54 protein-coding genes (1 of these 54 running past the window's edge) are annotated in these 55,391 nt (G+C 73.4%); 28 read left to right on the forward strand and 26 right to left on the reverse strand.

Translation table 11 applies throughout. From position 1 onward, the window contains the following. Positions 1-500 precede the first annotated feature (500 nt). On the forward strand, positions 501-800 hold the full coding sequence (locus tag ACZ3X1_RS22595) for a hypothetical protein (protein WP_390079246.1): 300 nt from the start codon (positions 501-503) through the stop codon (positions 798-800). A 136-nt stretch (positions 801-936) separates the two neighbouring features. Beyond that, a complete protein-coding gene (locus ACZ3X1_RS22600; protein ID WP_467280747.1) occupies positions 937-3,021 on the forward strand; it encodes a SpoIIE family protein phosphatase in 2,085 nt (694 codons plus the stop codon). Between the two features lie 193 nt (positions 3,022-3,214). On the opposite strand, the gene ACZ3X1_RS22605 is transcribed toward ACZ3X1_RS22600, so the two are convergent. From ACZ3X1_RS22605 to ACZ3X1_RS22615, 3 genes are all read right to left on the reverse strand, one after another. Beyond that, positions 3,215-5,095, reverse strand: coding sequence for an ABC transporter permease (locus tag ACZ3X1_RS22605; protein ID WP_467280939.1), 1,881 nt, complete (start codon positions 5,093-5,095; stop codon positions 3,215-3,217). A gap of 316 nt (positions 5,096-5,411) precedes the next feature. Continuing rightward, positions 5,412-6,209, reverse strand: a complete 798-nt coding sequence (gene modA, locus ACZ3X1_RS22610; protein WP_467280748.1) for a molybdate ABC transporter substrate-binding protein — start codon at positions 6,207-6,209, stop codon at positions 5,412-5,414. A 165-nt stretch (positions 6,210-6,374) separates the two neighbouring features. After that, the gene (locus tag ACZ3X1_RS22615) at positions 6,375-6,770 is read right to left on the reverse strand and encodes a TOBE domain-containing protein (protein WP_467280750.1); all 396 of its coding nucleotides are present in this window, start codon (positions 6,768-6,770) and stop codon (positions 6,375-6,377) included. A gap of 146 nt (positions 6,771-6,916) precedes the next feature. Between ACZ3X1_RS22615 and ACZ3X1_RS22620 the strand changes: the two genes are divergently transcribed. Continuing rightward, positions 6,917-7,306 carry an RNA-binding S4 domain-containing protein gene (locus tag ACZ3X1_RS22620; RefSeq protein ID WP_356812270.1) on the forward strand — a complete coding sequence of 130 codons (390 nt, stop codon included), beginning with the start codon at positions 6,917-6,919 and terminating at the stop codon, positions 7,304-7,306. 58 nt (positions 7,307-7,364) lie between these two features. On the opposite strand, the gene ACZ3X1_RS22625 is transcribed toward ACZ3X1_RS22620, so the two are convergent. Together ACZ3X1_RS22625 and dhaL are read right to left on the reverse strand one after the other, a co-directional pair. Next, the gene (locus ACZ3X1_RS22625; RefSeq protein ID WP_356812269.1) at positions 7,365-7,802 is read right to left on the reverse strand and encodes a PTS-dependent dihydroxyacetone kinase phosphotransferase subunit DhaM; all 438 of its coding nucleotides are present in this window, start codon (positions 7,800-7,802) and stop codon (positions 7,365-7,367) included. Then, complete coding sequence (dhaL, locus tag ACZ3X1_RS22630; RefSeq protein WP_356812268.1) at positions 7,799-8,413, reverse strand: dihydroxyacetone kinase subunit DhaL; 615 nt, start codon at positions 8,411-8,413, stop codon at positions 7,799-7,801. Before dhaL ends, ACZ3X1_RS22625 begins: the two co-directional genes overlap by 4 nt. A 393-nt stretch (positions 8,414-8,806) precedes the next feature. On the opposite strand from dhaL, the gene ACZ3X1_RS22635 reads away from it, so the two are divergent. Then, the gene (locus tag ACZ3X1_RS22635; RefSeq protein WP_467280751.1) at positions 8,807-10,789 is read left to right on the forward strand and encodes a PAS domain S-box protein; all 1,983 of its coding nucleotides are present in this window, start codon (positions 8,807-8,809) and stop codon (positions 10,787-10,789) included. A 139-nt stretch (positions 10,790-10,928) separates the two neighbouring features. After that, positions 10,929-11,894, forward strand: a complete 966-nt coding sequence (locus tag ACZ3X1_RS22640; protein WP_467280752.1) for a lysostaphin resistance A-like protein — start codon at positions 10,929-10,931, stop codon at positions 11,892-11,894. Between the two features lie 264 nt (positions 11,895-12,158). Here ACZ3X1_RS22640 and ACZ3X1_RS22645 read toward each other — a convergent pair whose 3' ends face one another. Then, positions 12,159-12,989 carry a CbtA family protein gene (locus ACZ3X1_RS22645; RefSeq protein ID WP_356812265.1) on the reverse strand — a complete coding sequence of 277 codons (831 nt, stop codon included), beginning with the start codon at positions 12,987-12,989 and terminating at the stop codon, positions 12,159-12,161. A gap of 12 nt (positions 12,990-13,001) precedes the next feature. Continuing rightward, on the reverse strand, positions 13,002-13,229 hold the full coding sequence (locus ACZ3X1_RS22650) for a CbtB domain-containing protein (protein ID WP_356812264.1): 228 nt from the start codon (positions 13,227-13,229) through the stop codon (positions 13,002-13,004). A 366-nt stretch (positions 13,230-13,595) separates the two neighbouring features. Between ACZ3X1_RS22650 and ACZ3X1_RS22655 the strand changes: the two genes are divergently transcribed. Next, complete coding sequence (locus tag ACZ3X1_RS22655) at positions 13,596-14,864, forward strand: MFS transporter (protein ID WP_467280754.1); 1,269 nt, start codon at positions 13,596-13,598, stop codon at positions 14,862-14,864. A 74-nt stretch (positions 14,865-14,938) separates the two neighbouring features. After that, on the forward strand, positions 14,939-15,574 hold the full coding sequence (locus tag ACZ3X1_RS22660; RefSeq protein WP_467280755.1) for an alpha-ketoglutarate-dependent dioxygenase AlkB: 636 nt from the start codon (positions 14,939-14,941) through the stop codon (positions 15,572-15,574). Between the two features lie 261 nt (positions 15,575-15,835). Here the strand turns inward: ACZ3X1_RS22660 and ACZ3X1_RS22665 are convergent, their stop codons facing one another. Together ACZ3X1_RS22665 and ACZ3X1_RS22670 are read right to left on the reverse strand one after the other, a co-directional pair. Beyond that, on the reverse strand, positions 15,836-16,144 hold the full coding sequence (locus tag ACZ3X1_RS22665; RefSeq protein ID WP_356812261.1) for a YkvA family protein: 309 nt from the start codon (positions 16,142-16,144) through the stop codon (positions 15,836-15,838). 55 nt (positions 16,145-16,199) lie between these two features. Beyond that, entirely contained in the window at positions 16,200-16,664 is a 465-nt protein-coding gene (locus ACZ3X1_RS22670) for a MarR family winged helix-turn-helix transcriptional regulator (protein ID WP_356812260.1), read from the reverse strand. Between the two features lie 119 nt (positions 16,665-16,783). Here ACZ3X1_RS22670 and ACZ3X1_RS22675 point away from each other — a divergent pair, with 119 nt between their 5' ends. The 3 genes from ACZ3X1_RS22675 (at position 16,784) to ACZ3X1_RS22685 (ending at position 20,175) form a co-directional block, all read left to right on the forward strand. Then, positions 16,784-17,347, forward strand: a complete 564-nt coding sequence (locus tag ACZ3X1_RS22675) for a DoxX family protein (RefSeq protein ID WP_467280756.1) — start codon at positions 16,784-16,786, stop codon at positions 17,345-17,347. A gap of 174 nt (positions 17,348-17,521) precedes the next feature. Next, positions 17,522-19,324, forward strand: coding sequence for a glycoside hydrolase family 15 protein (locus ACZ3X1_RS22680; protein ID WP_467280757.1), 1,803 nt, complete (start codon positions 17,522-17,524; stop codon positions 19,322-19,324). Between the two features lie 5 nt (positions 19,325-19,329). Beyond that, positions 19,330-20,175, forward strand: coding sequence for a hypothetical protein (locus ACZ3X1_RS22685; protein WP_467280758.1), 846 nt, complete (start codon positions 19,330-19,332; stop codon positions 20,173-20,175). Between the two features lie 82 nt (positions 20,176-20,257). On the opposite strand, the gene ACZ3X1_RS22690 is transcribed toward ACZ3X1_RS22685, so the two are convergent. Both ACZ3X1_RS22690 and ACZ3X1_RS22695 read right to left on the reverse strand, forming a co-directional pair. Then, a complete protein-coding gene (locus ACZ3X1_RS22690; RefSeq protein WP_467280940.1) occupies positions 20,258-22,411 on the reverse strand; it encodes a PP2C family protein-serine/threonine phosphatase in 2,154 nt (717 codons plus the stop codon). Positions 22,412-22,418: 7 nt separating this feature from the next. Then, positions 22,419-23,984, reverse strand: coding sequence for an MFS transporter (locus tag ACZ3X1_RS22695; RefSeq protein WP_467280759.1), 1,566 nt, complete (start codon positions 23,982-23,984; stop codon positions 22,419-22,421). 63 nt (positions 23,985-24,047) lie between these two features. On the opposite strand from ACZ3X1_RS22695, the gene ACZ3X1_RS22700 reads away from it, so the two are divergent. Both ACZ3X1_RS22700 and ACZ3X1_RS22705 read left to right on the forward strand, forming a co-directional pair. Continuing rightward, positions 24,048-24,968 (forward strand): LysR family transcriptional regulator, encoded by a 921-nt coding sequence (locus tag ACZ3X1_RS22700; RefSeq protein WP_356813404.1) that lies wholly within the window; start codon positions 24,048-24,050, stop codon positions 24,966-24,968. A gap of 246 nt (positions 24,969-25,214) precedes the next feature. Then, positions 25,215-25,952, forward strand: coding sequence for a class I SAM-dependent methyltransferase (locus ACZ3X1_RS22705; protein ID WP_356813403.1), 738 nt, complete (start codon positions 25,215-25,217; stop codon positions 25,950-25,952). 225 nt (positions 25,953-26,177) lie between these two features. Here ACZ3X1_RS22705 and ACZ3X1_RS22710 read toward each other — a convergent pair whose 3' ends face one another. Beyond that, on the reverse strand, positions 26,178-27,086 hold the full coding sequence (locus ACZ3X1_RS22710) for an alpha/beta hydrolase fold domain-containing protein (protein WP_467280760.1): 909 nt from the start codon (positions 27,084-27,086) through the stop codon (positions 26,178-26,180). Between the two features lie 201 nt (positions 27,087-27,287). Between ACZ3X1_RS22710 and tdh the strand changes: the two genes are divergently transcribed. The 3 genes from tdh to ACZ3X1_RS22725 all read left to right on the forward strand — a co-directional run bounded on the left by tdh (position 27,288) and on the right by ACZ3X1_RS22725 (position 30,570). Further along, entirely contained in the window at positions 27,288-28,316 is a 1,029-nt protein-coding gene (gene tdh / locus ACZ3X1_RS22715; protein ID WP_467280761.1) for an L-threonine 3-dehydrogenase, read from the forward strand. Between the two features lie 109 nt (positions 28,317-28,425). After that, on the forward strand, positions 28,426-29,643 hold the full coding sequence (locus ACZ3X1_RS22720) for a glycine C-acetyltransferase (protein ID WP_356813400.1): 1,218 nt from the start codon (positions 28,426-28,428) through the stop codon (positions 29,641-29,643). 12 nt (positions 29,644-29,655) lie between these two features. Beyond that, a complete protein-coding gene (locus tag ACZ3X1_RS22725; RefSeq protein ID WP_356813399.1) occupies positions 29,656-30,570 on the forward strand; it encodes a LysR family transcriptional regulator in 915 nt (304 codons plus the stop codon). Positions 30,571-30,591: 21 nt separating this feature from the next. On the opposite strand, the gene ACZ3X1_RS22730 is transcribed toward ACZ3X1_RS22725, so the two are convergent. After that, on the reverse strand, positions 30,592-31,371 hold the full coding sequence (locus ACZ3X1_RS22730) for a DeoR/GlpR family DNA-binding transcription regulator (protein ID WP_356813398.1): 780 nt from the start codon (positions 31,369-31,371) through the stop codon (positions 30,592-30,594). A gap of 178 nt (positions 31,372-31,549) precedes the next feature. On the opposite strand from ACZ3X1_RS22730, the gene ACZ3X1_RS22735 reads away from it, so the two are divergent. The 3 genes from ACZ3X1_RS22735 to ACZ3X1_RS22745 are packed head-to-tail and all read left to right on the forward strand — an operon-like array spanning position 31,550 to position 33,838. Next, on the forward strand, positions 31,550-32,452 hold the full coding sequence (locus ACZ3X1_RS22735) for an SIS domain-containing protein (protein WP_356813396.1): 903 nt from the start codon (positions 31,550-31,552) through the stop codon (positions 32,450-32,452). Further along, positions 32,449-33,285 carry a class II fructose-bisphosphate aldolase gene (locus tag ACZ3X1_RS22740; protein ID WP_356813395.1) on the forward strand — a complete coding sequence of 279 codons (837 nt, stop codon included), beginning with the start codon at positions 32,449-32,451 and terminating at the stop codon, positions 33,283-33,285. Before ACZ3X1_RS22735 ends, ACZ3X1_RS22740 begins: the two co-directional genes overlap by 4 nt. 19 nt (positions 33,286-33,304) lie before the next feature. Then, on the forward strand, positions 33,305-33,838 hold the full coding sequence (locus ACZ3X1_RS22745) for a hypothetical protein (protein WP_467280762.1): 534 nt from the start codon (positions 33,305-33,307) through the stop codon (positions 33,836-33,838). 38 nt (positions 33,839-33,876) lie between these two features. Here the strand turns inward: ACZ3X1_RS22745 and ACZ3X1_RS22750 are convergent, their stop codons facing one another. Then, positions 33,877-34,431, reverse strand: coding sequence for a DinB family protein (locus ACZ3X1_RS22750; protein ID WP_356813393.1), 555 nt, complete (start codon positions 34,429-34,431; stop codon positions 33,877-33,879). 127 nt (positions 34,432-34,558) lie between these two features. Between ACZ3X1_RS22750 and ACZ3X1_RS22755 the strand changes: the two genes are divergently transcribed. Both ACZ3X1_RS22755 and ACZ3X1_RS22760 read left to right on the forward strand, forming a co-directional pair. Further along, positions 34,559-35,749, forward strand: coding sequence for an acyl-CoA dehydrogenase family protein (locus ACZ3X1_RS22755; protein WP_356813392.1), 1,191 nt, complete (start codon positions 34,559-34,561; stop codon positions 35,747-35,749). Positions 35,750-35,806: 57 nt separating this feature from the next. After that, entirely contained in the window at positions 35,807-36,544 is a 738-nt protein-coding gene (locus ACZ3X1_RS22760) for a VOC family protein (protein ID WP_467280763.1), read from the forward strand. 37 nt (positions 36,545-36,581) lie between these two features. Here ACZ3X1_RS22760 and ACZ3X1_RS22765 read toward each other — a convergent pair whose 3' ends face one another. From ACZ3X1_RS22765 to ACZ3X1_RS22775, 3 genes are all read right to left on the reverse strand, one after another. Further along, positions 36,582-37,145, reverse strand: coding sequence for an ADP-ribosylglycohydrolase family protein (locus tag ACZ3X1_RS22765; RefSeq protein ID WP_467280764.1), 564 nt, complete (start codon positions 37,143-37,145; stop codon positions 36,582-36,584). A gap of 61 nt (positions 37,146-37,206) precedes the next feature. Then, positions 37,207-37,914, reverse strand: coding sequence for a scabin-related ADP-ribosyltransferase (locus tag ACZ3X1_RS22770; protein ID WP_467280765.1), 708 nt, complete (start codon positions 37,912-37,914; stop codon positions 37,207-37,209). A gap of 395 nt (positions 37,915-38,309) precedes the next feature. Further along, on the reverse strand, positions 38,310-39,029 hold the full coding sequence (locus ACZ3X1_RS22775) for an ABC transporter ATP-binding protein (RefSeq protein WP_356813410.1): 720 nt from the start codon (positions 39,027-39,029) through the stop codon (positions 38,310-38,312). A gap of 238 nt (positions 39,030-39,267) precedes the next feature. Between ACZ3X1_RS22775 and ACZ3X1_RS22780 the strand changes: the two genes are divergently transcribed. From ACZ3X1_RS22780 to ACZ3X1_RS22795, 4 genes are all read left to right on the forward strand, one after another. Next, on the forward strand, positions 39,268-42,558 hold the full coding sequence (locus ACZ3X1_RS22780) for an FtsX-like permease family protein (protein ID WP_467280766.1): 3,291 nt from the start codon (positions 39,268-39,270) through the stop codon (positions 42,556-42,558). After that, on the forward strand, positions 42,555-45,509 hold the full coding sequence (locus tag ACZ3X1_RS22785) for a hypothetical protein (RefSeq protein ID WP_467280767.1): 2,955 nt from the start codon (positions 42,555-42,557) through the stop codon (positions 45,507-45,509). The genes ACZ3X1_RS22780 and ACZ3X1_RS22785 overlap by 4 nt, the downstream gene beginning before the upstream one ends. Continuing rightward, entirely contained in the window at positions 45,506-46,462 is a 957-nt protein-coding gene (locus ACZ3X1_RS22790; RefSeq protein WP_467280768.1) for an ABC transporter ATP-binding protein, read from the forward strand. The genes ACZ3X1_RS22785 and ACZ3X1_RS22790 overlap by 4 nt, the downstream gene beginning before the upstream one ends. A 389-nt stretch (positions 46,463-46,851) precedes the next feature. Continuing rightward, positions 46,852-48,273 (forward strand): virginiamycin B lyase family protein, encoded by a 1,422-nt coding sequence (locus ACZ3X1_RS22795; protein ID WP_467280769.1) that lies wholly within the window; start codon positions 46,852-46,854, stop codon positions 48,271-48,273. 57 nt (positions 48,274-48,330) lie between these two features. On the opposite strand, the gene ACZ3X1_RS22800 is transcribed toward ACZ3X1_RS22795, so the two are convergent. After that, positions 48,331-48,723, reverse strand: a complete 393-nt coding sequence (locus tag ACZ3X1_RS22800; protein ID WP_467280770.1) for a TOBE domain-containing protein — start codon at positions 48,721-48,723, stop codon at positions 48,331-48,333. Between the two features lie 118 nt (positions 48,724-48,841). Here ACZ3X1_RS22800 and ACZ3X1_RS22805 point away from each other — a divergent pair, with 118 nt between their 5' ends. Together ACZ3X1_RS22805 and ACZ3X1_RS22810 are read left to right on the forward strand one after the other, a co-directional pair. Continuing rightward, positions 48,842-49,012: a hypothetical protein gene (locus tag ACZ3X1_RS22805; RefSeq protein ID WP_390079283.1), complete on the forward strand. Its 171-nt coding sequence runs from the start codon at positions 48,842-48,844 to the stop codon at positions 49,010-49,012. 35 nt (positions 49,013-49,047) lie between these two features. Beyond that, complete coding sequence (locus ACZ3X1_RS22810) at positions 49,048-49,311, forward strand: GlsB/YeaQ/YmgE family stress response membrane protein (RefSeq protein ID WP_356813383.1); 264 nt, start codon at positions 49,048-49,050, stop codon at positions 49,309-49,311. Between the two features lie 67 nt (positions 49,312-49,378). Here ACZ3X1_RS22810 and ACZ3X1_RS22815 read toward each other — a convergent pair whose 3' ends face one another. Genes ACZ3X1_RS22815 through ACZ3X1_RS22850 form a run of 8 tightly spaced genes read right to left on the reverse strand, consistent with a single transcriptional unit; the run spans position 49,379 to position 53,188 of the window. After that, the gene (locus tag ACZ3X1_RS22815; protein ID WP_467280771.1) at positions 49,379-49,777 is read right to left on the reverse strand and encodes a gas vesicle protein K; all 399 of its coding nucleotides are present in this window, start codon (positions 49,775-49,777) and stop codon (positions 49,379-49,381) included. Then, positions 49,774-49,989: a gas vesicle protein gene (locus ACZ3X1_RS22820; RefSeq protein ID WP_356813381.1), complete on the reverse strand. Its 216-nt coding sequence runs from the start codon at positions 49,987-49,989 to the stop codon at positions 49,774-49,776. Before ACZ3X1_RS22820 ends, ACZ3X1_RS22815 begins: the two co-directional genes overlap by 4 nt. Further along, positions 49,986-50,870, reverse strand: coding sequence for a GvpL/GvpF family gas vesicle protein (locus tag ACZ3X1_RS22825; RefSeq protein WP_467280772.1), 885 nt, complete (start codon positions 50,868-50,870; stop codon positions 49,986-49,988). The genes ACZ3X1_RS22820 and ACZ3X1_RS22825 overlap by 4 nt, the downstream gene beginning before the upstream one ends. Then, positions 50,867-51,310: a gas vesicle protein gene (locus tag ACZ3X1_RS22830; protein WP_356813379.1), complete on the reverse strand. Its 444-nt coding sequence runs from the start codon at positions 51,308-51,310 to the stop codon at positions 50,867-50,869. Before ACZ3X1_RS22830 ends, ACZ3X1_RS22825 begins: the two co-directional genes overlap by 4 nt. 18 nt (positions 51,311-51,328) lie before the next feature. Next, entirely contained in the window at positions 51,329-51,580 is a 252-nt protein-coding gene (locus tag ACZ3X1_RS22835; protein ID WP_356813378.1) for a gas vesicle protein GvpG, read from the reverse strand. A 17-nt stretch (positions 51,581-51,597) separates the two neighbouring features. Beyond that, complete coding sequence (locus tag ACZ3X1_RS22840; protein ID WP_390079289.1) at positions 51,598-52,308, reverse strand: GvpL/GvpF family gas vesicle protein; 711 nt, start codon at positions 52,306-52,308, stop codon at positions 51,598-51,600. A gap of 11 nt (positions 52,309-52,319) precedes the next feature. Further along, positions 52,320-52,775 (reverse strand): gas vesicle protein GvpJ, encoded by a 456-nt coding sequence (gvpJ, locus tag ACZ3X1_RS22845; protein ID WP_356813376.1) that lies wholly within the window; start codon positions 52,773-52,775, stop codon positions 52,320-52,322. A gap of 32 nt (positions 52,776-52,807) precedes the next feature. After that, positions 52,808-53,188, reverse strand: coding sequence for a gas vesicle protein GvpO (locus tag ACZ3X1_RS22850; protein WP_467280773.1), 381 nt, complete (start codon positions 53,186-53,188; stop codon positions 52,808-52,810). A gap of 241 nt (positions 53,189-53,429) precedes the next feature. On the opposite strand from ACZ3X1_RS22850, the gene ACZ3X1_RS22855 reads away from it, so the two are divergent. Then, positions 53,430-54,695 (forward strand): histone protein, encoded by a 1,266-nt coding sequence (locus ACZ3X1_RS22855; RefSeq protein ID WP_467280774.1) that lies wholly within the window; start codon positions 53,430-53,432, stop codon positions 54,693-54,695. Between the two features lie 3 nt (positions 54,696-54,698). Further along, positions 54,699-55,391 carry the 5' portion of an SRPBCC family protein gene (locus ACZ3X1_RS22860; protein WP_467280775.1) on the forward strand. It continues 435 nt past the right edge of the window, so only the first 693 of its 1,128 coding nucleotides appear in the window; its start codon is at positions 54,699-54,701; its stop codon lies off the right edge, out of view.

Genomic DNA, 55,391 nt, shown 5'->3' on the forward strand with positions numbered 1-55,391 from the left:
GACAGTTCCAGGCACGTGTCAGCCACTACAAACGACGCGGTCACACACCACCAGAAGCCAACAAACCATCACAGCAAGTACCGTTGCAGTACTAGGGGCTGTCCCTCAATCCCCGGCCGGCGCACGACGACAGTTCCCTTGGTCCGTTGCGGTGACAGGGCGGGCACCCCGAATATTTGGCCCATGCACCGGAATTGCGGCGGCATGCGGGCGGACTCCGTACCTGCCCGAGATGCCGATCGGCGGGGCGGTGACTAATATCATCCGTAGGTAACTGTGGCCATTGCGGGAAGCGCACCCTCTACCCGCGGTGACATGCCGGAGCGCGAGGCGTGCGACATATCGCACCCGCCCCGAAGGTCCGCGGCCCAATGAGGCCGCGTTGACGGGGGATCGCGCATTCACGAAATCTGTACCGCCACAGGTGCAGCCATGAACATCCCTTGCGTGAGGAGGAAGAACGAATTTTCGTGCCGTAGCAACGAGAAGGGTTCTCAACCATGCGAGCAACGAGAGTCAAGCGCCTCTTCGCGGTGTCCGCCATCGGCGTTCTGATGGCCGGCGGCGCCCTGGGAGCCGCGGGTACCGCCTCGGCGGCGACCCCCACACAGTCCGTCACCTACGTGAGCGGCGGCGGCTGGGACCACCACAGGGGCGGCGGCTCGGACCATCACAAGGGCGGCGGCTCGGACCATCACAAGGGCGGCGGCTGGAACCATGACAAGGGCGGCCACCACCACGGCTGGTACGACGATGACGACGACAACCGTGGCGGAGGCCACGGTAAGCACGGCTGCTGACACCGCAGCACACTGTGCGGCCCGGGCGACGGGCCGCACAGCGCCGTGTCCGTGCAGCACCCCACCGCCGGCCCCGCCCCACCACCCTCGGCCGCCCCACGGGGACACCGGCGGGCGACGGTGAGACCCTGGCTGCATGGCCCCCAGGGGAGACGTTCCCGAGGTCGACTGGCCCGCGCGGCCGGACACGAGCCTTGCGCTCAACCGCATGGGCACCTTCGACTGGGACCTCGACAGCGGACGGATGCACCTGGATCCCACCGCCCTCGAGGTCCTCGACCTGCGCCCGGACGAGTACAGCGGCACCCCCGCCGGGCTCCGCGCGCGCATCGCACCCGCCGAGGAGGCCCGGCTCGACTCCCGGGTCGCCCAAGCCATCAAGGACGGCCGGAGCCACTACGGCGCCTACGTGCGCAGCCGCCGCCGCGACGGGACACCGGCCTGGACCCACATCCAGGGGCACATCCTGCGGGACCCGGGCGGCCGCCCCTACCGCGTCATCGGCATCCTCCGCGACGCCGCACACGACCCGGGCGAGCCCGGAGCCGCCAGTGAGCAGGACGAGGGGCGCCGGCGGATGACCGGCGTCGTCGAGCGGACGACCGCCATCCTCGCCCACGCCCGCACCGTCAACGACGTGACCGACGTCCTCAAGGATCCCCAGGCCCTCGGCCACCTCGGCGCGGTCAGCGTGATGCTGGGCGTCGTCGACGGAGGCCGCATCCACCTGGTCGCGGAGGGGCAGCTCGGCACGTACGTCCCCGAGATCGAGTACACGCGGATCGACGCGCCGTTCCCGATGAGCGTGGCCGTACGCACCATGCAGCCCGTCTTCATCGTCTCGCGCGAGGAGTTCCAGGAGAACTACCCGGAACTGTGGCCGTACATAGAGCCGCTGGCCGTCCGCAGCGGGGTCTACCTGCCGCTGATCGCCCAGGGCCGGCCCGTCGGCGCCCTGGGGCTGCTCTACACACGCGACGGCGACTTCACCGCCGAGGAACGCAACCTGCTGATGGCGCTCGGCAGCGGCGTCGCCCAGAGCCTCCAGCGCGCCATCCTCTTCGAGCAGGAGCACGACCTGGCCGAGGGCCTCCAGCGGGCCATGCTGCCCCGCCGGATCCCCGCGGTGCCGGGCGCGCTGATCGCCGTACGCTACCGCTCCGCCCGGATGGGGCGGGACATCGGCGGCGACTGGTACGACGTGGTGCCGCTCGGCAGCGGCCGGATCGGCGTGATGATCGGTGACGTCGAGGGCCACGACACGGACGCGGCCGCCGTCATGGGGCAACTGCGCATCGTGATGCGCGCGTACGTGGTCGAAGGGCACACACCGGGCGCGGCGATGGCCCGCGCCTCCGCCTTCCTGCGCGAACTGGAGACGGAGCGCTTCGCCACCTGCACGTACGCCGAGGCCGACCTCACCAGCGGGATGCTCCAGATCGTCCGCGCCGGCCACCTCGACCCGGTCGTGCGGCGCGGCGACGGCAGCTGCCACCGGATTCAGGTGGCGGGCGGACTGCCGCTCGGACTGCCGCCCCCCGAACAGTCCGTGGCGGCGGCGGGCTCCGGCTACCCCGTCACCAGCCTGGAACTGCACCCCGGAGACACCCTGGTGCTGTGCACGGACGGCCTGATCGAGCGACCCGGCGCGGACCCCGACACCGGCATGCGCGAGCTGATGGCGGCGCTCCACAGCGGCCCCGCGGACGTCGAGGAGCTCGCCGACGTGCTGTGCGACCTCGTCGGTGACTCGGGTGGCGGGGACGACATGGCCCTGCTCGTCCTTCGCCGCCGCGGTACGCCCACCGGGCGGGGCGGCGGCCCGCTGCGCCAGCGCCTGGACCCCGGGGACGCCGAGGCCCCGGCCCTGGCCCGGCACCTCATCCGGGCGGCGGTGGCCGCCTGGGGCGCGCGGGACCGGGCCGACGAGATCGAGCTGGCGGCGGACGAGCTGATGACCAACGCGCTGGTCCACACGGACGGCGGCGGCCACATCAACATGCGGATCACGCCCCAGGGGCGGATCCGGATCGAGGTCGAGGACTCCAGCAGCCAACTGCCGCGACGGCGCGAGGCGGGGGACTGGGCGGTCTCGGGACGCGGACTGATGCTGGTGGAACAACTCGCGGACGCGTGGGGCGTGGAACCGCGGGGCGGCGGCAAGTGCGTCTGGTGCGAGTTCGCCCTGCCCCCGCCGCAGCATCCCGACACCCCCGCCTAGGCGGCCCAGCGGGCCGCCCGGCCGACCGTGGCGAACAGTCGGAAGGGTCCGTCCGCCTCCGCCCGGCCGGACGAGGGCCCGAGTCGGCGGTCGTCAGCCGCTGCACGCGGTGGCACCGTGGACGGCCGTCTCCCGGCAGGAGCGGACGGGCGTTTCGCCGATCAGCGCCACCGACACGGCTACCGGCGGGAAGCTACAGGCGGACCAGCGTGACCTCGGTTGCCTTCACGCTCGTCCACACCTCGGATCCGTCGGCCAGGCCCAGTTCGGCCGCCGCGTCCGGGGTGATCTCGGCGACCAGGTCGGGTGCCTCGGGCGACGCGATCAGCACGCGCAGGCGGCTGCCCACCGCGGTGATCTCCCGGACGGTGCCCCGCCAGACGTTTCGGGGGCTGCCGCCCGGGCGGTCCCGGTGGACCGACACCGCCTCCGGGGCGATGATGGCCAGGGCCTGGGCCCCTTCGGGCAGGGCCTCGGCGACCACGAGACGGCCGCCCGCCGCGAGGGCGAGGCCGTCGGTGGAGGCGATGCCCGGCCAGGCGTTGCGACCCAGCATGCGGGCCACCCACGGGGAGCGCGGGTGCCGGGAGACCTCGGCGGGCGGCGCGTCCTGCAGGGTCCGGCCGTCGGCCAGTACGAGGACCCGGTCGGCCAGCGACACCGCCTCGACGGGGTCGTGGGTGACGATGAGGCAGACCCCGCCGAAGCCGGCCAGGTGCGTGCGCAGGGTGTGCCGGACGCGGGCCCGCGTGGTCTGGTCGAGGGCGGCGAGGGGCTCGTCCAGCAGCAGGAGCCGCGGGCGGGCCGCCAGGGCGCGCGCGAGCGCGACCCGCTGGGCCTGGCCGCCGGAGAGCTGGGACGGCCTGCGCTGCGCGAGGTGCCCCACGCCCAGCCGATTCAGCCAGGCCTGCGCCTCGCGGCGGGCGTCGGCGCGCGGCACGCGGCGGGCGCGCAGCCCGTACGCGGTGTTCGCCAGCGCGCTCAGGTGCGGGAACAGCGCGCCGTCCTGCGGGACCCAGGCCACCTGCCGCTTGTGCGGGGGCAGGGCGGTGACGTCGGCGTCGCCGAGCCGCAGGTCGGCGTGGGCGCGCGGGGAGAGGCCGAGCAGGGCGCGCAGCAGGGTGGTCTTGCCCGCCCCGTTCTCGCCGACGACGGCGATGGTGGTGCCCGGTTCGGCTTCGAGGGTGAGGCGGTTGAAGCCGGTGACCGTGGCGTGCAGCGGCCAGTGCCCCGTCTCGGCGGACTGCGGTGGAGCGGCGCCGGCCGCGCCCGGCTCCTCGTCCGGCCCCGGGGCCGGGGCGGTCGCTGGTCCCTCCTCCGGAGCGGGCTGCGGCGTCGTGACCGACCCGCGGTCGACCGGGGTGCCCGTCCAGCGGCCGCGCAGTGCGATCAGTACGGCCATGGCGATCGCGAGCAGCAGCAGGGAGACCGAGGTGGCCGCCTCGGGCTGGTCCTGGAGCAGCAGGTACACCTGGAGCGGCAGGGTCTGGGTGGTGCCGGGCAGGTTCCCGGCGAAGGTGATGGTCGCGCCGAACTCTCCCAGCGCGCGGGCCCAGGTGAGGGCGGCGCCGGCGACCAGACCGGGCGCCACCATGGGCAGGGTCACGGTGAAGAACACCCGGACCGGCGACGCGCCGAGCGAGGCCGCCGTCTCCTCGTAACTGTGCTTGAGACCGCCGAGGGCCCCTTCCAGGCTGATGACCAGGAACGGCATGGCGACGAAGGTCGCCGCGACGACGGCCCCCGAGGTGTGGAACGGCAGGGTGATCCCGAAGGAGTCCTCCAGCCACGGCCCCAGCAGTCCGCGCCGGCCGAAGCCGAGGAGCAGGGCGACACCGCCCACGGTCGGCGGCAGCACCATGGGGAGCAGCACCAGCGAGCGGACCAGGGCCTTGCCCTTGAACTCCACACGGGCCAGCAGCCAGGCCAGTGGCACACCGAGGAGGAGCGAGAGGCCCAGCGCCCACAGCGACACCAGGAGGGAGAGCTTCAGGGCCTCGACCACGCCGGGGCTGCCGAGGTGCTCTCCGAGCTCGCCCCACGGAGTACGGGCGAGGATCCCGATCAGCGGCATCAGCAGGAACGCGACGGCGAGCAGCGCGGGGAGCGCCAGGGCCACCGGGGGCCGGGTGCGGGTACGGAGTCTGCTCACGGTACTTCCTGGCTGGGGCGGCGTGGCCGGACGGGACGGGGGCGGGGGCGGGGCGCCGGGGTGCAGCGTATGCGGGGGCGGCCCGCTCCACCCCGTACCGACGGGCCGGCCCGCCCGGGCGCCGCACCGGCGGGGCGGCGGGGCGGCGGGGCGGACAGTCCCCGGGCACGTCGTAAGGGGCTGCCCGTCCCCCCGGACCGGACAGCCCCCGGGTCACCTCGGGGGAGCGGCGCGCCGGCTACGGCTGCTGGAAGCCCGCGTCCCGGAGGATCTTCTGCGCCTCGGGGGTGCTCAGCCACGCCACGAACGCGGCCGCGGCCTCGGTGTTCTCGGACTGCTTCAGCGTGGCGGCCGGGTAGGAGGCCACGGCGTTCTGCTCGTCCGGGATCTCCACGGTGACGACCTTGTCGCCCGACTTGGCGGAGTCCGTCTTGTAGACGAGGCCCGCGTCGGCCTCACCCATCTCGACCTTGCCCAGGACGGCACGGACGTTGGGCTCCTGGGAGACCGGCTTCACCTCGACCTTCTGGGCGTCGAGGATCTGCTTGCTGTAGCGGCCGACCGGCACCTCGGGCGCGGCGAGCACCACCTTGACCTTGGTGTCGGCGAGGTCCTTCAGCTCGTCGATCTTGAACGGGTTGCCCTTGCCGGCCGCGATGACCAGGCGGTTCTTGGCGATGATCGCGGGGTCGCCGGTCTCGGCCTTCAGCCCGTCCATGGTCTTCGTGTCGGCGGTGACCAGCGCGTCGGCCGGGGCGCCCTGCTTGACCTGCGCCGCGAGCTCCTGCGAACCGGCGAAGGAGAAGGTGACCCTCGTGCCGGGGTGGGCCTTCTCGTACGCCGCACCCGCGGTCTTGAAGACGTCGGCGAGGGAGGAAGCGGCGAGGACGGTGAGGTTCGCCTGCGGCGCGGCGGAGCCGGTGCCGGAGGCGGCGGGCTCGTCCACGCCGCTGCCGCAGGCGGTCAGCCCGGCGAGCAGGGCGGCGGACAGGGCGGCCGCGGCGACGGTGCGGCGGCGGTTTCGGGTCGGGTACACAGCGCAGGCTCCTTGCTCGGGTCGGCGGCCGGCCGGGTGCCGGATCCGCGCGGTGGTGACCCGCGCCGGTGACGGGCGGAGCGGGTGGGGACGGTTCGTCGCTGCCGGGCGGCGGTGGGGGACCGCGGGCGGGCCGCGGTGGACGTTGGAGGGGGCGGCTGTGGCTCAGGCGCGGTCGATGTGCACGCTGGTGGACTTCACCCGGGCGGTGGCCCGCATGCCGACCTCCGGCCCGAGTTCTTCGACGGCCTCGCGGGTGAGCAGGCGGACCAGGCGGTGGGGACCCGCCTGGATGCCGACCTGGGCGGACACGTCGCCGAGCCGGACGGCGGTGACGATGCCGGGAAAGGCGTTGCGCGCCGAGGTGTACGGCTCCCCGTCCTCGGTGCGGGCGCCCGGGCCCACCTCCATGGAGAAGGCGGCCGGGTCCCGGCCGTTGATCAGCCGCCGGCCGACGTGGTCGCGATGGGTCACGACCCGGTCGGCGTCGGCCCAGCGCCGCGCGGTGTCCGGGCTGACGCCCAGCAGTCGCGCGGCCTGTCCGATGGTGTAGGACTGCATGTGCGACAAGGTTGGCGCATGCATGGCGCATTTGCAATTCTCTTGGGCGGATCGCCATGGTAGGTGCCGCGATCATTGGTGCATCCGCCGAAAGCCACGGAAAAAGTCGTTCCGTCCTCTCCTGCCCGGCTCGCTAGAGTCGGGGCATGGCTGATGAGGTATCGGGAACGGAATCGGGCACGGCGCGGGTCGATGCGTGGATCTGGTCCGTGCGCCTGACCAAGACCCGCTCGATCGCGGCGACGGCCTGCCGGGCGGGCCATGTGAGGGTCAACGGGGAACGCGCCAAGCCGGCGCAGCCGATCCGCGCGGGCGACGAGGTGCGGCTCTTCCACGCGGGGCGCGAGCGGATCGTCGTCGTCAAGCGGCCCGTGTCCAAGCGGGTGGGCGCGCCCGTCGCCGCCGAGTGCCTGATCGACAAGAGTCCGCCGCCGCCGACCCCCGTGGAGGCAGCGGTCGTCGGTATCCGCGACCGGGGCACGGGCCGCCCCACCAAGCGCGACCGCCGCGAGATCCAGTCGCTGCGCGGACGCTGACACCGGCCGCGACCGCGAGGCCCGGGGCGGGACGGCTGTCGCCGCCCGCCCCGGGCCCTCAGACCTTGCGGTACGCGTACGCCTCGGCGGCGGCCTCCGCGACCTGTGCCAGCGGGGCACCCGCCGATGCGGCGACCACCGCCGCCACCGCGCCCTCGACGAACGGGGCGTCCACCAAACGTGAACCGGGCGGCAGTTCGTCCTCCAGCAGCAGCGCCTTCACCGTCAGCACCGAGCTCCCCAGGTCCACCAGCAGCGCGACGCCGGCACCGCGGTCCACCTCCCGGGCGGCCGCGACGACCAGCTCCGCGCTCGTGCCGAGCCCGCCGGCGGACGTACCGCCCGCCGCGGCCACCGGCGCCACCGGACCGCCCGCCGCCAGGCCCCGCGCCAGCTCCGCCACCGACTCGGCGACCGGAGCGCTGTGCGAGACCAGGACGATCCCGACCAGGGCCGGCTGCGCAGGGGCGTCCCCGTCGCCCCGTCCGGCCGTCACCGCGCGCCCTCCGCCCGCTCCGCCACGTCCGCGAGCGCCCCCAGCAGCAGCGCCGACGAGGTCGCGCCCGGATCCTGGTGCCCGATGCTCCGCTCGCCCAGGTAGCTGGCCCGCCCCTTGCGCGCCTGCATCGGCACCGTGGCGAGGGCCCCGTTCTCCGCCGCCTGGGCCGCCGCCCGGTACGAGGTGCCCAGCGCGGCCACGCCCGGCAGCAGCGCGTCCAGCATGGTCTTGTCGCCGGGCGCGGCCCCGCCCAGCTGCGCCACCGCGCCGACCCCCTTGTCCAGGGCCTCGCGCAGATCGGCGTCGGACACCTCGGACGCCTCCCCGAGCTCCTTGCCGGTCCGCCGCAGCAGCATCCCGTACAGCGGGCCGGAGGCGCCGCCGACCGTTGAGATCAGCGTCCGTCCGGCCAGCTGGAGCACCGCGCCCGGCGCCGCCGGGGTCTCCGTGTCCAAGGCGGCGCGCACCGCCGTGAAACCCCGCAGCAGATTGCTCCCGTGGTCGGCGTCCCCGATGGGGGAGTCGAGCTCGGTGAGCCGGTCCGCCTCACGCTCCACGGCAGCCGCGGTGGCCGCCATCCAGCTCCGGAAGAACTCTGCGTCACGCACCGGGTCTCCTCGCCTCGCGTCCGCCCTGGCCGGTCCTCCAGCCACCATAGATCAGCGCGGCCGCCAGGGGTGTCTTGCCGATCATGCCCGGATCGCGGCGTCTGCCGCCGTGCCTCGCCGCGTGTCCGCGCTCGACGGCGCTGCGCGTCGCCCCCTCCTCCGCCTTGCGATCCACGACGACAAGAGACCCCCTGGGCCGTCCAGCCCTTGGGGCTCCGCCGTCCGTACGGGCGCGTCAACCCGGGTCCGACCGTGCCGACCCCGCGCGGCCCCAGGGGCGCCCGGCGCGCAGAATCGGTCAATTGCCGCCGCATGCGGTCAACCGGAAGCGCGAGATTCAGCCACGTGGTCGGATGTCTGCTTCTGCGGGATTCGACGAGTGCGAGGCGCAGCGTGGCAGCGACGACTGAAGAGCCCTTCAGGGCTCTGCTGGAAGCGGCACCGGACGCGATGGTGATCGTGGACGACGCCGGGGTGATCCGGCTGGTGAACGCGCAGACCGAGGCCCTGTTCGGCCACCCCCGTCGGGAACTCCTGGGCCGGCACATCGAGGTCCTCGTCCCCGAGCGGTTCCGCGGCCAGCACCCGGGCCACCGGCTCGGCTACGCGGCCAGCCGCCAGGTCCGCCCGATGGGCGCGGGCCTGGTGCTCTACGGCCTGCGCCGGGACGGGCGCGAATTCCCCGTGGAGATCAGCCTGAGTCCGCTGGAGACCCCGGATGGCCTGCTGATCTCGGCGGCCGTACGCGACGTGAGCGAGCGCAGGGCCGCCGAGGAACGCTTCCGGGCGCTGCTGGAGGCTGCGCCGGACGCGATGGTGATCGTCGACGAGCGGGGCGCGATCCAGCTCGTCAACGCGCAGACCGAGGCCGTTTTCGGGTACGCCCGCGAGGACCTGCTGGGAAGACCGGTCGAGGTGCTCGTCCCGGAACGGTTCCGCGGGCACCACTCCGGCTTCCGGCACGGCTACTTCGTCAACCGCAAGGCCCGCCCCATGGGCGCGGGCCTGGAGCTGTACGGCCTGCACCGCGACGGCGGCGAGTTCCCGGTCGAGATCAGCCTGAGCCCGCTGGAGACCCCCGACGGCACCCTGGTCTCCGCGGCCATCCGCGACGTCACCGAGCGCAAGTCCGCCGAGGAGATGCTCGCGAAGCTCTACGAGCAGCAGCGCCACGTCGCGCTCACCCTCCAGCGCAGCCTCATGGGATCCCCGCCCGACGTACCGGGAATGCCCACGGCGAGCCGGTACTTCCCGGCCCGGCAGGGGGCCGGGGTGGGCGGCGACTGGTTCGACCTCATCCCGCTGGGGGGCGGACGCGTCGGCGTGATGGTCGGCGACGTGATGGGGCGCGGCCTGGACGCCGCCGCCGTCATGGGCCAGCTCCGATCCGCCTCCCACGCACTGGCCAAGACCGGGATGCCGCCCTGGCAGCTCATGCGCGCCCTGGACGCGGTCGTCAGCGAACTGCCGGACCAGTTCGTCACCTGCTGCTACCTGGTCATCGACGCCGATGCGGCCGAGATCACCATGTGCTCCGCCGGACACCTGCCGGTCCTCCTCGTCGCCCCGGGCGGCGAGGTCGGCCGGCTGCCCGTCGAGGTGAGCGTGCCGCTGGGGGTGGGGGAAGTGCCCCACCACGAGACCCGGCACACCGTGGAGCCCGGCTCGGTCCTCGCGCTCTACACGGACGGCCTGGTCGAGACGCCCGACAGTGACATCGAGGGCCAAGTGGACGGGCTGGCGGCGGCGTTGGAGAAGGCCGTCGCGACGACGGACGGCCTGGAGGCGGCGGCGGACCGGCTGCTGGCCGAACTGCTGCCCGACGCCGACGACAACCCCGACGACGTCACCCTCCTGCTCGTCCGCATCCCCGACACACCGGTGACCTCGCAGAGCATGCTCCTCGCTGCGGAACCGAGCAGCGTCGGTGCCGGGCGGAGGTTCCTGCGCTCCACCCTGGCCCAGTGGGGCAGGGACGACGAACAACTCCGCGACACCGCCTGCCTGCTCACCTCCGAGCTGCTCTCCAACGCGGTGAACCACAGCCGCGGCCCCGTCCGCCTCCGACTGCGCCAGGCCGGCCGTGAACTCAGCGTCGAGGTGTGCGACGGCAGCCCGGTCCTGCCGCAGGCCCGCTTCGCCGAACCCGACGCGGAATCCGGCCGCGGCCTGCTCCTCGTCGACTCCCTAGCCGCCTCCTGGGGAACCCTCCCGACGGCCGAGGGCAAGGCCGTCTGGTTCTCCCTGCCCCTGCCCGTCCCCCGTACCGGCCCGCGCCCCTGCCCGCCCCCGGCCGAACCCCGGTGCAACCCCACACGGAATCCGGCTGAGCCGCAGGGCGATCACGTGATCGAATGGGCGGGTGATCGGCCGTGACGGAAAGGGTCCCGCAGTGTCAGATACGCCCCCGCCGAACGTCTGGGCCGCGCCGGCCGGAAGCGCTCCGCAATGGCCCGCGCCGGCGCAAGGGTGGCCGCCCACCCCCCAGGGCGGTCCGCCGTTCGGTGCACCCGCCGTGCGGCAGCCGCGCACGGAGGCCGCGCCGGGCGGAAGCGCCTACCACGAGCAGGCCCGCAACGGCCGCCAGAAGTCCCCGCAGCGCGTCGGGGAGTTCCTCCTCGTCTTCGTCGGCAACCTGGCCGCACCGCTGCTGGTGATCGCGCTCGGCGCCCTCGTCTGGTACGTACTGGGCCTCGACTTCGCCCCCGGGGACGGCGACCGCATCCTGGCGGATCCGCTCGCCGACGAGGCGCTCGCCCTGCTTTCCATAGCCACGGGCATACCGGTCGTGATGCTCGCGGTCCGCTGGTGCGGCAGCCGCCCCGCCGGCACCGTGGCCTCCGTCCTCGGAAGGTTGCGCTGGGGCTGGCTGGCCCGCTGCTCGGCGGTCGCCTTCCCCCTGATCGTGCTCCAGATGGGCGGGCTGGCCCTGTGGGGCTACCTCACCGACGGCGAGGAGAGCCTCGCGGGCGACTTCCCCGGCTGGTCCGAGTTCGCACTCGGACTCGTCGTGCTGTGGGCGCTGATCCCGTTCCAGGCCGCCGCCGAGGAGTTCGTCTTCCGGGGCTGGATCACCCAGTTCTTCGGCGGCTTCCTCAAGTCCCCCTGGACCGGCATCGTCCTCGCGTCCGCCCTCTTCGCCGTCGCCCACGGCTTCGGCGAGGTGTCGGGGTTCGCCCTGCTCTTCTACTCCGCCCTGTGGTGGGGATGGCTGACCGTCCGCACGGGGGGCCTCGAAGCCGCCATCGCGGTGCACGTCGCGAACAACGTCAGCGCCTACGGCATCACCGTCGCCCTGGGGCAGCTGGCGGAGTCGGGCAACGCCGCGGACGCCCCGTGGGAGGCACTCGTCCTCGAGCTCGTCGCGGCACCGGCGTACTGCCTGCTGATCGCCAGGCTCGCCACCACCCACGGCGTACGACGCCTCAGCACGGCGGAGCCCGTTGCCGCCGCCCGAGCGGACCAGCCGGCGGCGGCCTGACCCCGCAGGTGGCCCGGGGCGTGCCCACCGTGCGGTGGCCCGGGGCCGCCCGTCACCTCCGCTCGACCGTCCCGTAGGGCTGGTTGCGCTCGCGCATCTGCCACATGTTCCGGTGCTCACGCATGATCGCGGGCCGGTCGGCGGGCTGGGTGTCCCGCATGGCGACGTGGGCCGAAGCGTGCGCGCGAGCGCACACATGCGGACGCGCACGGGCCCCGCGCCCCCGAGGGGGTCGCGGGGCCCGTGCGCGGACGTGGCGGTCGATCAACCGAGGGCGGGCGCCTGCTGCCGGGCCGTCACTTCCGCGCCGCCGGTGCGCGAGGCCAGGAGCCGCTGGGCCAGGACGCCGAAGACGACGGCGAACACCGTCCACAAAACGAGCTGGACGGCCAGCGAAGCGATCCGGAACTCCCACAGCAGGGCGGCGGGGAACCCGGGCTGGACCGCGTCGCTGTTGTCCGGCAGGAACACGAACGCCAGGGCGGTGGCGGTGACGAAGCCGCCGGCCGCGGTCAGCGACGCGTTCCAGTTGCCCAGGCGCGGTGCCAGCCGTCGCCCGAGGATGATCGCGCCGACGCCGAGCAGCACGCTCAGCAGGATCATCAGGAAGAACAGCGTGGTGCGCTGCCCGATCGTGTCCGGGTTGCCGACCGCCGGCGGGGTGGCCGGGTACTTGAGGAACGGCACCAGGTAGACCAGGCCGAACGCGCCCGCACCGGTGAGCGCGGCCGTCGCCCGCGGGCTGAACCCGCCGACGCGGCCGAGGGCGAACGAGAACGCGAGGGAGGCGATGCCGCCCAGCGCGACCCCGTAGACCAGCACGCCGGTGGCCAGGCCGACGGTCGACTGGACCGGCCGGCTGACGAGTTCTTCCTCCTCCTCGGCGGCCCCGCCCGACGCGGCGTCACCACCGTGCCCGGCGTGGCCGCTCGGGGCGCTCGCTGCGTCCTGGGCGGCGGCGGCCTCCTCCACCGCGATGGAACCCCGAACCGGCGGCTCACCCACCACGTAGGCGACCGCGAAGGCGAAGAGTCCGGCTATCAGGCCCGCGAGCATGCCGCGGACCAGCAGACCTCTGACAGTAGAGGCGTACATGGGCGCGGCCTCTCAGTGGCAGGGGAAGCCGAGCAGGTGGCGACCGTCGTGCACCCACTCGTGCACGCCCTCGCCCGCGAACACGGCGGTGGCGCCCTGCTCGGCTCCGACGAAGTAGAGGGCCACCAGCATCAGGAGGCCGACGAAGACCGCCCAGGGCAGGACGGCGCGCACGGGCAGCGGAGCCGACGGCGAAACGGCGGGGGTGGATACGGCAGCGGAAGCGAAAGCCTCGGCCATGATGGAACCTCCTTGGGGAACAACGCGTCCCATACGGTGGTGCAGGACGACGGTCCTCGGGTCTGACTCGCCGCGACGACCCCCGGGGGAGGTCACCGCAGCACACAGTGGCGCGACCATGCCGGATTCACACCGGTCTTCCGTCTCGCCGTCGTCGCTATGTGGAAATGTCGCCGTGACGCTACCGTGCGGCGGGCCCGCGGCCAAGACCGTGAGTCCCTGATCACACAGTTACGCTGTAGTAATGCCGTTTCGGGGCGGTTCGGGGAGCCGTGATGCGCCGCGAACGGCCCGGGAGTCCTGCTAGAATTACGGGCGTTGGCCTTCGGCGTGCGTGCCCCGTGCATGCGTCCGGAGGCTTTTTTCATGCCTTCAAACCCTACTTCCCGGTCCGCTTCCCCCTCCGATCCGAGGCCTTCCTCCGGCCGCGCCGCGGCCCCCGTGCCCGCCCCGCTCCCCACCTCCACCGGCTATCTCGGCCTGCTGCGCAACAGGGAGTTCGCCGGCCTGTACGCCGGCTTCACCCTGACGGTCGCGGCGAGCACCCTCTCGGGCTTCGCGCTCGGCACGCTCGTCGACGAGCAGACCGGTTCGCCCTTCCTGACGGCCGTGAGCATGTACGGCGCCACCTTCGCGACCGTCCTCGGCGCGCTGACGCTGATGTCGGTCGCGGACGGCGGGCGACCGCGCCGGATCGTCGTCCTGCTCCAACTCGCCTCGCTGGCCGGGGTCGCCGCGCAGGCGCTCCCGGGACTGCCGCTGGCCGTTCGGTTCGCCCTGCTGCTGCTCCTCGGCTTCTTCCAGTCCCTGGGAACGGGCGCCCGGCTCGGGCTGCTGTCCGAGGCCGTGCCGGTGTCCGCCTACGCGCCGGCCCGTTCCCTGATGAACATCACCTCGGGCGGTACGGCGATCCTCGGCTACGCCGTCGGCGCCGTACTGCTGCGGTACGCGAGCCCGCGGGACGTCTTCGTCATCGCCGCCTGCCTGACCGCCCTCGGTGCGGCCGTGGTCGCGGCCACCGTCCGCGAGCACTCGGTCCGGCCAACCCGCCGACCGGGCCTGCGGCAGACCTGGCGGACGAACGCCGAGCTGTTCTCCCACCCCCGCCGGCGGGCGCTGCTGCTGGCCCTGTGGGTTCCCAACGGCCTGATCGTCGGCTGCGAGGCCCTCTTCATCTCCTACGACCCCGGCCACGCCGGGACCTTCCTGGCCGCCGGATCCGCCGGCATGCTCCTCGGCGACCTGGCCGTCGGCAGGCTGCTCACCGCCGCGGGCCGCCGCCGCCACGCCTCCACCCTGCGGCTGCTGCTCGCCGCTCCCTTCCTGCTCTTCGCGGCCCACCCGCCCGCTCCCGTCCTGGCGGTCGCGGTGTTCCTCGCCAGTGCAGGATTCGCAGCCACCCTGCCCCTCCAGGAACAGCTCCTGGAACTCACCCCCGAAGCGATCCGCGGGCAGGTGCAGGGGGTCGAGTCGGCGGGGCGGATGACCTGGCAGGGTCTGGGCGCCGCGATCGCCGGCGGCCTGGCCCAGTGCCTCGGCCCCGGAACGGCGATCGCCCTCGCCGCCGCGGCCTCGCTCGCCGTCACGCTCCTCACCCGGCCGTCCCGCCGTACGCGCCGCGACCGGCCGCTCTGACGGCCGGGGCGGGGGAGACCCGGGACGCACACGGAATTCGTGCACCTGTTCGGTTGTGGGTCTAGGCTGGGGGCATGCACGTAGTCCAAGGCCTCCAGGGTTCCCTCTTCGACCAGGGAGACGAGATCGGTCTCGGCCCCTTCGACGGTCTGCGCCGGACCGAGCTCGGCGCCGGGGCCTGGGTGGACCAGCTGCCCGGCTGGCTGCGCGGTGCCGACGAGCTCTTCGAGCGGCTGGCCGCCGACGTGCCCTGGCGCGCCGAGCGGCGGCAGATGTACGAGCGGGAGGTGGAGGTGCCCCGGCTGCTCGCCTTCTACGGCGAGGACGACGACCTGCCACACCCCTCGCTCGTGGAGGCCCGTGATGCGCTGGGCGCCCACTACGCCGCCGAGCTGGGCGAACCGTTCACCACCGCCGGGCTGTGCCTGTACCGCGACGGCCGGGACAGCGTCGCCTGGCACGGCGACCGGACCGGCCGTTCCTCCACCGAGGACACCATGGTCGCCATCGTCTCCGTCGGCGACCCGCGCGACCTGGCCATCCGTCCCCGCGACGGCGGGGCCACCCTGCTGCGGCTACCGCTCGGCCACGGCGACCTCGTGGTCATGGGCGGTTCCTGCCAGCGGACGATGGAACACGCCGTACCGAAGTCCGCGCGGGCCGTCGGGCCCCGCATCAGCATCCAGTTTCGGACCCGGGGCGTGCGCTGACCGCAGGGCGGAGCCCCCGTGACCAGGGCGGAGCCCCCGACGCCGTCGCGGTTGCGGCCCTGGCACGGCCTGCGCGGCCTCCGTCGGCTCCTTCACGGACGTGCGGGAACTTCAGGGCAGCTGAAGGTGCGCGGCCTGGAGTTCCTGAGTTCCTGACGGAGGCCGACGAGTCCGGATCGGGGCCTGGCAGCTTCCTCGTCCTCGACCCCGACGGCAACCCGGTCCGGGTCGACCAGCACGTCTGAGCGGGCGGAAACCGGGTCAGACGCGGGACCGGACGTCGACGCCCGGCTCCTTCGACGGGCGTGCGGCCGCTGCCGCCGCGTGCAGGGAGCGCAGCGCCAGCATCAGGATCCCGATGTCGTCCAGGTACACCGGGTCCGGAATCAGGTCCACGGGCGAGACGGTGTAGATCAGGGCGGCCCAGAACAGGGCCTTGTCCTGCAGCGGGATGCCCGCGTCGGTCAGCAGCCGCCGCGCCCTGAGCACGCGTACGAACAGCACGGCCGCGGCGATGGCGACACCCACCGTGAGGACCGTGCCGACGATGAGCCAGACCTTTCCGTCCATGGCGCCCCTATACCCCGATTTCGGGTGGTGATACCTGCCCGGCGGCCGGGGCCGCTCAGGCGCCCTGCCCGCGCAGGCGGCGTCCGACCTCGCCCAGCCCCTCGGCGAGCGCGTCGAGCTGCTCCGGGGTCAGGACGTCGACCAGGACCTCCCGGACCGCGGCCACGTGGCCCGGCGCGGCCTCCTCCAACTTCGCGCTGCCGGCGTCGGTGAGCACGGCGAAGACCCCGCGCACGTCCGAGGGGCAGCTGCGGCGGCGGACCAGCCCGGCCTTCTCCATCTGGGTGACCTGGTACGTCAGCCCGCTCTTGGAATTGAGCAGGCCGTTGGCGAGCTCGGTCATCCGCAGCTCCCGCCCGGGGGCCGCGGCGAGCCGCACGAGGATCTCGTACTGCGGGTGCGAGAGCCCCGCCTCGTCCTTGAGCTGCTGGTCGAGGCGCCGGTTGACCAGGGCCGAGGCGGCCAGGAAGCCGTTCCAGGCGCGCATCTCGCGCTCGTCCAGCCATCTCGGTTCAGCCATGGCCCCACCCTACACGGGTTGTTCGAATTTGAATCACCGGTTAGGGTCCAGGTCAGCGGTTCGAATTTGAACAACTCTTCCCCCGTCTCCCCGGGCCGCACGACCGGAAGGACCCCACGATGACCAGCCCCTCCGCCACCGCCGCGAAGCCGCAGGCCGCCCCGCCCGCCGCACCGTCCCGGCCCGCCGCCCCCTCCACCCGCGGCCAGGACACCGGCCTGCTGCTCCTGCGCCTCGTCCTCGGCCTCACCATGGCCGGACACGGCGCCCAGAAGCTCTTCGGCTGGTTCGGCGGCGGCGGCATCAGCGGCACCGGCCAGTTCTTCACCGCGAGCGGCTACCCCGCCGGTGACGCCATGGCCGTCCTCGCCGGCCTGACCGAGACCCTCGGCGGCCTCGGCCTCGCCGCGGGCCTCCTCACCCCGCTCGCCGGCGCCGCGGTCGTCGGCACCCTGATCAACGCCATCGCCGTCCACGGCACGGGCGCCTTCTTCGCCCCCGCAGGCATCGAGTACGAACTCCTGCTGACCGCGGGCGCCGCGGCCCTCGCCCTCACCGGCCCCGGCCGGTACGCCATCGACGGCTTCCTCCCCGTCCTGCGCGCCCACCGCCTCGCCCACGGAGCCCTCGCCCTCGCCCTCGGCGTCGTCCTCGCCGCCGTCATGCTCCTCGTACGCAACTGAGGCGTGTCTTTCGCGTTTTGCAGGGCCGACAAGATCCGAAAGACATACCCCCGTCATGCTCCTCGTACGGAACCGGCGGCCTCACCGGTCAGGCCGGACACCCCCTGGAGCTGCGCCCGGGGTGTCCCGGGCCCGGGCTGATTGGCCCCTGACATTCAGGGGAAGAGCGCTCAAATGACACAACCCATCGAGGACTACGCACTCATCGGCGACCTCATGACCAGCGGGCTCGTCGGTCGCGACGGGTCCATCGACTGGCTGTGCCTGCCGCGCTTCGACTCGGCGGCCTGCTTCGCCAAGCTCCTCGGTGACGAGGAGAACGGCCACTGGCGCATCGCCCCCCTCGGCGCCGCCGACGGCGAGCGCTGCACCCGCCGCGCCTACGTCGACGGCTCACTGGTCCTGGAGTCGTACTGGGAGACCGAGACAGGCACCGTCAAGGTCATCGACTTCATGCCACAGCGCGACGTCGCCCCCGACGTCGTCCGCATCGTCGAAGGCATCAGCGGCACCGTCAGGATGCTCAGCACCCTGCGCCTGCGCTTCGACTACGGCCACGTCGTGCCCTGGGTACGCCGCAGCGACGGCGACCGGGTCGCCGTCGCCGGACCCGACTCCGCCTGGTTCCGCAGCGAGCCCCCCGTCCGCACCTGGGGCGAGGCCAACAGCACCCGCTCCCAGTTCCCCGTCACCGCCGGCCGCCGCGTCGCCTTCGTCCTGACCTGGCACCCGTCGCACGACCCGCGCCCCGAACCCATCGACCCCTTCGAGGCCCTGGAGTGCAGCCTCTCCGACTGGCGCGAGTGGGCCTCCCAGTGCCGCTACGACGGCCCCTTCAAGGAAGCGGTCACCCGCTCCCTGATCACCCTCAAAGCCCTCACCTACGCCCCGACCGGCGGCATCGTCGCCGCCGCCACCACCTCCCTGCCCGAGGAGCTCGGCGGCGTCCGCAACTGGGACTACCGCTACTGCTGGCTGCGCGACGCCACCCTCACCCTCGGCTCCCTCCTCAACACCGGCTTCCTCGACGAGGCCCGCGCCTGGCGCGAATGGCTCCTGCGCGCGGTCGCCGGCGCCCCCGCCGACCTCCAGATCATGTACGGGATCGGGGGCGAGCGGCGGATCCCCGAGAGCGAACTGCCCTGGCTGCGCGGCTACGCCTCCTCCGCACCCGTCCGTGTCGGCAACGCGGCCGTCGACCAGCTCCAGCTCGACGTGTACGGGGAGGTCATCGACTCCCTGCACATGGCCAGATCCGCCGGGCTGCCCGCCGAAGCCCACTCCTGGCGGATCCAGCTCGCGCTCCTCGACTTCCTGGAGAAGAACTGGCGCCGGCCCGACGAAGGCCTCTGGGAGGTGCGCGGCCCCCGCCGGCACTTCGTGCACTCCAAGGTGATGGCCTGGGCGGCCGCGGACCGGGCCGTGCGGACCCTGGAGAGCGACCCCTCGCTGCCCGGAGAGGTGGACCGCTGGCGCGCCATGCGCGACGCCGTCCACCGCGACGTGTGCGACAAGGGGTTCGACCCCGAGCGGGGCACCTTCACCCAGTACTACGGCTCCCGCGAACTCGACGCGGCGACCCTGCTCATCCCCCGGGTCGGATTCCTCCCGCCCGACGACCCCCGCGTCACCGGCACCGTCGACGCCGTCCGCGCGGAACTGGGCCGCAGCGGACTGGTCCGCCGCTACAGCACCGCCGACACCGACGACGGACTGCCCGGCGACGAAGGCGCCTTCCTCGCCTGCTCGTTCTGGCTGGCCGACGCCCTGCACCTGACGGGCCGGGAGGGCGAGGCCCGCGCCCTCTTCGAACGGCTGCTGTCGGTGTGCAACGACGTCGGACTGCTCGCCGAGGAGTACGACCCCGTCTCCGGGCGCCAACTCGGCAACTTCCCGCAGGCGTTCAGCCACGTCGGCCTGGTCAACACCGCACTGACCCTGGCCGGCATCGAAAAGCGGACGACCGAGGCGGGCTGAGGACCGTGGAACTGCCCCAGCAGCGCGCCGAAGGCGCGGGCCCCTTCACCACCCGGCTCACCTGGCAGCGCCCCGAAGGACAGACGGTGGTGTGGGAGTCGCGGCCCGCCCGCAGACGCGGAACGCTCGCGGTCCGCAGCCCGGGCGAGACGGCCGTCAGGACGACGACGGCCGATGCCGAGACCCTCGGCCGCATGCGGCGGCTCAACGCCGTCGCCTCCACCGCGTTCGTCATCGGCGGAGCCCTCTTCGCCCTCGGCGCCGCCGTGGCCCAGTTCGGCTGGGGCGACACGGCCGAGAGCGCCGCGATCTACTTCGCGGGAGGCCTGTTCTTCAACACCGGCGGCTACGTCTCGCTCCTCCAGGTGCTGAACGGGCCCCGCCACACCCCGGAGGGCGGCGGCCGACTGGTCACCGCCGGCTGGAAGTGGTGGGGGTACGAGCCGTTGCGCCTGGACTGGCTGAGCACGTTCGTCCTGTTCGTCGGGACGCTCGTGTTCGGCGTCAACCTCCTGGACTCCTTCCTCCAGGGACTCACCGCACAGCAGACCAACCGGCTGGTCTGGACCCCCGACGTGATCGGATGCCTGCTCTTCCTGCTCTCGGGACACCTGGCCTTCGTCGAGATCTGCCACCGCCCGTGGCCCTGCCTGCGCTCGCGCAGCCTCGGCTGGTGGGTCGTCGCGGTCAACCAGTTCGGATCGGTGCTGTTCATGGTCTCGGCCCTGGCCGCCTTCACCCGGCCCGCCACCGGAGGCCTGGTCGACGCCGGAGTCGCCAACTGGGGCACGCTGTGCGGCGCCCTGTGCTTCTCTATCGGCGGGATCCTCCAAGCCTTCGAACGTCCTTAGGGAGTGTCGTCAAAGTGGCGTCGGCCGCCCGAAGGGCGGGGTCGGCGGACTTTGACGACACCCCCTGGGGGCGTCTCGTCGCTCAGCGCGGTGCGGGCTGATCGCAGCCGCCCGTGAGGGACGCCAGCAGCAGGGCGATGTCGTCCGGCCGGTCGGCGGCGTTGCCGATCAGCCGGTCGGCGGTCTCGGTCAGCGGACCCGGCAGTCCCGACGCCAGCGCCAGCCGCAGCCGCTCCACCCCCTCGTCGATGTCGACGCCGGGCAGCTCCACCAGCCCGTCCGTGTACAGGGCGAACACTGCGCCCGGCGCCAGCCGGAGCTCCGTGACCGGGTACGTGGCCTCCGGGTCGACGCCGAGCACCACCCCGCCCGCCAGGTCCAGCACCTCCGTCCGGCCGTCGGGACGGCGCAGCAGCGGCTGCGGGTGCCCGGCCCGCACCGCCTGGGCGGAGCCCGACGCCGGGTCGAGCACCACGTAGCAGCAGCTCGCGAACTGCCCCGGATCGAGGTCGATGAGCAGCCGGTTGGTGCCGCGCACCACCTGCTCCGGCGTGCTGCCGGCGAGCGCGAAGGCCCGTACCGCGCTCCGGAGCTGCCCCATGGTCGCGGCGGCGGCCACCCCGTGGCCCTGGACGTCGCCGATGACCAGGGCCAGCCGGCCCGATCCGGTCTCCACGACGTCGTACCAGTCGCCGCCCACGTCCATGCCGGCGGAGCCGGGCAGATAGCGGCCGACGGTGTCCACGTGCGGCCGCACCGGCAGCCGGTGCGGCAGCAGCGCCGCCTGGAGCCCGTGGGCGAGCGCCGCCTCGCTGTCGTAGCGCCGGGCCCGCGCCAGTGCCTGCGCGATCAGCCCGGCCAGCGCGGTCAGCACCGTACGCTCCTCCGGGCTGAAGCCGCGCGGCGAGTCGAAGCCGAGGATGCACGAGCCGACCGGACGGCCGGACGCGATCAGCGGCAGGAAGGCCCTCGCGCCGACGTCGGCGTCCAGCGGAATGCCCGGATAGGCGGCGGCCAGCCGCTGCATCGACTCGAAGAACAGCGGCCGGCCCGTGGTCAGCGTCTCCACACCCGGCAGCCGGACGTCGAGCGCGACCCCGTCGAATCGGTTCAGGAACCCCCGCGGGAAACCGGTCTCCCATGCCAGGTGCAGATGCCGTTCGTCGAGCAGGTAGATCGCGAGCTGGCGGCCACCGAAGGCCGGCAGCAGCTCATCGGTGACCACCGCCGACACCTGCCGGGCCGTGACCGCCTCCGTCAGGGCGATGGCCAGGGCCACCGGCCGGTACAGCGCGGACGCCTGGTCGGCCGGCGCGTCCACGCCCCCGCCCGGGTCGGCCCCCGCCGTGGACGGGTAGGCGGGCGGGTCGCCCGTGCCGATCGTCACGGTCACGCCGTCCGACGCCGGGTAGAGGCCCACCGACAGCCACTCGCCCGGCGGATGCCGGCCGCGCCGGGCGGAGAAGTGCACCGGCTCCGAGGACATGAAGACGGCCCGGAAATGGTCGTCGTGCGAGGGGTGCCCGAGCCACGGCACCGCCTCCCACAGCAGCCGCCCGTGCAGCTGCCCGGCGCCCACACCCAGCAGGTGCTCCGCCGCGGAGTTGACGAAGCCGATCCGGCCCTGCCGGTCCAGGGAGAGCACCGCCTGCGCGAGCCGGTCCACGGCGCGACCGGCGCCCGCCGCGCCGGCCTCGGCCTCGGGCGGCAGAGCCGGCACGGCGACCGGGTCCCCTTCCCACACCACCGGCTCCCCGGCCGCCGACAGGGCCGACAGCTCGCGTGCCAGCCCCTCCGCGGCCTCCCGGAGCCGCCTGCGGTCCCTGGCCCCGACGGGCACACCGGGGGTGGCCGGACGCAGTACCAGCAGCACGCCGAAACGCTCCGTGCCCGCGGTCACCGGCTCGTACAGCGAGGCGAAGGGGAAGGGCAGCCCGGCGATCAGCTGGGGGAAGCGGCTCATGGCCGACGCGGCGTCGGGGAGGTGTACGGCCTGACCCGAGCGGTAGGCCTCGGCGACCGGAAAGGGCCGGTTGACCTGCATCCGCCACCACGGCCGGAACAGCGGCAGCGGCAGCCCCGTGAACAGGGCCAGCTGCAGGAGCTCGCCGGAGCTCGAGCGCAGGTACACCCCGCCCGCGTACCCGCCCACGGCCTCCACGGCGCTCATGGCGGCCCGGGCGAGCGCCTGGACCATGGCGTCGGTGGCCGCGCCGACGCTGCCCGCTCTCGCCATCACACAGTCAGGATGCGCCTTCGGGGACGGCATCGGCATCCCGGCGGCGAGGCGGTACGCCCTGCTCCCGCGGGCCTCGTCCCGAGCCGTGCCGGCCGGTTCCGCGGAGCCCCGCCACCACCGCGGCCGACGCGAGGAGCAGCACCACGGCCACCGTGCGCAGCGCCGTCCCCATCGCGTCGGTGAAGGCGGCGACTTCGGCCGGATCCTGCGGGTTCCCGGGGAACCGGGAGGCCAGCACCGTGCCCACCACGGCCACGCCGAGGGCGGCGCCGACCTCCCGGGCCGCCGTGTTCGGTCCGGAGCCGAGCCCGGCCTGGTGAGCGGGCAGCGCACCGACCACCGTCAGGGTCAGCGAGGGCGCGGACAGGCCCGCGCCGGCCGACAGGACCAGCAGGTAGAGCGCGTACACGGGATACGGGGTGCCCGCGTCTGCCGTGGAGACCAGCAGCAGGCCCGCCCCGATCAGGCCGAGCCCGGTGCCCACCGGCAGGCGGGGCCCGGTGCGCTCCTCCAGTCGCGCGCCGAACCGGGGCAGCAGAGCCATCCCGACGGTCAGCGGGACGATCGCGAGACCGGCCTCGGCCGGGGAGAACCCCTTCGCGTACTGCAGGTACTGCGCGTTGACGAAGAAGAGCGCGAACATCCCGAAGAAGCCGGCCCCGATGCCCAGCGTCCCGGCGCGCAGCCGCCGTGAGGCGAAGATGCGCGGGTCCAGCAGCGGGCGGGCGGCGCGCAGCGCGTGTCCGGTGAAAGCGGCGAGGAGGCCCGCGCCCGCGGCGAAGGCGACCAGCACACGGGCCGAGGCCCAGCCGTGCCCGGGTCCCTCGATGATCCCGTAGACCACCGCTACCAGTGCCCCGGTGAGCAGCACCGTGCCCAGGGGGTCGACGGCGGCGTCGGGCCGCGAGGGAGTACGGGGGACCGTACGGGCGACGGCGAGGGCGAGCAGCGCGCCGAGCGGGACGACGGTCCAGAACAGGGCCCGCCAGGTCAGGTACGCGCCGGCCAGGCCGCCGCCGACGTTGCCCGTGAGCCCGCCGAGGCCCACGGCGAGCGTCCAGGTCGCCAGGGCCCGGCCGCGGGCCTCCGGCGGACTCAGGTGGATCAGGACCGACATCGTGGCGGGCATGATCAGGGCCGCGCCGGCGCCGGACAGGCCGCGCCCGGCGATCAGGACGGCCGGGACGGTGGCGAGCGCGCTGACGGCCGCGCCCGCGGCGAAGAGGCCGAGCCCGGCGAGCAGGGCGCCCTTGCGGCCGTGGCGGTCTCCGAGCGCTCCGGCGGGGATCAGCAGGGCGGCGAAGACGACGACGTAGGCGTCCACCGACCACAGCAGCTCGCCGGGGTCCGGGCGCAGCGCGGAGGCGGCGAGCTGCGGGATCAGCAGGTTGACGGCGGCGACCAGGGCCTGGGCGGTCAGCACGCAGGCGCACAGGACGAGCAGGGCGGGCCGGGAGAGGGACGTCGCGGGCGGGCCGGCGGTCGGGTCCCGCGGGACGGCATGGCGGAGCACGGCTCCTCCTGGGAGTCGGAATCGAGAGGGAGTCGGGACAGGACGGGCGGTGCCCATCCCCCCTGATTCACCGTAGAGTTGGCCGGACCTGCTTTCCAGTGCAAGTTCTGCAAGGGATCCATGCGTGTGACGCAATCCGGGTTGGACCTGAATCTCCTCGTCGCCCTCGATGTGCTCCTGGAGGAGTCGAGCGTGAGCCGGGCGGCGGCGCGCCTGCACCTGTCCGAGCCCGCCATGAGCCGCACCCTCGGCCGGATCCGCAAGGCCCTCGGCGATCCGGTCCTGGTCCGGGCCGGGCGGGTCATGGTGCCCACCCCGCACGCACTCGCCGTGCGGGGCGAGGTCCACTCGGTCGTGGAACGGGCCCGGGCCCTCTTCCTGAGTGGCGGCCAGGTGGACCTGCCCACTCTTACCCGCACCTTCACCGTGCTGGCCAACGACGCCTTCACCGCCGTCACCGGCGCCGCGCTCTTCAGCCGCGTGACCAGCGAGGCGCCCGGCGTGCGGCTGCGGTTCCTCGCCGAGAGCCACGTGGAGGTGCCGGCGCTGCGCGAAGGCGTCGCCGACCTGGAACTCGGCGTCATCGACACCCGCTCGCCGGAGGTCCACGTCGAGCACCTCTACGACGAGCGGATGGTGGCCGTCGTACGCCCGGGCCACCCGCTGCTGCGCGGCCGCCCCACGGCGCGCCGCTTCGCCGCGGCCGACCACCTCATCGCCTCCCGGCGCGGCCGCCTGGAAGGCCCGGTGGACGCCGCGCTCGGCGAACAGGGGCTGTCCCGGCGGGTGGTGGGCAGCGTGGGCAGCTTCCCCACCTCCCTGTTCGTCCTGCGCGAGAGCGACCTCGTGGGGCTGCTGACCGCCCGGGCCGTGCCGCTCGCCGCCGCGCTGGGTCTGGAGACCTTCGAGATCCCCCTCGACCTGCCCGCGCTGCCCTTCGGCATGGCCTGGCACCCGCGCCACGACGCCGACCCGGCCCACGCCTGGCTGCGCGGCCGCGCCCGTGAACTCATGACGACACGGTCGCAGCCGCACCCGTAAGGGCTGTCCCGCGCCGATCCACGGGGGATGGCGGGACAGCCCTCAGGTCGTGTCGTCAAAGTCCCGCCCGGCCGGGCTTCGGGCGGCCGACGCCACTTTGACGACACTCCCCACCGGTCCGGGCCGCCGCGATAGGCCGACCGCTTCCCTCGTCCGGGGGACGTACGGGGTGCGGGCGGCCATCCGCCCCTGCCGCGGGGCACGATACGCACGCGTCCCACCCGGCAGGCCCCCGGAAGGCAGAGCATGCGGTTCCAGTACGACACCATCGGCGAGCGTTACGCGGAGTCCAAGAGCACGGCGGCCTTCTCCGCGGCCGACACCTACACCCTCCACGGGGCCCTCGACGCGCTCGGCGGACTGCGCGGCCTTGACGCCCTCGACCTGGCCTGCGGATACGGCTACAACACCCGGCTGCTGGCCCGCGGCGGGGCCCGGCGCACGGTCGGCGTGGACGTCTCGGAGGAGATGATCCGCCTGGCCCGCGAACACGAGGCGACGAAGGACCGCCCCGACGTCGAATACGTCGTCGCCGACGCGGCCGGCCTGCCCGACCTCGGCCCCTTCGACCTCGCCACCGCCGCGTACGTGTTCAGCTACGCGCCCGACCGCCGGACCCTGCACGCGATGTTCCGGTCCGTCCGCGCCAACCTGCGCGCCGGCGGCCGGCTGCTCGCCATCGTGCCCAACGCCGGGGCGTTCCCGCGGGTGGACTGGTCGCCGTACGGGGTCCGCATCCTCGACCGGGTCCGCGACGGCGACGCGCCGCTGCTGAAGGCGCACTTCCTGACCGAGCCGCCGGTGCCGTTCGAGTTCCGCGAATGGGCCCACGCCGACCTCGCCGAGGCGGCCGTCGAGGCGGGCTTCGTCACCGTCGGCTGGCAGCCGAACCGGACGCCGCCCGCCGACCCCGTACGCGACGACGCCTACTGGACGGCCTACCGCGCCTGGCCGATCAGCTCCTTGATGACCTGTACGGCCTAAGGGCGGTCCCGTGATGCCCGGCGGGCGCACGACGACAGCCACGGCACCGCGCCGCGTTGGCGGAACGCCCGGATACGGCCCGGTATCAGGACACTGCTCCGCCGTGCGGTGCACCGCATCCGACGCCGCGCGCCGATCCACCGGGGATGACGGGACAGCCCTCAGAAGGTGTCTGCCGATCATGCCGGGCTCGGCCCGATCGACAGGACACCCCCTGGCCCCGCATCACAGTTCCGCCGCGGACCTGACCAGCTCCACGATCCTGTCCCGCGCCGCCCGCCCCTCCGGCACCGGCAGCAGCGGGTACACGTGCGGAAGCCCCACCGCCTCGTGGAACTCCACCTCGGCCCCCTCCGCACGGGCCCGGCGCACCAGCTCCCGGCTGTCCGTCGTGAGCACGTCCCGGGTCCCGCTGAAGACCGTCAGCGGCGCGAGCCCCCCGAACGTCCCGTGCAGCGGGCTCACCAGGGGGTCCCCGGGGGCGAGCGTCCCCGCGTACAGCCGCCCGGCCTCGACCAGCCCCGCACGGGCCAGCACAGGATCCGCCTCCTCGATCGCCGCCTGGTCCGGATGGCTCATCGTCACGTCCAGCCACGGCGAGACCAGCACGATCCGTGAAGGCTGCTCGCCGTCCCGGTCGCGCAGGCGCTGCGCGGCCGCCAGCGCCAGCCCGGCCCCGGCCGAGTCGCCGATGAGCACCGTCCCGCCGTCACCGCCGCCCGCGATCAGCCCGCTCAGCAGGTCGGTGGCCACCGGGACGGTCCGGTCCGCGGTTCCGCGCGGAGCCAGGATGTACGCGGGTACGACGACACGCGCCCGGGCCCGCGTCACCAGGGTCCGCACCAGCTCCCAGTGCGGCCGCTCCAGCTCGCCCACGTAGCCGCCGCCGTGCACGTACAGCACCTGCGCCGACGGCTCGGCCCCCAGCGGGGACACGTCGTACACCGGCCAGGCGCCGACGAAGGTCCGGGAGATGTCCGCGACCCGGCCCAGCCGGCGCGGCGGCAGATGCGACGCGGGTCGGCGGGCCGCCGATGCCACCCGGGCCCGTACGGCCTCGGCGCTCGCGAACCGTCTTCGCCGCCCCGCCGCGACCATGGCGACCGAAAGCGCCCTGCTGCGCAGACTCGGCACGCCCCTCACCTCCCCTTTTCCCTGCCCCGTCAAGGGAGGAGCATAGGCGTGGAGACACGCTCGTGAAGCTGCGCTGTCGGCCCGTTTAAGAAAGTCTAGATGGACTGATCACCACGGAGATCGGCAGATTGGTGCCGTTCACCGACGCCGCCCGAGCCCCGCACGCTCACGGCGCCCCCTTCCGCATGCCTGGAGCCACCCATGAAGGCACTCGTCAAGCACAAAGCCGAGCCCGGCCTGTGGCTCATGGACGTCCCGGAGCCCGAGTACGGGCCCGGCGACGTGCTGATCAAGGTGCTGCGCACCGGCATCTGCGGAACCGACCTGCACATCCGCTCCTGGGACGGCTGGGCGCAGGGCGCGGTCAAGACCCCTCTCGTCCTCGGCCACGAGTTCGTCGGCGAGGTCGCGGCGGTCGGCTCGGACGTCGCGGACATCGAGCTCGGCGCGCTGGTCAGCGGCGAGGGCCACCTGGTGTGCGGCAAGTGCCGCAACTGCCTCGCCGGCCGCCGCCACCTGTGCCGCAGCACGATCGGCCTCGGTGTGGGACGGGACGGCGCCTTCGCCGAGTACGTGGTCCTGCCCGCGCAGAACGTGTGGGTGCACCGCACGGCCGTGGACCTGGACGTCGCCGCGATCTTCGACCCCTTCGGCAACGCCGTGCACACGGCGCTGTCCTTCCCGCTGGTCGGCGAGGACGTGCTGATCACCGGCGCCGGCCCGATCGGCATCATGGCGGCCGCCGTCGCCAAGCACGCCGGCGCGCGCAACGTCGTCATCACCGACGTGAGCCCCGAGCGGCTGGAGATCGCCCGCAAGGCGGGCGCCACGCTCGCCGTGAACGTCGCCGAGTCCTCGATCGCCGCGGCGCAGGCACAGCTCGGCCTGCGCGAGGGCTTCGACATCGGCCTGGAGATGTCCGGGCGCGGCGAGGCCATGCGCGACATGATCGACAACATGACGCACGGCGGCCGGATCGCCATGCTGGGCCTGCCCGCCACGGACTTCCCCGTCCACTGGGCGAAGGTCGTCACCTCGATGATCACGATCAAGGGCATCTACGGCCGTGAGATGTTCGAGACCTGGTACGCGATGACGGTGCTCCTGGAGGGCGGGCTCGACCTCAGCCCCGTCATCACCGGCCGCTACTCCCACCGCGACTTCGAGGCCGCCTTCGACGAGGCGTCGACCGCCCGCAGCGGCAAGATCATCCTGGACTGGACCGCGTAACCGCGTAACCGTCCCCTTCCCCCACGAACCATCTCCCTCCGGCCGGGCCCCGCAAACCCTCCCCCCTCCGCGGGGCCCGGCCCCCTCCGCCGCACAAGGAGAACGCAGCATGTTCGAGACCGTCCGCGACGACCTCCGCACCACGCTCGACGAGATCCGCTCCGCCGGTCTGCACAAGCCCGAGCGCGTCATCGGCACCCCGCAGAGCGCGGCCGTCGCCGTGACCTCGGCAGGCGCCGGCAGTGCCGCCGGTGAGGTGCTCAACTTCTGCGCCAACAACTACCTGGGGCTGGCCGACCACCCCGAGGTCGTCGCCGCCGCGAAGGACGCACTGGACCGCTGGGGCTACGGCATGGCCTCCGTCCGCTTCATCTGCGGCACCCAGGAGGTGCACAAGGAGCTGGAGGCGCGGCTCTCGGCCTTCCTCGGCCAGGAGGACACCATCCTCTACTCCTCCTGCTTCGACGCCAACGGCGGCGTCTTCGAGACCCTCCTCGGCGCCGAGGACGCGGTCATCTCCGATGCCCTCAACCACGCCTCCATCATCGACGGCATCCGCCTCTCCAAGGCCCGCCGCTTCCGCTACGCCAACCGCGACATGGCCGAGCTGGAGACGCGCCTGAAGGAGGCCACCGAAGGCGGCGCCCGCCGCAAGCTGATCGTCACCGACGGCGTCTTCTCCATGGACGGCTACGTCGCCCCCCTGCAGGAGATCTGCGACCTGGCCGAGCGCTACGACGCCATGGTCATGGTCGACGACTCCCACGCGGTCGGCTTCGTCGGCCCCGGTGGCCGCGGTACCCCCGAGCTGCACGGCGTCATGGACCGCGTCGACATCATCACCGGCACCCTGGGCAAGGCCCTCGGCGGCGCCTCCGGCGGCTACGTCGCCGCGCGCGCCGAGATCGTCGAGCTGCTGCGCCAGCGCTCGCGCCCGTACCTCTTCTCCAACTCCCTCGCCCCGGTCATCGCGGCCGCCTCCCTCAAGGTCCTCGACCTGCTGGAATCGGCCGGTGACCTGCGCGAACGCCTCGCCGCCAACACCGCGCTCTTCCGCACCGAGATGACCGAGGCCGGCTTCGAGATCCTGCCCGGCGACCACGCCATCGCCCCCGTGATGATCGGCGACGCGGCGGAGGCCGGCCGGATGGCCGAGCTGCTCCTGGAGCGCGGCGTCTACGTGATCGGCTTCTCCTACCCGGTGGTGCCGATGGGTGCGGCGCGCATCCGCGTCCAGCTCTCCGCGGCCCACTCCACGGCCGACGTGGAGCGCGCGGTGGCCGCCTTCGTCGACGCCCGTGCGGCGCTTTCCGCTGCTCAGGGCTGACATCATGGAGGGGTGATCGACCCCCGCCGGCTGCGCATCCTGCGGGCCGTGGCGGACCACCGTACGGTGACCGCCGCGGCCGCAGCCCTCTACCTCACCCCCTCCGCCGTCTCCCAGCAGCTCGCTGCGCTGGAACAGGAGACGGGCCACGTGCTGCTCACCCGCAGCGGCCGCGGTGTACGGCTGACCGCGGCCGGCGAGATCCTGCTCGGCCACGCCCACGAGGTGTTCGCGCAGCTGGAGCGGGCGGAGGCCGAGCTCGCGGCGTACGCGGAGGGGGCCGGCGGCGAGGTCACCGTCGCCGCCTTCGCGACGGGCATCGCCGAGGTCCTCGCACCGGCGATCGCCCGGCTCGCGCTCGACCACCCGGGGATCCGGCTGCGGGTGCGTGACGCGGAGGGCGACCAGAGCCTGCCGCTGCTCCTGGACGGCGAGGCGGACCTCGCGCTCGCGGTCGAGTACCGGGGCGCTCCGGGCGCCGACGACGGCCGGCTCTCCGTCGTCCCGCTCTACGCGGAACCCTTCGACGCGGTACTGCCCGCGGGGCATCCGCTGGCCGACCTGCCCGCGGTGTCGCTGGCGGACCTGTCCGACTCGGACTGGGTGGGCCAGTACCCCGGCAACCCGTGCCACGACGTGACCCTGCTCGCGTGCGAACTGGCCGGGTTCCAGCCGCGGTTCGCGCACTCCTCCGACGACTTCCGCGCCGTGACGGCGCTCGTGGGAGCCGGGGCCGGGGTGGCCCTCGTACCGCGCTCCGCGCTGCGCGGCATGGACCTGAAAGAGGTGCAGGTCCGCCCGGTCACCGGACCGGCCGCCACCCGCCGGGTCTTCGCGGCGACCCGCCGCGGCGCCGAGACCCACCCGCTGATCGCCCCCGTACTGGCGGCGCTGGTCCGGGAGTCGGAGCGCCTGCCGGCCCACTGAGGTGGCGGTCCTGCCGCCCGCTCAGACCGTGACCACGTCGACCCCCGCCGCGGTGAAGGCGCGGCCCACCGCCGGGGCGAGGCCGGTGTCCGTCACCAGGACGTGCACGGACGACGTCGCGCAGATACGGGCGAAGGCGCGGACGCCCAGCTTGCTGGAGTCCGCCGCCACGACCACCCGGCGCGCGCGTTCGCACAGGAGGCGGTTGACCGAGGCCTCGTCCTCGTGCCGGGTCGCCGCACCGTCCTGCGGGTCGAAGCCGTCCACGCCGAGCACCGCCGTGTCCACCGCGAGCTGCCCGAGGACCTGTTCGGCGAGCGGCCCCGTCAGCTCGTACGACTGCGGCCGTGCGACACCGCCCGTCAGCACGATCTTGAACTGCGGCCGGATCACCAGTTCGCCCGCGATGTTGAGGGCGTTGGTGACCACGGTGAGCGCCGGCGAGCCCTGGGCCAGGTCCGGACGCCCGGCCAAGGCCCGCGCCACCTCCGTGGTCGTGGTGCCGCCCGTCAGGCCGATCACCTCGCCCGGGGTGATCAGCGCCGCGACGGCCCGGCTGATCCGGCTCTTCTCGGCCGCGCGCCGTGACGTCCGGTAGCGCAGGGGCAGTTCGTAACTGACGCCGTGCACCACCGCCCCGCCGCGCGTGCGGACCAGCAGCTGCTGCTCGGCGAGCTGGTCGAGGTCGCGGCGGATGGTCGCGGCGGACACCCCGAGAGCCTCGGCCGCCGGCTCCACCTCCAGCTCGCCCCGCTCCACCAGCAGGTCCAGCAGTGTCTGCCAGCGCTCCTTGCGCGTCATCGGCCGCCCCCTCCCGTACTCGTCCCGTGGCCTCCGTCGGGCTACCCGGCGACACTAACTCAGCAGATCACCCCGTGGTTGCTTGAAGTTGCGCGAAAGTGCCCGCTACCTTGCAGGAAAACGCACGACGCACCCCGCACAACGCATTCAGATCCGTCTGCCGCACGAGGGAGCCCGTATGAGTCACGTCGCGTACGAGTTGGGCACGCAGCCCGCATGCTGGGAGCGGGCCGCCGAACTGGCCCCCGCCCGCCGGGCGGTGCTGCCGCAGCCGGGGGAGCGTACCGCGATCGTCGGGTGCGGAACCTCGTACCACATGGCCCAGGCGGCCGCCGTGTTGCGGGAGGGGGCAGGGCAGGGGGAGACCGACGCCTTCCCCGCGTCCGAGTTCCCGCGCCACCGCCGCTACGACCGTGTCGTCGCCCTCACCCGCTCCGGCACCACCACCGAGGTCCTGGACCTGCTGGCCGCACTGCGCGACGCGGGCGTGCCCACCACCGCCGTCATCGGCGATCCGGCGACCCCGGTGATGTCACTGGCTGACGAACTCGTCGTCCTCGACTTCGCGGACGAACGGTCCGTCGTGCAGACCCGCTTCGCGACCACCGCCCTGACCCTGCTGCGCGCGCACGTCGGACTGCACAGCGCCGCGGCCGTCGCCGACGCCCGTACGGCCCTCGACGAACCGCTCCCGGAGGAGCTGGCCGGCCGGGGCCAGTTCACCTTCCTCGGCCGCGGCTGGAGCGTCGGGCTCGCCCACGAGGCGGCCCTGAAGATGCGGGAGGCCTCGCTGTCCTGGGCCGAGTCCTATCCGGCGATGGAGTACCGGCACGGGCCGGTCAGTGTCTCCGGGCCGGGCACCGTCACCTGGTCGCTCGATACGGCCCCCGACGGGCTCGCCGAACAGGTCCGCCGCACGGGCGGCCAATGGGTGGCCGGGCGGCTCGACCCGCTCGCCGAACTGGTCCGAGTGCACCGCCTCGCCCTCGCCGTCGCGGTCCGGCGCGGACTGGACCCGGACGCCCCCCGCAATCTGACCCGCTCGGTGATCCTCTCCACCGGCGAGGAGGCGGTCCGATGACCCTCGTCTGCGCGGGCGCGCTCGTCCGGGAGGCCTCCGGGGCCGGCCGCGCCGTCGCCGCCTTCAACATCATCACGCTGGAGCACGCCGAAGCCGTCGTCGCCGGCGCCGAGGCGGCCGGGCTGCCGGTCATCCTCCAACTGAGCGAGAACGCCGTGAAGTTCCGTGAGGGTCGCCTGCTGCCGATCTCCCGGGCCGCCGCCGCCTGTGCGGAGGCGGCGGCGGTCCCGGTCGGCCTGCACCTCGACCACGTCAAGAGCCCCGAGCTGCTGCGGCAGGCGTGCGACGCGGGATACAGCTCGGTGATGTACGACGCGGCGCAGCTGCCGTACGCCGAGAACCTGGAGGCCACCCGCTCGGCCGCCGACTGGGCGCACGCCAACGGACTGTGGATCGAGGCCGAACTGGGCGAGGTCGGCGGCAAGAACGGCGCCGCCCCGCCGGACCCGCACGCGCCCGGCGCCCGTACGGACCCGGACGAGGCGCGGCGGTTCGTCGCCGACTCCGGAGTCGACGCACTGGCCGTCGCCATCGGCAGCAGCCACGCGATGACCAGCCGGACCGCCGCCCTCGACCACGCACTGCTGGCACGGCTCGCCAAGGCGGTGGACGTACCGCTCGTCCTGCACGGCTCGTCCGGACTGCCGGACTCCGAGCTCGCGGCGGCCGTCGCGGGAGGCATCCGCAAGGTCAACATCGGTACCGCGCTGAACCTGGCCATGACGGAGGCCATCCGCGCACACCTCACCCCGGCGGACCCCCGACCGTACCTGACGGCGGCCCGCACGGCGATGACGGCGACGGCCACGGCTATGATCGGCGCCCTGAACTGAAGGGCGCTGGGGGGCGGACGTGGAAGCACGGCGGGGACGCACCGACCGCAGGCGCTTCCTGCTGCTCGCCGGGATCCCGCTGCTGACCGCCGGCGCGGGTACGGCGTACGCCGTGTGGCCCGGGCCGGCCGAGCCCGGGCCGCAGGTGCGGACCGACCTGGAACCGCTGAACGCCCGCTTCGGGCCGTACGTGGGGACCCTGGCCGAGGCGCACTGGCTCGGCTACGACATCGACGAGCCCCCCGGCGGCAGCCGCACCGTCCCCGGCCCCGACTCCAGGATCCGCCTGGTCGGCATCGCACGCCTGACGGCCGGCGGGGCGGCGGCGGTCACGGGGAAGGCGGAGTACGCCTTCGCGCCGGGGGGCGCCACGCCGTCCGCCCTGCCCGCCGAGCTGGAGCCGTACGCGCCGGGTGGCGCGACCTGGCAGCACAGCCCGCGGTTCGACGCGTACGCGAACCACGAGGGGGCCGAGGGGCACCCGTCGGGGGAGTACCTCTTCGACGCGGCCAGGGACCTCGTCCGCTTCGACCTCCTGTACCTCTACACCTGACGGGCCGTGGCTGCGGCGCCGACCGGCGGTGTCGGACGTCAGATGCCCACGGCCCCGTCTATCCGCTCGCGGAGCAGGTCGGCGTGCCCGTTGTGCCGGGCGTACTCCTCGACCATGTGGATCAGCACCCAGCGCAGGGACACCCTGCCGCGCCACGCGTCGTCGGCCTCGACGTCCAGGTCCGGCGCTTCGGCGACGAACCGTTCGGCGAAGGCCACTTCGTCGCGCCAGGCCTCCCACGCCGCCTCGACGGCGGCGGGGTCATCGGGCAGGGCGCCGTCGAAGTCACCGTCGGGATCGTCCTCGGAGGAGAAGCGGGGCGGGGCGTCCTGACCCGCCAGGACCTTCCGGAACCAGCGGCGCTCCACGTCCGCCATGTGCCGCACCAGCCCGAGGAGCGAGAGCGTCGACGGTTCCACCGACCGCCGCGCCAACTCGGAGCCCAGGCCCGCACACTTCAGCTCCAGCGTCGCCCGGTGGTCGGCCAGGAAGGCGGTCAGCATGGGCCGTTCGCCGCCGGTCGCGGGGCCGCCGAAGCGGGCCTCGCGTTCGGGGTCGACGAAGAACTCCGCTCTGCTCCTTGGGCTCGTCATGGCCGAAGTATCGCCGCCGGAGCCGAACGGCCGACGCCCGGGTCCTTCCGAATTCTTGCAACAGGTTCTAGTCTGGCCGCCGCCATCCCAGCGAACCGGCTGTGACCGCGAGATTCCCGGAGGGGCCGTGCACCTCGAATACACGCCTGAGCAGCAGCAGTTGCGCACCGAGCTGCGCGCCTACTTCGCCGAGCTGGTCCCCGAGGACGTCTACGCCCGCTACGAGGACCCGGCCGCCCAGAAGCGGTTCTACCGCGAGACCATCCGCAGGCTCGGCGCCGACGGCTGGCTCGGCGTCGGCTGGCCGAAGGAGTACGGCGGCCGCGGGATGACCCCGATGGACCAGTTCATCTTCTTCGACGAGGCGGCGCAGGCGGTCGTACCGCTTCCCCTGATGGCGCTCAACACCGTCGGGCCGACCATCATGCAGTTCGGCACCGACGAGCAGAAGGCCTACTTCCTGCCCGGGATCCTCTCCGGGGAGATCGACTTCGCCATCGGCTACAGCGAGCCCGACGCCGGCACCGACCTCGCCGCACTCAAGTGCAAGGCGGTCCGCGAGGGCGACGAGGAGACCGGCACCTACGTCGTCAACGGGCAGAAGATCTGGACCACCAACGGCGACACCGCCGACTGGGTCTGGCTCGCCGTGCGCACCGACCCGGACGCCCCCGCGCACAAGGGCATCACCATGCTCCTCGTCCCGACCTCGGATCCCGGCTACTCCTGCACCCTCATCAACACCCTGGCCTCCCACGACACGACGGCCAGCTACTACGAGGACATCCGCGTCCCCGCCGCACGCCGCGTCGGCCAGGAGAACAAGGGCTGGCGCCTGATCACCAACCAGCTCAACCACGAGCGGGTCACCCTGGCCGCGCACGGCACGATGGCCATCCGCGCCCTCCACGACGTCCAGCGCTGGGCCGCGTCGACGAAACTCGCCGACGGCCGCCGGGTCGTCGACCTGTCCTGGGTCCGGGGCAGGCTCGCCCGCACCCACGTCCGCCTCGACGCGATGAAGCTGCTCAACTGGCAGATGGTCAACGCGGTCGAGGCCGGCACCCTCACCCCGCAGGACGCCTCCGCGGTCAAGGTGTACGGCTCCGAGGCGCGCCGCGACGCGTACGCCTGGCTGATGGAGATCGTCGGCGCGGCCGGCCCCCTCAAGGACGGCTCCGCCGGCGCCGTCCTGCACGGTGAACTCGAACGCGGCTACCGCAGCGCGGTCATCTTCACCTTCGGCGGCGGCAACAACGAGATCCAGCGCGAGATCATCTCCTGGACAGGCCTGGGCATGCCCCGCGTCCGCCGCTGATCCTTGCGGGCGGGATGCCGGACCTGGGCGCGGACGCGACGACCTAGGATCTGCGGCATGGCTACGAGACTCGTGCAGATCAACATGAAGGCCCGGGACGACTCCGCGCTCGGACGGTTCTGGGCGGAGGCGCTCGGCTGGGGTGTCGACAGCGAGGGACCCGGCGTGACCAACCTCGAACCCGTGGGCTTCTCCTACCCCGACCCCGTGGCCGTCTGCATCGACATCATCGCCCGCCCGGAACCCAAGACGGTGAAGAACCGGGTGCACCTCGATCTGGCCACCACCTCGACCGCCCATCAGGCGGAGTTGGTGGCGCGCCTGAAGGACCTCGGCGCCAGCCTCGCCGACGTGGGCCAGGGCGATGTCCCCTGGACAGTCATGGCCGACCCGGAGGGCAACGAGTTCTGCGTCCTGGAACCCCGTCCGATCTACCGGGACACCGGGCCGATCGCCGCGGTGGTGGTCGACTGCGCCGACCCGCGGGGGATGGCCCGGTTCTGGGGCCGGGCGATGGACTGGACGGTGCACGCGGCCACCGACGACCAGGCGTCCATGCGGTCCGCCCAGGGCGTCGGCCCCTACCTGGAGTTCATCCGCACCCCCGACACCAAGAGCGTGTGGAACCGCGTCCACCTCGACATCCGCCCCTACCCCGGGGACGACCTCGCAGTGGAAGGGGCCCGACTGCGCGCCCTGGGTGCCACCGACCCCGGTATCGACCAGTCGGAAATCTCCTGGACGATTCTGGCCGATCCGGAAGGCAACGAGTTCTGCCTCCTCACCCCTGCCTGATTGCCGGGGACGGCGGCCCGTGAGCCGCTGCCCCGGCTCAGCCGAGCGGGGGCAGCGGCTCACGGGCCGCGTGCCAGGCGGGCGGGAGGGCCGTGACGCCCGTCCGGGCGGCGATCACCCCGCCCGCGATGGCGCAGGTGGTGTCGATGTCGCCGCGTCCGTCGACGGTGGACCACAGGCCCTCGTGCAGGTCGTCGAGGTGTCCCGCCGCGCACCAGAGGGCGTAGGGGACGGTGTCGGGCCCGGACATCCGGTAGCCGGAGCCCAGGACCTCCGCGGCGTGCCGGACCGAGGCGCGGGCCGGCATCCGGGCCGCGACCCGCACCCCCGACCGCACGTCGCTGTCGGGAAGGCGTGCGGCGATCGCCCGGAGGAAGTCCGGGCGGTCGGGCGCGGGCGCGCCGCGGCTGCGGGTGGCCAGGGCGGCGGCGACCGCCACCGCACCGGCCACCGCCTCCGCGTGGTGGTGCGAGACCGCGCTCTGCGCGGCTGCCTGCTCGGCGACGGCGTCGAGGTCGGCGGCGTGCCAGGCGCCGAGCGGGGCGACCCGCATGGCCGCGCCGTTGCCCCAGGAGCCCTGGCCGCCGAACTGCCCGGCCACCACCTCCCGCCAGGGCTCTCCCGCGATTCCGGCGGGGCCGTGATCCCGCCGTCGGTTTCGTTCAGTGTGCGAGAGCGGCGGCCGGGACGGTCCGGTAGGGGGCGAAGTCGGCGTTGTCCTTGCAGCCGAGCTGCTCCCAGGTCTTGTCGTTGGTGACCGGGTCGGTGCCCGTCAGCCGGTACTTGCACGCGCCCTTGATGAAGTTGCCCTGCACGCCGCCGGGGAAGTCGATCTCCTTGTTCCACAGGTACGGCGACTGGTAGTTGTTCACGCGGGCCGTCGCGTTGACGTCGATGCCGCCGGGCGCGTAGATCTCGTACACCCAGCCGGTCTTCTCCGCGCCGTAGGTCGCGAACCGCTTGGCCACCGACTGGTCGCAGCTGGTGCTGAGGTGGGCGCTGAGCTGCCCGCCTCCCTTGACGATGTACTCGGCGAGGGGGATGAGCTGGTCGCCGCGAGGGGTGAAGCCGCTCCGGAAGATCTCCTCGACGTTCTCCCTCGTGTCGCCGCGCCACAGCGTGTTGACGTCCTCGCGCCACTGCCAGCGCTCGCTGGAGGCGGTGGCGGCGACCGTGGGGGCGATGTGCGGGGCGGTCGTGGTGCGCCACCAGTCGGCGGCCCGGTACTCGACGACCGGCCCACAGGGGGCGGTCGTGTCGTCCGCCGCCGCCGCCGGCGCCGCAGTGGCGGTCGGGGTGACGGCGACGGAGAGGAGGAAGGTGGCGGCAAGGACCCGCAGAGCGGCCTTCAGCATGATATGGCGACCCATCAGTCGAGGCGTGGGGGAGAAGAGAGCACCCCGTTTATAGGGGTGCCGCCCGACTGCCGGGCCGCGAGCCGCAGGACGGGCCACCCGTGCGGAGGGATCAGTCGTACTGGGAAAAGGATTCACCGGACGGGGGCCGGAGGCCGGGGCGGGGTGCCCTTCGGGGCCGCCGGTTCGGGTCCCTGACCTCCGGCAGCGGCTGCCCGGGCCGGCCGGCCGGCCCGCCGCGCCGCCGCCGCAGGGGGCGCGCTGCATGACCAGGCGTTCGGCGTGCTGCGCTCCGACTGGAAGTTCAGCCAGGAGCGGGGCGAGGGATGGGACGGCCCGGCCGCTGCTTCCGGCCGGTCGCGGCGTCAAGGGCGCGGTCGCAGCGTCCAGGGCGCGGTCGGCGCGGCCGGTTACGCCTCCGCGGCGGTCGTGGCGGCCTCGACGATGCGGCCGTCGCGCAGTTCCACGACCCGGTCGGCGAGTTCGATCAGGTTGGGGTCGTGGGTGGCGACGAGGATGGTGACCGACTCGCTGCGCACCACCGCGCGCAGCAGCTCCATGATCGACCGGCCGGTCTCCGAGTCGAGCTGGCCCGTCGGCTCGTCCGCGATGATCAGGTCGGGGTCGTTGGCCAGGGCGCGGGCCACCGCCACGCGCTGCTGCTGGCCGCCGGAGAGCTCGCCGGGGCGCTGCTCGGCGTGGTCCGCGAGGCCGACCAGGGCGAGCAGCGTCCGGGCGCGCTCCTCCCGCTCCCTGGCGGGGACACGGCGCAGCCGCATCGGTACGCCGACGTTCTCGGCGGCGGTGAGGACGGGTATCAGGCCGAAGGACTGGAAGACGAAGCCGATGCGGTCGCGGCGCAGGGCGAGCAGGTCCGGCTCGTCCAAGGTCGCCAGGTCGGTGCCGTCGACGCTGATCCTGCCGCTCGTCGGGGTGTCGAGGCCGCCGACGAGGTTCAGCAGGGTGGTCTTGCCGGAGCCGGACCGGCCCTTGAGGGCGGTCAGTTCGCCCCGGCGGACCTCGAAGGAGACGCCGCGCAGGGCGTGGACGGCCTGCGCCCCGCTGCCGAAGCTGTGGCGCACGTCGTCCACGGCCACGATCGGTGTGCCGTCGGCCTGCCGCGCCACCATGGTCGTAGCGGTGGCCGTTTCCTGGTGGTCCGTCATCGCCTGTGCCCCCCGTTGGGTCGTCCGTGCGGAGCGTCCGGCTCCGTATCTCGCGGCCCGCTCACGCTGCCGCTGCAGCTTTCTGATCGCATTTGCGCATCTGTCGCACCAATCACGCAAGCCCCTTCCGTACGTGGCTCGAATCTGACAGCATCGTCCGCTATCCGGTACCCGGGGTCCGGATGGGGGAGGAACTCAACACGTGCTCGGCTTCGTCGTGCGCCGGCTGCGCGGGCGTTGGCCGCTCGCCCTCGCCGTGCTGCTCACCGTACTGATCAGCGCGACCGCTCTGACCGCCCTGACGGCATTCACCCGTGGCGTGGGCGAGGAGGGGCTACGGCGCGCCCTGACGGGTCCGGAACAGCCCCGGACCACCGTCGTGATCACCAGCGGACATCCCGCCACCGAACGCGCCAAGGACGACGAGTCCGTCCGGGCCTTCACGGACCAGGTCTTCGGGCGGCTTCCCGTAGCCGCCGAGAGCGTGGCCCGCAGCCGCTCGTACGGACTCCCCGGCGCCGCCGCCTCGGGCCAGGACGCCGACCTGACCCTGCTCGCCGCCCTCGGCCGGGACCACGTACAGCTGATCGCCGGCCAGTGGCCCGGGCCGGTGGCCGCCGCCACCCCCGCCCCCGGGACCGGCGCCGCCGCATCGGCGCCGACACAGGTCGCCGTGCCGCGCGCCGCGCTCGCCCGGCTCGGCCTCGCCGAGTCCGCACTGCCGGCCCCGGTCCGGCTCGACGACCGGTTCGGCGGACCCCGGCTGACCGTACTCGTCACCGGCGTGTACCGCGCAGCCGATCCGGACGCCGCCTACTGGCGGCTCGACCCGCTCGGCGGCCGCGAGGTCCAGTCCAGCACCCTGGCCACCTACGGTCCGCTGCTCGTGGACGACAGCGCCTTCACGACCGGCGCCCTCCTGCAGAACTACCGCCTCACCCTCCTCACCCCGGACCTGCGCACGATCCGCGCGGCCGAGGCCGAAACCCTCCGCGCCGCGACCGACCCGGCCGCGGCCGACCTCGAACACACCACCTCCCTGCGGGCGGCCACCGATCTGCCGAAGGTCCTCACCGAGCTGGACTCCGGCACGCGCGTCGCCCGCTCGACCCTGATGACGGGCGCGCTCCAGCTCATCGTCCTGTCGACCGCCGCACTGCTCCTCGTCTCCTACATCGTGACGGCCCGCCAGGAGCCGGAGCGCGTCCTGCTCACCGCGCGCGGCGCCTCACGCAGGCGCCTCGGCGCCCTGAGCGCGGCCGAGTCCCTGCTGCTGGCCCTGCCCGCCGCCGTCCTGGCGCCCCTGCTGACACCGCCCCTGCTGCGCCTTTTCAGCCGGTTCGGACCGCTCGAACGGGTCCACCTGCAGATCCCGGACACCTTGCTGGTCTGGCCCGTCGCGGCCGGCTGCGCCCTGGCCTGCGTCCTGCTGACGACCCTGCCCTCCGTCCTGCGCGGTGCCTCCGCCGCCGTGCTGCGCCGTGTGGGCGGCCGGCAGGCCGTGGTGGCCGGCGCCGCCCGCTCGGGCCTGGACCTGGCCGTGGTGGCCCTCGCCGTCCTCGGCTACCAGCAGCTGTCGCAGTACGGCGGTACCGACGCCCCGCCGCCCGCCAACGGCTCCGGCGGCGGACTCGGCGTGGACCCCGTCCTGGTCGCCGCCCCCGCCCTCGCCCTGTGCGGAGGCACACTGCTCGTCCTGCGCCTGCTGCCGTTCGCGGCGCGCGCCGGGGGACGGCTGGCCGCACGCGGCCGGAGCCTGGCCCCGGCCCTGTTCGGCTGGCAGCTCGCCCGACGCCCCGGGCGGGCCACCGGGCCGGTGCTGCTCCTCGTACTCGCCGTCTCCAGCGGGATCCTGGCCCTCGGCCAGGACTCCGCCTGGTCCGCCTCCCAGCGCGACCAGGCCGACTTCGCGACCGCCGGCGGCCTGCGGATCTCCGCGAGCAACATGACCGCGATGGGCCAGGGCGGACGCTACGGGGCGCTGCCGGGCGGCGACCGCCTCAACCCGGTGGCCCGCCGGGAGCAGCAACTGCCCGGCGGGGCCGTCGCCGACGTCCTCGCGCTGGACGCCGTCAAAGCGGGCGACCAGGTACCGCTCCGCGCCGACCTGCGCGGCGGCCGCGACATGCGTGAACTGTTCACCCCGCTCGCCGACACCGGTGCACAGGCTCCCGGTGTCGCCCTGCCCGGCAACCCCCGCCGGATCGACCTCGACGTGACGGTACGGTCCACCGGCACGGGCTGGGCCGCCGTGAGCGTGCTGCTGCGCGACCGGTTCGGGTCGGTCCACGGCACGCAGTCCGTGACCCTGCCCGCGGGCGGCGACGCCACCCTCGCCTTTCCGTTGGACACCTTGACCGGTGCCCCGGTCGGGTCGGCCGCGACGCCGCTGACCCTGGCGGGCATACGTCTCTCGTACGCCGGGGACGGCAGCCCCCCGGGCGACGGCAGCGAGCTGGCCCTGCGCCGGATCGGCGCCTCCGACACCGTGGACGGCGCCGCGGCGGCGGTCCCCGTACCCGCCCCCACCGGCCCGGGCGGCTGGCGCCCCTCGCCCTCCGGGGAGCAGCGCATCCTGCGGGCTCCCGAAGCGTCCCCGGCCCCGGCCGGCTCCACGGACCTGACGCGGCTGCACTACTGGGGCGGGTTCGGCACCGAGCGGGGTGTCACCACCGTGCTGTTCCCGGCGCCCGCCGCTCCGGCCGCCGCCGCGGTCCCGGCGGTCGCCACGACCGGCTACCTCCGCAGCGTGGGCGCCTTGGTCGGAGACACGGTCCCGGTCCCGGTCGACGGAGCGACCGTCCCCATGCGGATCACCGCCGCCGTGGACTCCCTCCCCGTCGCCGGACGTACGGCGATCGCCGCCGACCTGCGCGCACTCGGCCGCTTCCTCGTGGAGTCCTCCGGTCGGCAGCCTCCCGCGCCCACCGAGTGGTGGCTGCCCGCCACCTCGGCCGCCGACCCGGTCCCGGCCCGCGCGGCCGCCGAACTGCGCGCGGGCGCCAGGACCGAGCGCGTCCAACTCCGCGAGGAGATCACCGACCGCCTGCTGGACGACCCGCTGAGCGCCGGCCCGCAGAGCGCGCTGGCCGCCCTCGCCGCCGCCTGCGCGGTCCTGGCCGCCATCGGCTTCGCGACCTCCACGGCCGCCGAACGAAGGGTTCGGGGACGGGAGTTCTCCGTCCTGCTCGCGCTCGGCACACCACGCCGGTCCCTGGCCCTGGCGGCCGCCGCCGAGGGCGGGGTGCTGATCGTCATCGGCACCGCCGTCGGAACCGGTCTCGGCCTCGCCCTCGTCCATCTGATGGCGCCGCTGGTCGTGCTGACCCCCTCGGCCGGCCGGCCGTTCCCGCCCGTACAGGTGGACATGTCCTCCTGGCAGATCCTGCTGACGGCCGCCGCCATCGCTGCCGTTCCCCTGCTGTCGGCCGTCTTCGGCGGCCCCCGGGGCCGCGACATCGCCGCCCGGCTGCGCCCCGTGGAGGAGATGTGACCACCCCGCCGCCGACCACCCCGCGGCCGCCGATCACCCCGTCGCCGACCACTCCGCGGCCGCCGACCACCCCTCGCCCGCCCGCCGCCCCGAAGTCCGGGCCGCGGCCCGCGCCGTGGGTGCGGACCCGGCTGCGCGCGGCTCCGCTCGGCACCCTGCTGGCCGCCGCGCTGGCGTTCGTCGCCGTCCTGCTCGCCGCCGCACTGCCGCGTGCCCAGGACCGGGGTGCCGACCAGGCCCTGCGGTCCTTCCTGGAGCACAGCGGGTCGACCCGCACCAGCCTTCAGGTGACCGCGCCGGCACCGGCGTCCGGGCAGAGTGCCCAGGCCCTGGACCGGACGCTGGAGAGCCTCCTCGCCCGTACCGGGAACACCTTCCACGTCGATGCCGACACGGTCGTCCACGGCACGCGGACCAACAAGCGCCAGCCGCTGCTGAATCCGGAACTGTCCCGCCCGCACCGCCTCCCGCCCGAGATGTCCCTGCTGTACGTCCGGCAGGCGCAGGACCACGTAAGGCTGGTGGAGGGGCGCTGGCCGAGCGACGCCCCCCGGAGCGCCGGAGCAGCCGCGTACGAACCGCCCCTCCAGGTCGTCCTGTCGCGGGAGGCCGCCGCCACCATCGGCGCCCGCGTGGGCTCCGTCCTCAAGAGCGCGCCCCTGATCGACGGCACGCCGTCCGTGGAAGTTGTGGGCCTTTTCTCCGTCCCGGACGAGACCGACGGCTTCTGGGTGAACCTGGACTGCCTCCCGCGCGCCTGCAAGAAGGCCGTCGGGGAGAGCTACCTGTGGGAGGCCGACGCCTTCATCGGGGCCGGCGACCTCGACCGGATGGACCTGTGGGGCCACGACGCCCATGACTTCTGGCGCCTGCCGGTGGAGGTCGGCCGGCTGCGGGCCGACCGGCTCGACGCCACGAAGGAGGAGATCGCCTCCTACGTGGCCGGCCCCACCGCCGCCGCCATCGCCTTCGAGACCCGCCGCGAGCGGATACGGACCACCTCGTGGCTGCCCGAACTGTTCGAGCAGGCCCACGACCGCAGACAGGCGGCAGTGCCCCTCGCGCTGATCGGACCCGCCGGGGTCGGCGGGGTCGCCTTCGTCGTCCTCTGCCTCGCCGGCGCGCTCGCCGCGGACCGGCGGGACGCCGAGCTGCGGCTGCTGCTGGCCCGTGGCGGCTCCCGCTCCGCCATCGTCGGCCGGCTCCTCGGGGAAGGCGCCGTCACGGTCCTCCCGGCCGCCGCGGCCGCCACCGCGCTCGCCGTACTCCTGCTGCCCACACCACGGTCGGCCCCCGCGCTCATCTCGGCTGCGACGGTCGCGCTGCTCGCGCTGCTGGCCTTCCCCGTACGGGCGGCCGTGCTGCTGACCCCGCGCCGCCCCGCCGGGCGCCGGTGGCGGCCCGTGGCCGAGCTGCTCGTACTCGCCGTCACGGCCGCCGCCGTGCTGGAGGTCCGCCGCCGCGGGGTCGCCCCGGCCGGCAGCGACCCGGACCCGCTGCTCATCGCGTCCCCGCTGCTGCTCGCACTGTGCGGGGCACTGCTGCTGGCCCGGGTCCAGCCGGTGGTGACCGGATGGTTCGCCCGGGCGGCCGCCCGCCGGTCCGGACTGGTCGGCTTCCTCGGACTGGCCCGGGCCGCGCGCGGTTGCGGGGTCCGGGGCGCCGGCCGCTCCGGCCGCTCCGGCCCCTCCGTCCTGCCGGTGGCCGCCCTGCTCCTCGCCATCACCACCGGGGGGTTCGGAGCCGCCGTCCTGCAGTCCGTGGACTCCAACCGGCTCGGTGTCGCCCGGCTGACCGTCGGGGGCGACGCGGCGATCTCCGCCTTCGGCAAGGCGGAGCTCCCGGAGGGCCTCGCGAAGGCCGCGGGCGAACTGCCGGGCGTACGGACGTCCGTGCCGCTGTGGATCGACCACGACTCCGCACTCGTCGGCACCGTTCAGCGCTCCAGCCAGGTCAACCTGATCGTCGTCGAGCCGGGAGCGTACGCGGAACTGTCCCGCGTCCTCGGCTGCGGACCCTTCGACCCCGCCCTGCTCGCCACGGCCGCCGGCGAGCCCGCGGACGCCCCGGTGCCCGCGCTGTTCAGCTCCGGCCTGGCGCGGCTGGGCGGCTCGGGCCCCTTCACGCTCCAGCCCGGCAACGGCGGTGAAGTGCGGGTCCGGGGCGCCGCCGTGATCGACTGCACCCCGGCTGTTCCGGCCGCCGACGCCGCGACGCTCGTCCTGCCCGCGAGCCGCGCGGCGGCCCTCATCGGCGGCGCCGACCGGCCGAACCGGTGGTTCGGCCTCGGGTCCGTGGACGGCGACCGACTGCGCGCGCTGGTCCGCTCCGCTCTCCCGGCGGCGTCCGCTTCCCCGCCGGCGCCGGCGCCGGCGCCGGCGTCGTCCCCTTCGCCCGCGGCCCCCGCGCCGGCCGGAGACCAGGAGCCGGCCCCGGCTCCGGGGACGCAGCCGGCCGACGAGGTGTATCCCGTGCGCACCAGCGCCGACGCCGTCGCCGAGCTGGGCTCCGATCCGCTGCAGCGGTCCGCGGAACGCCTCTTCTGGGCCTCCGTGGCCGGAGCGGCCGGCTTCGCGCTGCTGGCCGTACTGCTGACGCTCATGCGCAGCGTCCCCGAACGCGCGGCGCTGCTGGCCCGGCTGCGCACGATGGGTCTGCGCCGCAGGCAGGGCGTCGCGCTGATCCTCGCCGAGACACTGCCGCAGACCTTGGCGGCGGCGTTGGGCGGGGCCCTGGTCGCGGCCGCCGCGGTGGTGCTGCTGGGTCCGGCGATGGACCTGTCCACCCTGGTCGGCGCGAGCGTGCCGAACGGCGTACGGCTCACCGCGGGCCCCGTACTGACCCAGGCCCTGGGCCTGGCCGCCCTGATCGCCGCGGCCGTGCTCGTCGAGGCGGCGACCTCCGGACGACGGCAGATCACCACCGAGTTGAGAGCGGGAGACCAGCGTTGAACAGCGACCAGCCGACGTACGAGGAGCTGCGCCGCCGGGCGACGGCCGCCGCGGAGCCCCGCACCCGGGCGGCGGACGCCGCGATCGCCTGCGACCGCCTCGTCCGGATCTTCAGCACGGACGGCATCGAGGTGCAGGCCCTCCAAGGGCTGGAGCTGACGGTCGAGCAGGGCGACCTGGTGGCCCTCGTGGGTGCCTCGGGCAGCGGGAAGTCCACCCTCCTGAACATCCTGGCGGGACTGGACGTCCCGACGGCGGGCAGCGCAGCGGTCGCCGGCTACGACCTGCTGGAACTGACGGCGCGGGACCGGCTGCGCTACCGGCGCGACGCGGTCGGGTTCGTCTTCCAGCAGACGGCCCGCAACCTGCTGCCGTTCCTGACGGCCGCCCAGAACGTGGCCCTGCCCATGCAGTTGCGCGGTGGCGGCTCGCGTCGCGGCGCGGGCGCACGCCGCTCTGCCCGGGTGGCGGAGATCCTGGACGCCCTCGGGATCGGCGACCTGGCTCACCGGCACCCGGCGGAGCTGTCGGGCGGGCAGCAGCAGCGGGTCGCGATCGCGGTGGCGATGGCCAACGACCCCAAGGTGCTGCTGGCCGACGAACCCACCGGCGAGCTCGACTCGGAGACGGCCGCGGCCGTCTTCGAGGCCTTCCGCACGGTCAACGAGGAACTCGGCGTGACGGTGGTCATCGTGACGCACGACCCCATGGTGGCGGGCGAGGTCCGCCGCACGGTCGCGATCCGCGACGGCCGCACCAGCAGCGAGGTCCTGCGCCGCCTGGTCACCGACGAGCACGGCGAGGAATCGATCAGCGAACGCGAGTACGTCGTCCTCGACCGCTCGGGACGCGTGCAGCTGCCTGCGAAGTTCCTGGAGGCCCTGGGCATGGAGCACCGCGTGGCGGTCGACCTGGCACCGGACCACATCGAACTCCGCCCCGACCGCGTATAGGGGGTGTGCGGCAGGAGCACTCCCATGGGTGTCAGCCCCTTGGCCCACAGCGGCCTGACACCCCGTCACCCGGCACCCCAAGGGCTGTCCCGTAATCCCCGGCGGACGCACGACGACAGCCACGGCACCTCGCCGCGTGGTCGGAAACGCCCGGATACGCCCAGTATCAGGACGCTCTCCGCCTTGCGATGCACCGCGTCTGACGCCGCGCGCTGATCCACCGGGGATTGCGGGACAGCCCTTAGGCTGCAGTGCGCGTATGCCTCCGGCGTGCCGGAGCGCGCCGCTGTCGCGACCTCACGCGCCGCCCGACAGTGCCCGGACCCGTCGGCGAGGTCTCGCCCCATGACGGGCCCGCCCCCGAACCCCGGCCGAAAGGTCTGCCGCCGATGACCCCCCGCACCCTGGGCGGGCCCCCGCCCGCCACGGCCCGACGCCGCCGCGCCCGCTGGGCCCTCCTGCTGGCCGCCGCGTGCCTCCTCGGGCCGGCCGGTACGCCCGCGACGTCGGCCGCCGCCCCGCCCCCGGTACCCGCTCCCGTCGGTGCCGAGGCCGGGGAGCTCACCGAGTACCCCCTTCCCACACCCGGGAGCGCTCCGAGCGGCATCACCACGGGATCGGACGGCAACCTCTGGTTCAGCGAGAACGGCACGAGGAAGATCGGCCGGATCACCCCCGCCGGGACACTGGCCGAGTTCCGGCTGCCCGGCGCCACCGGCGACGCACTCGGAATCACCGCGGGACCCGACGGCCATCTGTGGTTCACGGACGTCAGCGGCCGCATCGGGAAGATCACCACGGCCGGCGCCGTCACCGAGTACGACCTGCCGGGCCCGGGCGGGCGCCAGCCGTTCGCCATCACGACCGGCCCGGACGGCAACCTGTGGTTCACCGAGGATCCCGGCGACCGGATCGGGAAGATCACCACCGCGGGTGTCGTCACCGAGTACGACCTGCCCCACCCGGACAGCGGCCCGGAGAGCATCGTGACCGGGCCCGACGGCAACCTGTGGTTCACCGAGATCCTCGGCAACCGGATCGGGCGGATCACCACCGGCGGAGTCGTCACCGAGTACGACCTGCCGCACCCCGACAGCGGACCGGACGTCATCACCGCCGGTCCCGACGGCGCGTTGTGGTTCACGGAGCTCTTCGGCAACCGGATCGGGAAGATCACCACCGACGGGACGGTCACCGAGTACGACGTGCCCGTCGCGGACAGCGCCCCGGACGGGATCGCCGCCGGGCCCGACGGGAACCTGTGGTTCACCGAGCAGGTCGGAAACGGCATCGGCCGGATCACGCCCGCGGGGGACTTCGCGCACTACCCCCTGCCCGGCGCGGCCGCCTTCCCGACCCGTATCACCGCCGGACCGGACGGCGGCATGTGGTTCACCGAGATCGCCGGCGACCGGGTCGGACGCATCGAGGTCGGCGCAGGCCGGCCCAGGGCCGACCTGGCGGTCCGTCTGAGCGCGCCGGCCACCGTACGGGAGGGGGAGCAGTACACCTACACCGTGACGGTGACCAACGACGGGCCGTTCAGTGCGGCGGACGCTGTGGTCACCCTGAACCTGCCGCGCGGCGCGCAGGTCATGGGCACGGCTCCCGCCGCCGACGGCGGCGGCTCCGACCGGGTGAGCCGGCGGATCGAGGCTCTGGGGGCCGGACAGCTGCGGGTCTTCCACGTCACGGTGCGGGTCGCCCAGCGGCCCGTCGTCATCGCCACCGCCGGGGTCCACTCCCGTACGCCGGACCGGAAACGGAACAACAACACCGACAGGGCCGTGACCCGGGTGGCGCGCCGCTGACCGCCTGGCAACCGGACCGTGAGCACACTGACCTCCCGACCCCGCTGCGGCCGGAGGTCAGTCGACGTCGATGTGGACGCTGGTGGACTTGACGCGGGCCACGGCCCGCACGCCGACGGCGAGTCCGAGCTCCTCGACCGCCTCGCGCGTCAGCAGGGAGACCACCCGGTGGGGCCCCGCCTGGATCTCGACCTGGGCGGCGACCTCGCCGAGCGTCACCGCGGTCACGATCCCGGGCAGCGCGTTGCGGGCGGACGTCGTGCTCTCGCCGTCGTCCTCGGCGGGCTCCCGGGCGAGTTCCACGCAAAAGGCGGCCAGGTCCCCGCCCTCCACCATCCGCCTCGTGCCGTCCCGCCGGGTCGGGAAGCGCCCGGCATCGGCCCAGCGGCGGGCGGTGTCCGTGCTGACACGGAGGAGGTGGGCGGCCTCGCCGATGGTGTAGAGCTGCACCCCGCAACTCTATGCCGCCGCCCGCCCGGCGGCGGCCCGGCCTGAATACCACGCTAATTTGTTTTGGAGTCAAATGCAGGGATATATGCGTAATGGTTGGACTGTGAAGGGGAGCGACATGGGCGTGGGTGAGAAGGCGAAAGCCGAGATGGAACAGGTTGCTGGTAAGGCTGTGCGAAAAGCAGCTCATGCGATGGGCAAGGAAACCCTGGCCGCCAAGGGGGCGGCTCTGGAAGCCCGGGGCAAGGCGCGGCGTGTCAAGGAGAAGGGAAAGGACGCGGTGCGCTGATCGGCAGTGGAAGGTTCTGAAAGCGAGAAGGAAGCATGGGCATACTTGCTTGGATCCTGCTCGGTCTGCTCGCGGGCATCTTCGCGAAGATGCTGATGCCCGGTAAGGACCCGGGCGGCATCATCATCACCATACTGATCGGCATCGCGGGTGCTCTGCTCGGCGGATGGCTGGGCAAGGTGATCTTCGGCGTGGACTCCGTCGACGGCTTCTTCGAGCTTTCGACCTGGATCGCCGCCATCGTCGGCTCCCTCGTCCTCCTGATCATCTTCCGATTGTTCCGTCGCGCGGCGCGATAGCCGAACATCGAGGAACGAAGCGGCTTTCCCTCCCCTGCGAGGGCGAAGCCGCTTTCCTCGTTCAGGCTCAGGGCGGAAGGAGGGGCCCCAGCGGCCCCAGGTCGAGATTGAGGTCCTCCAGCGCGTAACCGTGCTCCGCGCACAGCTCGGTCATGCGGTCGTGGAGGGCGAGGAGCGTGGCACCCAGTTCCTCCTCCTGCTCGTCGGTGAGATCGCCCGCGTCGACGCGGCGCAGGGCCTGGCGTTCGATGAGTTGGCGCAGGAGCTCCACGAGCGTGAGGACGAGTTTCAAAAGGTCCTCGCCGACGGTGTCGGGGTCGGTGTGCAGGCGGCGAGCCGGCCGTGGCGGGTCGCTTCCGGGCGCGGTGGGGGGTGCTTGGAGGAGGCGGAAGGCGTTCGCCATCGTGTCGCCGACGGCGCTGAGGTCCGGTGAGGGGGGCCGCCGGGCGGGGCCGTCACCGTTCACGGCCGTTCGCCGCCGGTGTGGGAAGGCGGGTCGGGGCCACCGGCCACCGAGGTGATGAGGGCGCGCAGCGAGATCCGTACCAGGTCGATGTCCGCGATGGACAGGACGACGTCCCCGGTGATCACGACGCCGCCGGCCAGGAGGCGGTCGAGGAGGTCGACGAGGGCGACCTGCCGGCCAGGCAGGGATGCGTCACGCGGGGTGATCGTCATGTCGGTCCACCGGGGGTGTGGATGGCGTTGTTGGTGTTGGTGCCGGTGCCCGGGGTCGGGGGGGCCGGCATGGCGAACGAGTAGGGGGCCCAGGGGCCGGTGACGTCGACACGTACGCCGGGCAGGTCCTCACCCGCCTGCTGAACGGCCCTGCGAAAGGCTTCGACCTGGTCGTCGGGAACGAGGTACGCGTCGTTGAGGACGTTCTCGCCGTCCTCGCCGGCTCCGCCGCGGGTCAGGGGGCCCGACTGGGTCGGGTGCCGCACCGCGTGGGTCGCGTGCGCGGCCGCGGCGGCGGCGATGCGTTCCGCCGCCGCCGCGGCCTGCTCGTAGCGGTCCTCACGGGCGTGGTGCTGCCTCTTGCGGGCCTGGAGGTACGCCTTGCCGGGACTGCTGGGGGCGGGCGTGGCGGCCGCGGTCGCCGAGTCGGGCTCGCCGGCGCCGTCGGCGCCGGGGCGTACGTAGACCTTGACGCCGTACTCGGCCTGGTGGGCCAGGAGGGCCAGGCGGTCGGCGAAAGCGGGCCGCTGCTCGCGCAGCGCCGCCAGGGCCCGCTCCTGGTCCTGGTAGAGCGTCGCCATCCGCAGGGGCAGGACGGTGGCCCGGTCGCTGAGGGCCTGGATGACATGGTGGTGGGCCCGGGCCGTGCTCTCCAGCCAGTCGAGGTCCTCGAAGTGCGCCCGGAGCACCTCTTCGCGCCAATCGGCGTGGGGGACCTGGCTGGTGACGAACGCGGGCGCCGCCGGACCGGCGTCGCCGGGGGGCGGCAGGAGGGACAGCGCGGCATCGGCCACACCCCGCAAGGAGGCCACGATGCGGTCGAGTTCCGGCGTGGGTGCGGCCACGGCGTACACGTAGGTGAGGGTCGGCTCCTGGTTCATGGGGCGCGCCTGTTCCTCGTCGGGGCCCTGCGCGCCGGGCGGTCCTCTTCCCCCGCGAGGTCGCCCTCCGCGCTCTCCGGGGCGGGCTCTGCGGTACCCAGGCGTTCGCGCCGCAGTGCCTCCACCTCGGCCCGCAGGCGGCGGTTCTCCTCCGCCAGCGGGTCGCCGCTGTGGCGGGAGGAGAGGGACGGGTCGTACTCCCACCAGTCGATGCCCATCTCCTTGGCCTTGTCCACCGAGGCGATCAGTATCCGCAGCTTGATGGTCAGCAACTCGATGTCGAGGAGGTTGATGCGGATGTCGCCCGCGATGACGATGCCCTTGTCCAGGACGCGTTCGAGGATGTCGGCCAGGCTCGCGGAAGAAGAGCTGGGGGGATAGGACATCGGCGTCGCGCGGGACGGCAAGGGGCCCAGCCGGTTGGCGAGCGGGTCAGTCACGGTCCCCGACCTCCCCGGTCACGGCAGACCCTGCTGCCGGTATTTAGTGATCTCGTCGAGCCGGTCGAGGAGTTCGTCCTCCATGACCTCGAAGGTGTCGGGGTCGATCTCACCCCGCTGGAGCCGGCCCTCGAGGTCGGCGAGCGCCGCCCAGACGGGGGCGGGATCGTAGTACTCCTCGGTCGCCTTGTCGGCGACGCGCTGTGCCACCCACACCACGGCGCGCATGGGCGCCAGCGGTGAGGTCAGCAGTCCGGTCAGCAGCCCCATGGCTCCTCCTGAGCGCCCTAGACAAAGCTGTACGGCGGCAGCGGTCCGCCGAAGCGGAAGTCGACGCCTTCGACCTGCTCGGCGAGGCCGGCCTCGGCGTCGAGGAACTCGTCCTTCTGGTCGCTGTGGACCAGGAGCGAGAGGTTGAGCACGTCGCCGTCGACGGGGGCGCGGACGGCATGCTCGCGCGCGAATCCGACCAGGGCCTGGACGAGGCCGGCGGCGAGCGTCTCCTGCCGGCCGCGCACCTCCGTGGCGACGAGTTCTCCCAGCTGGAGGGGGAGCCGGGGGTCGGTGTCGCCTCCCCGGATCCGGTCGTTGAGCTTCCGCGCTTCCGGGAACTCGTCGAGGATCTCGCGCAGGAGTGCCTCCTCGTCCTGCGACGCCTTGATGTTGTACTCGGCGCAGCCTTCGACCCGCTCCAAGGATTCGAGGTAGGACTCCGTGCGTTGCAGGAGGGCCTCCCGGACCGTCTGCTCGTCGGGGGCGATGTACCCGAACTGCAGGGGCAGGACCGCGCCGTCCGCCATAAGGCTCGTCTGGACCTCCTGGTGGGCGGTCAGGTCGCGGCGCTTGGGACGGATCTCCTCGTCCACGTCACTGACGACCGCGGACAGCTGTTCCGTGGTGACGGCGCGGAGCGCCCCGGGCTGCGCCCCTACGCCGGTCAGCCCGTCCAGACGGCAAGGGTGCTCGGCCCCGATGATCGCATACACATACAGAGCCATCGCGTTCTCCCTCACTCCTTCTCACGGCGGACCGGGCGGCGTGCGGGCCGGCGGCGCCGCGGGGCCTCTTCCTCCTCGGGCTCCTCCTCCCGCTCGTCCTCCGTCCCGGACTTGCCGGTCAGGGACTGCGTCACGGCGTCCACCGCCCCGCTGAGCGCGCCCTTGGACTTGCCCTGCGCGCCGCTCTCGACCATGCCGCCGACGACGTCCGTCAGCTGGGCGGGCGCCTTGCGGCCCGCTTCGAGGTCGAGCCGGTTGCAGGCCTCGGCGAAGCGCAGGTAGGTGTCGACGCTGGCCACGACGATCCTCGCGTCGATCTTCAGGATCTCGATCCCGACCAGGGAGACACGGACGAAGACGTCGATGACCAGCCCGCGGTCAAGGATCAGTTCCAGGACGTCGTAGAGGCTGGTGCCGCCGCCCCCGCCTCTGCTGACGCTGCTTCCACCTTGCGGCATCACTGTCATGGCCGCTTCCCTTCACCGGTGGCCGGTGACCCTCACGCCGGCCGGTCGATCATTCCCCTGCTGTACCGCCGCGTCCTCTCGTAGGAGATGAGTTCCCCTTCTTCGTCCATCGTGACCTTGTAGCTGGCCAGGACGCTGGTCGTGTCGGGGATGCGTTCCAGCTCCACGACCTCGACCTGGGCCTCCCAGCCATCCTCCGTGGGCTTCAGGGCCGACACCGACTCGGGTGGACGCCCGAGCAGCTCCGAAAGCTGCCGGGCCGCCAGGCGCATCGCGGCGGCCGCCCCCGGAGTGCCACGGCGCGCGACCGGCTTGCGGGGCGGGGCCTTGCGGCCGGGCCTGCTCGTCTCTGCGCCGTCGTCACCGCCGTCCGACGGAGAGCGCCGGCGGCGCGCGGGCTCTGCTGGGGCCATGGCCCACTCCCCTCGCGAACTGCCCCTAGGGCTGCCCGCTGGCATGAAGATCAAACGCCTGAGATCAGAACAAAAACCAGATTTTCACATCATACGAGGCATATCTGGCATCAGCGGGGCAGCCACTTAGTAACCGAGCGATCAGCGCGTCCCGTCACCCCGGCGTGCATCCGCGGCAGCGGGAGCACGTGGAGTGCAAAGGCGGTGGCCACCGGGCGCACGTGGTGAAGGGAAAGGGCTCATGGACGACACGACCAAGATCGCCCTGGGGGCCGCCATTGTCGGTGGCTATGTGCTGGGGCGGGCTAAAAAGGGTCGCATGGCCCTCAGCCTGGCGACGTTCGTCGCCGGCCGCCGCCTCGGCCTGGACCCCCGGGAGCTTGCGACACAAGGCCTGAAGAAGCTGAGTGAGATGCCTCAGGTCTCCGAGCTCGGCGAGCAGATCCGGGGCGAGGCGCTGGACGCCGGCCGCAAGGCGCTGACGGCCGCTGCCAACCGTCAGCTGTCCCAGCTCGCCGACTCGCTCCACCAGCGGACGCTCGCCGTCGGCCGCCGTGACGAGGAAGACGCCGACGAGGAAGACGCGGACGAGGAGGAATACGAGGACGAGGGTGGGGAGCCGGACGCGGCCTACGAGGAGGAGCCCTACCAGGAGCCCGAAGGCGAGGAGGAAGAGCAGGAACCGGAGGACGAGGAGTACGAGTACGAGGACGAGCAGGACGAGGAAGAGCCTGGGGAAGAGGCCGAGGAGGAGCCCGAGGAGGAACCCGAGGAGGAGCCCGCCCCCCGTCGGCGGTCGGCCCGCCGCCGCTCGGCGTCGGCCCGGAAGCCGGAGGCGCCGGAGGACGAAGAGGAGCCCGACGAGGAGCCCGAGGAGGAGGCTGAGCAGGAGCCCGAGGAAGAGCCCGAGGAAGAGCCCGAGGAGGAGCCCGAGGAGGAGCCCGAGGAGGAGCCTGAGGAGGAGCCCGACGAGGAGCCCGAGGAAGAGGAGGAGGACGAGGAAGAGCCCGCGGCACGCCGACGTCCGGCCCGCCGTCGCCCCACCTCCGGCCGTACGGCCAAGGCGGAACAGCGCAGCGCACCCGCGGGCAGGAGCGGACCCGGGAAGGCCGCTCCGGCGAAGAAGTCAGCTCCCGCCAAGAAGGCGGCTCCGGCGAAGAAGTCGGCTCCCGCAAAGAAGTCCGCTCCGGCGAAGAAGTCAGCTCCGGCCAAGAAGTCGGCTCCGGCGAAGAAGGCCGCCCCCGCCAAGAAGGCCGCTCCGGCGAAGAAGTCCGCTCCGGCGCAGAAGGCGACCACCAAGAAGTCGGCGAGCGGACGCTCAGCGCCCAAGGCACCGGCCAAGAAGGCGGCGGCGAAGAAGTCAGCGAGCAGACCCGCCGCGAAGAAGGCCCCCGCCAAGAAGAGCGCGGCGAAGAAGCCCCCCGGCCGCCAGGCCGCGTCCAAGAGTGCCGCCAAGACCACCGCGGCCAAGAAAACGGCCCGCCGCAAGCCGACGGCGCGGAGGTGAACCATGGCAACCACACAGCAGGGCTCCAAGAACGGCTCCAAGGACGGCCAGTCCGGTTTCGACAAGCTGCTCGGTGAACTCGGCAACTACGTCTCCGCCCAGGCCGAAGGCCTGGCGGACAAGGCCGTGGACAAGGTGGGAGACCTTACCGACCGCCTCTCCGACGTCGCGGAGAACGGAGGCTCCCTCGCCGGCATCGGAGGCAGACTCCTCCAAGGGGACTCACCGGCGAAAGCCGTGCTCGGGCAGACGTTCAGCGGGCTGAAGGACAAGATCAGCGACACGGCCGGCAGCCTCTTCGGAGGCAAGGGCAAGGGCAAGGGCAAGGGGCGCAAGGGCGGCACCAAGGCGATGCACATCATGGAGACCTTGGATGTGGGACTGCCGTTGCGCACCGTCTACGACCACTGGACCCAGTACGAGAACTTCAGCGGTTTCACCAAGGGTGTGCGCAGCGTCTCGAAGAACGACGACACGACCTCGGACTGGAAGGTCAAGGTCGGGCCCTCCACACGCAGCTGGAAGGCCACGGTCCAGGAACAAGTGCCGGACGACAGGATCGTCTGGTCCTCGGAGGGCGCCAAAGGAACCACGCGCGGCTGCGTGAGTTTCCATGAGCTGGCCCCGTCGCTCACCCGGATCGTCCTCGTCGTCGAGTACTACCCCGCCGGCTTCTTCGAGAAGACGGGAAACATC

The organism is Streptomyces sp. NPDC023541, assembly GCF_055559995.1.

Coding starts and splice junctions, on each gene's coding strand:
- ACZ3X1_RS22820 (WP_356813381.1), bottom strand. CDS start 49,989: ATGACGATCACCCCGCGTGACGCATCCCTGCCTGGCCGGCAGGTCGCC.
- ACZ3X1_RS22680 (WP_467280757.1), top strand. CDS start 17,522: ATGACACAACCCATCGAGGACTACGCACTCATCGGCGACCTCATGACC.
- tdh (WP_467280761.1), top strand. CDS start 27,288: ATGAAGGCACTCGTCAAGCACAAAGCCGAGCCCGGCCTGTGGCTCATG.
- ACZ3X1_RS22825 (WP_467280772.1), bottom strand. CDS start 50,870: ATGAACCAGGAGCCGACCCTCACCTACGTGTACGCCGTGGCCGCACCC.
- ACZ3X1_RS22690 (WP_467280940.1), bottom strand. CDS start 22,411: ATGGCGAGAGCGGGCAGCGTCGGCGCGGCCACCGACGCCATGGTCCAG.
- ACZ3X1_RS22695 (WP_467280759.1), bottom strand. CDS start 23,984: ATGGGCACCGCCCGTCCTGTCCCGACTCCCTCTCGATTCCGACTCCCA.
- ACZ3X1_RS22620 (WP_356812270.1), top strand. CDS start 6,917: ATGGCTGATGAGGTATCGGGAACGGAATCGGGCACGGCGCGGGTCGAT.
- ACZ3X1_RS22740 (WP_356813395.1), top strand. CDS start 32,449: ATGACCCTCGTCTGCGCGGGCGCGCTCGTCCGGGAGGCCTCCGGGGCC.
- ACZ3X1_RS22750 (WP_356813393.1), bottom strand. CDS start 34,431: ATGACGAGCCCAAGGAGCAGAGCGGAGTTCTTCGTCGACCCCGAACGC.
- gvpJ (WP_356813376.1), bottom strand. CDS start 52,775: ATGACAGTGATGCCGCAAGGTGGAAGCAGCGTCAGCAGAGGCGGGGGC.
- ACZ3X1_RS22810 (WP_356813383.1), top strand. CDS start 49,048: ATGGGCATACTTGCTTGGATCCTGCTCGGTCTGCTCGCGGGCATCTTC.
- ACZ3X1_RS22665 (WP_356812261.1), bottom strand. CDS start 16,144: ATGGACGGAAAGGTCTGGCTCATCGTCGGCACGGTCCTCACGGTGGGT.
- ACZ3X1_RS22855 (WP_467280774.1), top strand. CDS start 53,430: ATGGACGACACGACCAAGATCGCCCTGGGGGCCGCCATTGTCGGTGGC.
- ACZ3X1_RS22650 (WP_356812264.1), bottom strand. CDS start 13,229: ATGGCCGAGGCTTTCGCTTCCGCTGCCGTATCCACCCCCGCCGTTTCG.
- ACZ3X1_RS22840 (WP_390079289.1), bottom strand. CDS start 52,308: ATGGCTCTGTATGTGTATGCGATCATCGGGGCCGAGCACCCTTGCCGT.
- ACZ3X1_RS22605 (WP_467280939.1), bottom strand. CDS start 5,095: ATGCCGCTGATCGGGATCCTCGCCCGTACTCCGTGGGGCGAGCTCGGA.
- ACZ3X1_RS22775 (WP_356813410.1), bottom strand. CDS start 39,029: ATGGTGGCGCGGCAGGCCGACGGCACACCGATCGTGGCCGTGGACGAC.
- ACZ3X1_RS22730 (WP_356813398.1), bottom strand. CDS start 31,371: ATGACGCGCAAGGAGCGCTGGCAGACACTGCTGGACCTGCTGGTGGAG.
- ACZ3X1_RS22655 (WP_467280754.1), top strand. CDS start 13,596: ATGCCTTCAAACCCTACTTCCCGGTCCGCTTCCCCCTCCGATCCGAGG.
- ACZ3X1_RS22670 (WP_356812260.1), bottom strand. CDS start 16,664: ATGGCTGAACCGAGATGGCTGGACGAGCGCGAGATGCGCGCCTGGAAC.
- ACZ3X1_RS22850 (WP_467280773.1), bottom strand. CDS start 53,188: ATGGCCCCAGCAGAGCCCGCGCGCCGCCGGCGCTCTCCGTCGGACGGC.
- ACZ3X1_RS22675 (WP_467280756.1), top strand. CDS start 16,784: ATGACCAGCCCCTCCGCCACCGCCGCGAAGCCGCAGGCCGCCCCGCCC.
- ACZ3X1_RS22835 (WP_356813378.1), bottom strand. CDS start 51,580: ATGGGGCTGCTGACCGGACTGCTGACCTCACCGCTGGCGCCCATGCGC.
- ACZ3X1_RS22720 (WP_356813400.1), top strand. CDS start 28,426: ATGTTCGAGACCGTCCGCGACGACCTCCGCACCACGCTCGACGAGATC.
- ACZ3X1_RS22805 (WP_390079283.1), top strand. CDS start 48,842: ATGGGCGTGGGTGAGAAGGCGAAAGCCGAGATGGAACAGGTTGCTGGT.
- ACZ3X1_RS22795 (WP_467280769.1), top strand. CDS start 46,852: ATGACCCCCCGCACCCTGGGCGGGCCCCCGCCCGCCACGGCCCGACGC.
- ACZ3X1_RS22770 (WP_467280765.1), bottom strand. CDS start 37,914: ATGGGTCGCCATATCATGCTGAAGGCCGCTCTGCGGGTCCTTGCCGCC.
- ACZ3X1_RS22595 (WP_390079246.1), top strand. CDS start 501: ATGCGAGCAACGAGAGTCAAGCGCCTCTTCGCGGTGTCCGCCATCGGC.
- ACZ3X1_RS22735 (WP_356813396.1), top strand. CDS start 31,550: ATGAGTCACGTCGCGTACGAGTTGGGCACGCAGCCCGCATGCTGGGAG.
- ACZ3X1_RS22705 (WP_356813403.1), top strand. CDS start 25,215: ATGCGGTTCCAGTACGACACCATCGGCGAGCGTTACGCGGAGTCCAAG.
- ACZ3X1_RS22760 (WP_467280763.1), top strand. CDS start 35,807: ATGGCTACGAGACTCGTGCAGATCAACATGAAGGCCCGGGACGACTCC.
- ACZ3X1_RS22645 (WP_356812265.1), bottom strand. CDS start 12,989: ATGTACGCCTCTACTGTCAGAGGTCTGCTGGTCCGCGGCATGCTCGCG.
- ACZ3X1_RS22615 (WP_467280750.1), bottom strand. CDS start 6,770: ATGCAGTCCTACACCATCGGACAGGCCGCGCGACTGCTGGGCGTCAGC.
- ACZ3X1_RS22600 (WP_467280747.1), top strand. CDS start 937: ATGGCCCCCAGGGGAGACGTTCCCGAGGTCGACTGGCCCGCGCGGCCG.
- ACZ3X1_RS22700 (WP_356813404.1), top strand. CDS start 24,048: ATGCGTGTGACGCAATCCGGGTTGGACCTGAATCTCCTCGTCGCCCTC.
- ACZ3X1_RS22660 (WP_467280755.1), top strand. CDS start 14,939: ATGCACGTAGTCCAAGGCCTCCAGGGTTCCCTCTTCGACCAGGGAGAC.